This window comes from Neisseria sp. WLZKY-1 (assembly GCF_046546535.1).
GTDB lineage: Bacteria > Pseudomonadota > Gammaproteobacteria > Burkholderiales > Neisseriaceae > Neisseria.
Genome location: NZ_JBKGTW010000011.1, coordinates 1 through 50,639, shown reverse-complemented (window position 1 = coordinate 50,639; position 50,639 = coordinate 1). Strand labels below are relative to the sequence as shown.

General features: G+C 55.2%; 49 protein-coding genes. 15 read left to right on the top strand and 34 right to left on the bottom strand.

From position 1 onward, the window contains the following. Positions 1–170: 170 nt before the first annotated feature. The 9 genes from nqrF to folB all read right to left on the bottom strand — a co-directional run bounded on the left by nqrF (position 171) and on the right by folB (position 7,415). Entirely contained in the window at positions 171–1,394 is a 1,224-nt protein-coding gene (nqrF, locus tag ACLD9W_RS04980; RefSeq protein ID WP_410840982.1) for an NADH:ubiquinone reductase (Na(+)-transporting) subunit F, read from the bottom strand. Positions 1,395–1,407: 13 nt separating this feature from the next. After that, positions 1,408–2,001 (bottom strand): NADH:ubiquinone reductase (Na(+)-transporting) subunit E, encoded by a 594-nt coding sequence (gene nqrE / locus ACLD9W_RS04975; RefSeq protein ID WP_395428966.1) that lies wholly within the window; start codon positions 1,999–2,001, stop codon positions 1,408–1,410. A gap of 3 nt (positions 2,002–2,004) precedes the next feature. Continuing rightward, the gene (locus ACLD9W_RS04970; RefSeq protein ID WP_410840981.1) at positions 2,005–2,631 is read right to left on the bottom strand and encodes an NADH:ubiquinone reductase (Na(+)-transporting) subunit D; all 627 of its coding nucleotides are present in this window, start codon (positions 2,629–2,631) and stop codon (positions 2,005–2,007) included. Continuing rightward, entirely contained in the window at positions 2,631–3,407 is a 777-nt protein-coding gene (locus ACLD9W_RS04965) for a Na(+)-translocating NADH-quinone reductase subunit C (protein WP_410840980.1), read from the bottom strand. The genes ACLD9W_RS04970 and ACLD9W_RS04965 overlap by 1 nt, the downstream gene beginning before the upstream one ends. Further along, on the bottom strand, positions 3,400–4,632 hold the full coding sequence (locus ACLD9W_RS04960) for an NADH:ubiquinone reductase (Na(+)-transporting) subunit B (RefSeq protein ID WP_410840979.1): 1,233 nt from the start codon (positions 4,630–4,632) through the stop codon (positions 3,400–3,402). The genes ACLD9W_RS04965 and ACLD9W_RS04960 overlap by 8 nt, the downstream gene beginning before the upstream one ends. Before the next feature lie 2 nt (positions 4,633–4,634). Further along, positions 4,635–5,978, bottom strand: coding sequence for a Na(+)-translocating NADH-quinone reductase subunit A (locus ACLD9W_RS04955; RefSeq protein WP_410840978.1), 1,344 nt, complete (start codon positions 5,976–5,978; stop codon positions 4,635–4,637). Positions 5,979–6,242: 264 nt separating this feature from the next. After that, positions 6,243–6,449 carry a hypothetical protein gene (locus tag ACLD9W_RS04950; protein ID WP_009425726.1) on the bottom strand — a complete coding sequence of 69 codons (207 nt, stop codon included), beginning with the start codon at positions 6,447–6,449 and terminating at the stop codon, positions 6,243–6,245. 117 nt (positions 6,450–6,566) lie between these two features. Continuing rightward, the gene (locus ACLD9W_RS04945) at positions 6,567–6,770 is read right to left on the bottom strand and encodes a cold-shock protein (RefSeq protein ID WP_003770035.1); all 204 of its coding nucleotides are present in this window, start codon (positions 6,768–6,770) and stop codon (positions 6,567–6,569) included. Between the two features lie 294 nt (positions 6,771–7,064). Then, positions 7,065–7,415: a dihydroneopterin aldolase gene (gene folB, locus ACLD9W_RS04940; RefSeq protein ID WP_410840977.1), complete on the bottom strand. Its 351-nt coding sequence runs from the start codon at positions 7,413–7,415 to the stop codon at positions 7,065–7,067. Between the two features lie 59 nt (positions 7,416–7,474). Here folB and plsY point away from each other — a divergent pair, with 59 nt between their 5' ends. From plsY to zwf, 6 genes are all read left to right on the top strand, one after another. Beyond that, complete coding sequence (gene plsY / locus ACLD9W_RS04935) at positions 7,475–8,080, top strand: glycerol-3-phosphate 1-O-acyltransferase PlsY (protein WP_410840976.1); 606 nt, start codon at positions 7,475–7,477, stop codon at positions 8,078–8,080. 63 nt (positions 8,081–8,143) lie between these two features. Next, positions 8,144–9,649 (top strand): patatin-like phospholipase family protein, encoded by a 1,506-nt coding sequence (locus ACLD9W_RS04930; RefSeq protein WP_410840975.1) that lies wholly within the window; start codon positions 8,144–8,146, stop codon positions 9,647–9,649. Positions 9,650–9,724: 75 nt separating this feature from the next. After that, the gene (locus ACLD9W_RS04925; protein WP_410840974.1) at positions 9,725–10,816 is read left to right on the top strand and encodes a metallophosphoesterase; all 1,092 of its coding nucleotides are present in this window, start codon (positions 9,725–9,727) and stop codon (positions 10,814–10,816) included. A 42-nt stretch (positions 10,817–10,858) separates the two neighbouring features. After that, positions 10,859–11,536, top strand: a complete 678-nt coding sequence (locus ACLD9W_RS04920; RefSeq protein WP_410840973.1) for a TIGR02117 family protein — start codon at positions 10,859–10,861, stop codon at positions 11,534–11,536. A gap of 308 nt (positions 11,537–11,844) precedes the next feature. After that, a complete protein-coding gene (locus ACLD9W_RS04915; protein WP_410840983.1) occupies positions 11,845–13,506 on the top strand; it encodes an LTA synthase family protein in 1,662 nt (553 codons plus the stop codon). Positions 13,507–13,712: 206 nt separating this feature from the next. Next, a complete protein-coding gene (gene zwf / locus ACLD9W_RS04910) occupies positions 13,713–15,125 on the top strand; it encodes a glucose-6-phosphate dehydrogenase (protein ID WP_410840972.1) in 1,413 nt (470 codons plus the stop codon). Positions 15,126–15,586: 461 nt separating this feature from the next. Here zwf and ACLD9W_RS04905 read toward each other — a convergent pair whose 3' ends face one another. Together ACLD9W_RS04905 and ppk2 are read right to left on the bottom strand one after the other, a co-directional pair. Continuing rightward, complete coding sequence (locus tag ACLD9W_RS04905) at positions 15,587–19,039, bottom strand: PilC/PilY family type IV pilus protein (protein ID WP_410840971.1); 3,453 nt, start codon at positions 19,037–19,039, stop codon at positions 15,587–15,589. Positions 19,040–19,352: 313 nt separating this feature from the next. Beyond that, positions 19,353–20,282 (bottom strand): polyphosphate kinase 2, encoded by a 930-nt coding sequence (ppk2, locus tag ACLD9W_RS04900; protein WP_410840970.1) that lies wholly within the window; start codon positions 20,280–20,282, stop codon positions 19,353–19,355. A 131-nt stretch (positions 20,283–20,413) separates the two neighbouring features. Here ppk2 and ACLD9W_RS04895 point away from each other — a divergent pair, with 131 nt between their 5' ends. After that, positions 20,414–22,213: a bifunctional chorismate-binding protein/class IV aminotransferase gene (locus ACLD9W_RS04895; RefSeq protein WP_410840969.1), complete on the top strand. Its 1,800-nt coding sequence runs from the start codon at positions 20,414–20,416 to the stop codon at positions 22,211–22,213. A 112-nt stretch (positions 22,214–22,325) separates the two neighbouring features. On the opposite strand, the gene ACLD9W_RS04890 is transcribed toward ACLD9W_RS04895, so the two are convergent. Beyond that, complete coding sequence (locus ACLD9W_RS04890) at positions 22,326–22,736, bottom strand: hypothetical protein (RefSeq protein WP_395428035.1); 411 nt, start codon at positions 22,734–22,736, stop codon at positions 22,326–22,328. Between the two features lie 97 nt (positions 22,737–22,833). Between ACLD9W_RS04890 and ACLD9W_RS04885 the strand changes: the two genes are divergently transcribed. Further along, positions 22,834–23,700 carry an ATP-binding protein gene (locus ACLD9W_RS04885; protein WP_395428037.1) on the top strand — a complete coding sequence of 289 codons (867 nt, stop codon included), beginning with the start codon at positions 22,834–22,836 and terminating at the stop codon, positions 23,698–23,700. A 6-nt stretch (positions 23,701–23,706) separates the two neighbouring features. Further along, positions 23,707–23,985 (top strand): hypothetical protein, encoded by a 279-nt coding sequence (locus ACLD9W_RS04880; protein ID WP_410840968.1) that lies wholly within the window; start codon positions 23,707–23,709, stop codon positions 23,983–23,985. 166 nt (positions 23,986–24,151) lie between these two features. Here the strand turns inward: ACLD9W_RS04880 and ACLD9W_RS04875 are convergent, their stop codons facing one another. The 20 genes from ACLD9W_RS04875 to rpsT all read right to left on the bottom strand — a co-directional run bounded on the left by ACLD9W_RS04875 (position 24,152) and on the right by rpsT (position 42,989). After that, a complete protein-coding gene (locus ACLD9W_RS04875; RefSeq protein WP_410840967.1) occupies positions 24,152–25,084 on the bottom strand; it encodes a peptidoglycan DD-metalloendopeptidase family protein in 933 nt (310 codons plus the stop codon). Positions 25,085–25,211: 127 nt separating this feature from the next. Then, complete coding sequence (surE, locus tag ACLD9W_RS04870; RefSeq protein ID WP_410840966.1) at positions 25,212–25,964, bottom strand: 5'/3'-nucleotidase SurE; 753 nt, start codon at positions 25,962–25,964, stop codon at positions 25,212–25,214. Positions 25,965–26,138: 174 nt separating this feature from the next. Then, positions 26,139–27,434: a hydroxysqualene dehydroxylase HpnE gene (gene hpnE / locus ACLD9W_RS04865; protein ID WP_410840965.1), complete on the bottom strand. Its 1,296-nt coding sequence runs from the start codon at positions 27,432–27,434 to the stop codon at positions 26,139–26,141. Then, complete coding sequence (gene hpnD / locus ACLD9W_RS04860) at positions 27,431–28,279, bottom strand: presqualene diphosphate synthase HpnD (protein WP_410840964.1); 849 nt, start codon at positions 28,277–28,279, stop codon at positions 27,431–27,433. The genes hpnE and hpnD overlap by 4 nt, the downstream gene beginning before the upstream one ends. 128 nt (positions 28,280–28,407) lie before the next feature. Continuing rightward, on the bottom strand, positions 28,408–28,899 hold the full coding sequence (locus ACLD9W_RS04855) for a prepilin-type N-terminal cleavage/methylation domain-containing protein (protein ID WP_410840963.1): 492 nt from the start codon (positions 28,897–28,899) through the stop codon (positions 28,408–28,410). A 9-nt stretch (positions 28,900–28,908) separates the two neighbouring features. After that, positions 28,909–29,406, bottom strand: coding sequence for a PilX N-terminal domain-containing pilus assembly protein (locus ACLD9W_RS04850; protein ID WP_410840962.1), 498 nt, complete (start codon positions 29,404–29,406; stop codon positions 28,909–28,911). 17 nt (positions 29,407–29,423) lie between these two features. Then, positions 29,424–30,536 carry a PilW family protein gene (locus ACLD9W_RS04845; protein WP_410840961.1) on the bottom strand — a complete coding sequence of 371 codons (1,113 nt, stop codon included), beginning with the start codon at positions 30,534–30,536 and terminating at the stop codon, positions 29,424–29,426. After that, on the bottom strand, positions 30,533–31,144 hold the full coding sequence (gene pilV / locus ACLD9W_RS04840; protein WP_410840960.1) for a type IV pilus modification protein PilV: 612 nt from the start codon (positions 31,142–31,144) through the stop codon (positions 30,533–30,535). The genes ACLD9W_RS04845 and pilV overlap by 4 nt, the downstream gene beginning before the upstream one ends. Positions 31,145–31,157: 13 nt before the next feature. Beyond that, complete coding sequence (locus ACLD9W_RS04835) at positions 31,158–31,841, bottom strand: Tfp pilus assembly protein FimT/FimU (protein ID WP_410840959.1); 684 nt, start codon at positions 31,839–31,841, stop codon at positions 31,158–31,160. 121 nt (positions 31,842–31,962) lie between these two features. Then, positions 31,963–33,372, bottom strand: coding sequence for a replicative DNA helicase (gene dnaB / locus ACLD9W_RS04830; protein ID WP_410840958.1), 1,410 nt, complete (start codon positions 33,370–33,372; stop codon positions 31,963–31,965). A 91-nt stretch (positions 33,373–33,463) separates the two neighbouring features. After that, positions 33,464–33,637, bottom strand: a complete 174-nt coding sequence (locus ACLD9W_RS04825) for a rubredoxin (protein WP_410840957.1) — start codon at positions 33,635–33,637, stop codon at positions 33,464–33,466. 103 nt (positions 33,638–33,740) lie between these two features. Beyond that, the gene (locus ACLD9W_RS04820) at positions 33,741–34,847 is read right to left on the bottom strand and encodes an acyl-CoA dehydrogenase family protein (RefSeq protein ID WP_410840956.1); all 1,107 of its coding nucleotides are present in this window, start codon (positions 34,845–34,847) and stop codon (positions 33,741–33,743) included. A gap of 95 nt (positions 34,848–34,942) precedes the next feature. Beyond that, positions 34,943–35,485 carry a carboxymuconolactone decarboxylase family protein gene (locus tag ACLD9W_RS04815; protein WP_410840955.1) on the bottom strand — a complete coding sequence of 181 codons (543 nt, stop codon included), beginning with the start codon at positions 35,483–35,485 and terminating at the stop codon, positions 34,943–34,945. Positions 35,486–35,852: 367 nt separating this feature from the next. Continuing rightward, a complete protein-coding gene (pyrC, locus tag ACLD9W_RS04810; protein WP_410840954.1) occupies positions 35,853–36,887 on the bottom strand; it encodes a dihydroorotase in 1,035 nt (344 codons plus the stop codon). Positions 36,888–37,100: 213 nt separating this feature from the next. Beyond that, entirely contained in the window at positions 37,101–38,909 is a 1,809-nt protein-coding gene (aspS, locus tag ACLD9W_RS04805; protein ID WP_410840953.1) for an aspartate--tRNA ligase, read from the bottom strand. A 130-nt stretch (positions 38,910–39,039) separates the two neighbouring features. Continuing rightward, positions 39,040–39,984: a restriction endonuclease gene (locus tag ACLD9W_RS04800; RefSeq protein WP_410840952.1), complete on the bottom strand. Its 945-nt coding sequence runs from the start codon at positions 39,982–39,984 to the stop codon at positions 39,040–39,042. A gap of 60 nt (positions 39,985–40,044) precedes the next feature. After that, entirely contained in the window at positions 40,045–40,500 is a 456-nt protein-coding gene (locus tag ACLD9W_RS04795) for an Ivy family c-type lysozyme inhibitor (protein ID WP_410840951.1), read from the bottom strand. Positions 40,501–40,638: 138 nt separating this feature from the next. Next, positions 40,639–41,352 (bottom strand): DUF502 domain-containing protein, encoded by a 714-nt coding sequence (locus tag ACLD9W_RS04790; protein WP_410840950.1) that lies wholly within the window; start codon positions 41,350–41,352, stop codon positions 40,639–40,641. 89 nt (positions 41,353–41,441) lie between these two features. Further along, positions 41,442–42,578, bottom strand: coding sequence for a phospholipase A (locus ACLD9W_RS04785; RefSeq protein ID WP_410840949.1), 1,137 nt, complete (start codon positions 42,576–42,578; stop codon positions 41,442–41,444). 147 nt (positions 42,579–42,725) lie between these two features. After that, a complete protein-coding gene (rpsT, locus tag ACLD9W_RS04780; RefSeq protein ID WP_410840948.1) occupies positions 42,726–42,989 on the bottom strand; it encodes a 30S ribosomal protein S20 in 264 nt (87 codons plus the stop codon). A 275-nt stretch (positions 42,990–43,264) separates the two neighbouring features. Between rpsT and ACLD9W_RS04775 the strand changes: the two genes are divergently transcribed. Continuing rightward, complete coding sequence (locus ACLD9W_RS04775; protein WP_410840947.1) at positions 43,265–44,404, top strand: extracellular solute-binding protein; 1,140 nt, start codon at positions 43,265–43,267, stop codon at positions 44,402–44,404. Between the two features lie 407 nt (positions 44,405–44,811). Here ACLD9W_RS04775 and ACLD9W_RS04770 read toward each other — a convergent pair whose 3' ends face one another. Beyond that, the gene (locus tag ACLD9W_RS04770) at positions 44,812–44,904 is read right to left on the bottom strand and encodes a methionine/alanine import family NSS transporter small subunit (protein WP_410840946.1); all 93 of its coding nucleotides are present in this window, start codon (positions 44,902–44,904) and stop codon (positions 44,812–44,814) included. Beyond that, the gene (locus ACLD9W_RS04765; RefSeq protein WP_410840945.1) at positions 44,904–46,427 is read right to left on the bottom strand and encodes a sodium-dependent transporter; all 1,524 of its coding nucleotides are present in this window, start codon (positions 46,425–46,427) and stop codon (positions 44,904–44,906) included. The genes ACLD9W_RS04770 and ACLD9W_RS04765 overlap by 1 nt, the downstream gene beginning before the upstream one ends. Positions 46,428–46,820: 393 nt before the next feature. Between ACLD9W_RS04765 and ACLD9W_RS04760 the strand changes: the two genes are divergently transcribed. The 5 genes from ACLD9W_RS04760 (at position 46,821) to ACLD9W_RS04740 (ending at position 50,082) form a co-directional block, all read left to right on the top strand. Then, positions 46,821–47,060: a hypothetical protein gene (locus tag ACLD9W_RS04760; protein WP_410840944.1), complete on the top strand. Its 240-nt coding sequence runs from the start codon at positions 46,821–46,823 to the stop codon at positions 47,058–47,060. 39 nt (positions 47,061–47,099) lie between these two features. Beyond that, positions 47,100–47,417, top strand: coding sequence for an NGK_0946 family protein (locus tag ACLD9W_RS04755; RefSeq protein WP_410840943.1), 318 nt, complete (start codon positions 47,100–47,102; stop codon positions 47,415–47,417). Positions 47,418–47,656: 239 nt separating this feature from the next. Then, a complete protein-coding gene (ubiD, locus tag ACLD9W_RS04750) occupies positions 47,657–49,135 on the top strand; it encodes a 4-hydroxy-3-polyprenylbenzoate decarboxylase (protein WP_410840942.1) in 1,479 nt (492 codons plus the stop codon). A gap of 66 nt (positions 49,136–49,201) precedes the next feature. Then, on the top strand, positions 49,202–49,777 hold the full coding sequence (locus ACLD9W_RS04745) for an NAD(P)H-dependent oxidoreductase (RefSeq protein WP_410840941.1): 576 nt from the start codon (positions 49,202–49,204) through the stop codon (positions 49,775–49,777). Positions 49,778–49,860: 83 nt separating this feature from the next. Then, positions 49,861–50,082 carry a hypothetical protein gene (locus tag ACLD9W_RS04740; RefSeq protein WP_410840940.1) on the top strand — a complete coding sequence of 74 codons (222 nt, stop codon included), beginning with the start codon at positions 49,861–49,863 and terminating at the stop codon, positions 50,080–50,082. The last annotated feature ends 557 nt before the right edge of the window (positions 50,083–50,639 follow it).

The window sequence follows — 50,639 nt, the reverse complement described above, 5'->3', positions numbered from 1 at the left end:
TTTCAGACGGCCTTTTGGTTTCAGACGGCCTTTTGGTTTCAGACGGCCTTTTGGTTTCAGACGGCCTTTTGGTTTCAGACGGCCTTTTGGTTTCAGACGGCCTTTTGGTTTCAGACGGCCTGAAAAAATGCGTGGGAAGCGTTGCTTCCCACGCATTTTTTCATTGTCTGCTACCCGCCAAAGTCGTCGAGCAGGATGTTTTCGTCTTCCACGCCCAAGTTTTTGAGCATTTTGATGACGGCCTGGTTCATTACTGGCGGGCCGCACATGTAGAACTCGCAGTCTTCGGGGGCTTCGTGGTTTTTGAGATAGTTTTCGTACAGCACGTTATGAATGAAGCCGGTGTAGCCGTCCCAGTTGTCTTCGGGCAGGGGGTCGGACAGGGCGACGTGCCATTGGAAGTTGTCGTTTTCGGCTTGCAGGCCGTCGAAGTCTTCGACATAGAACATTTCGCGTTTGGAGCGCGCGCCGTACCAGAACGAGATTTTGCGTTTGGATTTGAGGCGTTTGAGCTGGTCGAAGATGTGGGAGCGCATGGGTGCCATGCCTGCGCCGCCGCCGATGAAGACCATTTCGGCATCGGTATCTTTGGCGAAAAATTCGCCGAAGGGGCCGGAGATGGTTACTTTGTCGCCGGGTTTGAGTGACCAGATGTAAGAAGACATTTGGCCGGGAGGGGCATCGGGCATACGCGGTGGCGGGGTGGCGATGCGCACGTTGAGCATGATGATGCCTTTTTCTTCGGGGTAGGAGGCCATGGAGTAGGCGCGTAGGATGGGTTCGTCAACTTTGGAGACGTAACGCCAGAGGTCGTGTTTGTCCCAGTCTTCGTGGTATTCCTCGGGGATGTCGAAGTCTTTGTAGTACACGGTGTGCGGCGGGGCTTCGATTTGGATGTAGCCGCCTGCGCGGAAGGGGACTTCTTCGCCCTCGGGAATGGCGAGTTTGAGCTCTTTGATAAAGGTGGCTTTGTTGTCGTTGGAGATGACGGTGCATTCCCATTTTTTGACGCCGAACACTTCTTCGGGTACTTCGATGTCCATGTCGTTTTTGACGTTGACCTGGCAGGAAAGGCGGCAGCCTTCTTTGGCTTCGCGTTTGCTGATGTGGGAAAGCTCAGTGGGCAGGATGTCGCCGCCGCCGCTTTTGACGATGACGCGGCATTGTCCGCACGAGCCGCCGCCGCCGCAGGCGGAGGGGACGAAGATGCCTTTGCCTGCGAGTGCGCCCAAGAGTTTGCCGCCTGCGGGTACGTGAATGGCTTTGTCTGCGTCGTCGTTGATTTTGATGGTGACGTCGCCTTCGCTGACGAGCTTGGATTTGGCAAACAGAATCATCAGTGCCAAGGCCAAGACGATGACGGTAAACATCACGATGCCTAAGATAATTTCCATGTCCGCTCCTTTCTTATAGTTGGATGCCGGAGAACGACATAAACGCCATCGCCATCAGGCCGGCGGAGATGAAGGTGATGCCCAGGCCTTTGAGGCCTTTGGGGGCGTCGGAATATTTCATTTTTTCGGTGATGCCCGCCAGCGCGACGATGGCCAGCATCCAGCCGAGACCGGCACCGAAGCCGTAAACGACGGATTCGCCGAAGTTGTATTCGCGCTGCGCCATAAACGATACCGCGCCGAAAATCGCGCAGTTTACGGTAATCAGGGGCAGGTAGATGCCCAAGGCGTTGTAGAGCGCGGGGACGAATTTGTCGAGAAACATTTCGAGAATCTGCACCAGAGCGGCAATCACGCCGATGAAGGTGATGAATTTCAAAAAGGTCAGATCCACGCCTTCGACAATTGCGCCGTCTTTAAGGAGCGAGTAAACGAGTTGGTTGGCGGGTACGGACAGGCCGAGTACGAAAGTTACTGCCACGCCGAGGCCGAATGCGGTGGAGACTTTTTTCGATACCGCCAAAAAGGTGCACATGCCCAAGAAGAAAGACAGTGCCATGTTTTCCAAGAAGACGGATTTCACAAAGAGGCTTAAGTAGTGTTCCATGGTTTATTTCTCCGCCTGTTCGGGTTTCCAGGTGCGCAAGCCCCATACGAGGAAGCCGATGATGAAAAACGCGCTGGGGGCGAGCAGAAACAGGCCGTTGGCCTGATACCAGCCGCCGTCTTGGATGGTTTGGAAAACGGTGTGGCCGAACAGTTTGCCCGAGCCGACCAGCTCGCGGATGGTGGCGATGATGATGAGCATCATGCCGTAGCCTGCGCCGTTGCCGATGCCGTCAACCAGGCTTTCGAGCGGCGGCTCTTTCATGGCGAAGGCTTCGGCGCGACCCATCACGATGCAGTTGGTGATGATGAGGCCGACGAATACGGAAAGCTGTTTGGACAGTTCATACGCGTAAGCCTGCAAAAGCTGGTCGACCAGCGTTACCAGCGAGGCGACAATCGCCATCTGCACGATGATGCGGATGCTGTTGGGGATATAGTTGCGCACCATTGAGATGAAAAAGCTGGAAAAGCCGGTAACAAGGCTGACGGAAATGCCCATCACGATGGCCGTCTGAAGTTTGGTGGTGACGGCCAGCGCCGAGCAGATACCCAATACCTGCAAGGCAATCGGGTTGTTGTCGATAAAGGGTGAAAACATCAAGTGTTTCAAGCGTTTCATATCAGCCATTATTGTGCTCCTGCTGATTTTAATTTGTTCAGATACGGAATGTAGCCGTTTTCGCCGAACCAGTAGGCAAACGAACCCTGCACGCCTTTGGTGGTGAGTGACGCGCCGGAGAGGCCGTCTACGCCGTGCTCTTTGTCCGCACCCGCGCCTTTGCCGACGTGAATCGCCAGTTTGCCCTGCTCGTCAAACAGCTTTTTGCCGACAAACTTCTGCTGCCACAGCGGATTGCCGATTTCGCCGCCCAAACCCGGGGTTTCGCCCTGGTCGTAGTAGGTGATGCCGTTGATGGTGTTGCCGTCGGGCTGGATGGACACGAAGCCGTACATCACCGACCACAGGCCGTTGCCGTGCATGGGCAATACGATTTGGCTGACTTTGCCCGCGTCGTCTTTCACCAGATAGATTTCGGTGTATTTGGCGCGGCTTTTGATGTTGGCCAAGTCGTCTTCGGGCTTGATTTGGATGCTTTGCGCGGGGTCTTTGGCGGCAATGCGCGCGCTGAAATCGGCGGGTGCGTCTTTCACATATTCGCCGGTGGCCAAATCAACCACGCGCTGCTCGATGCGTTCGGCAAACACTTTGCTGATGTCGGTGTTTTTGTCCAGCAGTCCGGCCACGCTCAAAATGTAGCCCTGCTTGTCCTGTACCTTTTTGGCCGTCTGAACCGGTTTCAGGCCAACAACCGCGCCGGCCACAATCACCGAACAAATCAGGCTCACTACCAATACGACAATCAGCGTGCCGCTGAAGCTGTCTTTATCGAATTTCTTAGCCATTGCTGCGCGCCTTTCTGCGTTTGATATTCGCCTGTGCGACGAAATAGTCGAAAATCGGAGCAAACAGGTTGGCAAACAGAATCGCCAACATCATGCCTTCGGGGTAGGCGGGGTTGACCACGCGGATTAACACGCACATCACGCCGATAAGCGCGCCGTACCACCATTTGCCGGTGTTGGTAAAGGATGCGGACACGGGGTCGGTAGCCATAAACAGCATACCGATGGCAAAGCCGCCCACTACCAAATGCCAATACCAGGGCATGGAGAACATCGGGTTGGTATCCGAGCCGATGGCGTTAAACAGCGTCGACATGGCCACCATGCCGATCATCACTCCTGCAATGATGCGCCATGAGGCGATGCGCGCAAACACGATGAACGCGCCGCCGATTAAGAGTGCCAGCGTGGACACTTCGCCGACGGAGCCGGGCATATGGCCGATAAAGGCATCCATCCAAGTGAGCGGCTGGCCGGTAACGGCGTTTTGCAAACCCGCTGCGCCGCCGGTTGACCACTGCGCCAGCGCGGTTGCGCCGGAAAAGCCGTCCACGGCCGTCCAAATCGTGTCGCCGGTCATTGCGGCCGGATAGGAGAAAAACAGAAAAGCGCGGCCTGCCAGCGCGGGGTTCATGAAGTTTTTGCCCGTACCGCCAAACACTTCTTTGGCCACAACCACGCCGAAGGAAATGCCCAACGCGGCCTGCCACAGCGGAATGGTCGGCGGCAGAATCAGCGCGAACAGAATCGAGGTAACGAAAAAGCCCTCATTGATTTCGTGTTTGCGGATTGTGGCAAACAACACTTCCCAAAAGCCGCCCACCACAAACACGGTAGCGTAAACCGGCAGGAAGTAAACCGCGCCGAAGAGCATTTTCGACAACACGCCCGCATCGGCCGACATATTGATGCCCAAAGCGTCGGCCAGCGCGTAATGCCAGTTGCCCGCGATGTTTTGCGCCAGCATTTCGGCAGAGGCCGTCTGAAAAGCCTGGTCGCCCACGTTGTACATACCGAAAAACATGGCGGGAAACAGCGCAAACCACACCAAAATCATCATGCGCTTGGAGTCGAGTGCGTCGCGCACGTGCGCCGCCTTGCGCGTTACCGCGCCCTGCGTGTAGAAAATCGTCGCCGCCGCCTCGTAGAGGGCATACCATTTTTCATGTTTGCCGCCGGGCAGAAAATGCGGTTCGATTTTTTCAAAAAATTGTTTCAAACCCATGTTTAACCTTCCTTCTCAATGGTTTCCAGCACCTTGCGCAACAGCGGGCCGTATTCGTATTTGCCCGGGCACACAAAGCTGCACAGCGCCAAATCTTCCTCGTCGAGCTCCAGGCAGCCCAAGTCCTGCGCACTGTCGCTGTCGCCGACAATCAAATCGCGCAAAAGCAGCGTAGGCAAAATGTCCAGCGGCATCACGCGCTCGTAAGTGCCGATGGGCACCATCGCGCGGTGGCCGCCGTTGAGGGCGGTGTCGAATTTGAACAATTTGTTTTTCAAAAAATGGCCGAGGGTGGTACGCGTTACCGAATACCTGCCCGGCTGAGGGGCAAGCCAGCCAAACAATTCTTTGGCGCGGCCTTCTTCGATAACCGAAATCTGGTTGTGGTAGCGGCCGAGATAATCGTGTGCACCGGCCGCAATCGCGCCGTTTAACACCGAGCCGGAAATCACGCGGTTGTCGCCCTCTTCCAGTTCGCCCGCGCACAATTCGGACACTTTCGCGCCCAAGAGCGTGCGGAGCAAACGCGGTTTCTTCACCTGCGAGCCGCCCAAAGCCACCACGCGGCTGCTGTTCAGACGGCCTGTGGCAAACAGGCGGCCGATGGCAATCACGTCCTGATAGCCGATGACCCACACGGTTTTATTCAGGCCGACCGGGTCGATAAAGTGAATGTGCGTGCCGCTCAAACCCGCCGGATGGGGACCGGAAAATTCGTGTACGGCGATATTGGCCGCGTTTTCAGACGGCACATCCGCGCCCGCCGCCTTGCACACATGCACCGTGCGCTCGGTAAGGCGGCTCAACACCAGCAGGCCGCGTTGGAAATCTTCGGCGGCCTCTTTGATGATCACAACGGGGTCGGCCGCGAGCGGATTGGTGTCCATCGCGTTGACGAAAATCGCAGCGGGAGCGGCATCGACGGCAGGGATTTTGCTGAACGGGCGGGTACGGAAAGCCGTCCACAAGCCCGATTGAACCAGATTGCGGCGCACCGCGTCGCCATCGAGCTTGGCCAGCTCTTCGGGCGCATAGCGGTCGAACTCGATTTCGCCCCCGTCCTCGAGCCGGATAACCACCGACTGCAACACGCGCTTTTCGCCACGGTTGATGGCGGACACCACGCCCGCCGCCGGCGCGGTGAACACCACACCCGGATTTTTCTTATCTTCAAACAATACTTGGCCTTTTTTGACGGCATCGCCCTCTTTGACTTTCATCGAGGGACGCATACCGGCGTATTCTTCGCCAAGCAACGCGATTTCTGTAATGGCAGCACCGTCAAAGACGGTTTGTTCCGGCCTGCCCGCAATGGGCAGATCCAAGCCTTTTTTGATTCTGATCATAGGTCTGCATTACTTTTGGTAGGTTTAAAAAATACAGCAGCCGCCGACTATTCGGGTTGGCGGCATTCTTATGGCTTTGTTTTTCCGCCTGAAAACAGGCGTAATGTAAAGATTGTTTACAATATAAGCCCGCCGATTTTACAGGAAGCGCCTTTTTTTTGCCATAGCGCTGCTGCTTTTTACGGCAGATGCCATAAAGAGGCCGTCTGAAAACGGCTGCGCGGCGGCGGCGGGTTTTCAGACGGCCTCTTGGCTCGGAAGCGTTCAGCGCCCGTCGAAAAACTTCTTGTAATACCGATCGATACGGCCGATGGTAACGGCGTCGGTCGGAGTCAGGATGCGCTGCTGCAAAGTCAGGCGTATCAGTTCTTCGTCTTCTTTTTCGGCTTCGGCGCAGTCGGCCGACTGGTTTTTGCGCAGATAATCGATCATCTCGGCAAGCTGGCGTTTCGCCTGTTCGAAATCGGACATGGTTTTCCCTTTTTTCTTTTCTTACGGATAAACAAATCTTACAGATAAACAAACGGCGGGTATGAAACCCGCCATAGCGTTTGAAACCGGACAAACCGGCCAATCGGATACTGATGCTCAGGCTGCCTGGATATTGGCGGCTTGCAGGCCTTTGGGACCGCTGGTTACATCAAAGGAAACTTTCTGACCCTCTTTCAGGGTTTTGAAGCCTTCCATATTGATGGCGGAGAAATGTGCGAACAGATCGTCGCCGCCTTCGTCGGGGGTGATGAAACCAAAACCTTTTGCATCGTTAAACCATTTAACAGTACCGGTTGCCATAAATTACTACTTTCTATATTGAAAAATTGATAAAACCAAGCTAGACGGGGCATTACCGTAAGACGCGTTTTCCGTTTTAGAGTAATTGCCCGAGTCGGGCTTAACCGTCTTTTTACCTATGTTAAGCAATGTAGTCAAGCAATAAACGGGGAAAATCGTTTTTTCCCGGCAAAAAACGCAAAAAACAACAGTTATCGCATAAAACTGCCTGAAATTCAGGCAGTTTTCGCTTAGCCGCAGACAAAAGGCCATCTGAAAACAGGCATTGCTCCGTTTCAGACGGCCTTTTGGTTTTCAGACGGCCTTTTCCCGCTCGATTTCCACGCCGACCTCGCGCACGTCGGGCAGGATGCCGGGTTTGACCAGCCGCACCCTCACCCACACGGCGGGAAAGTCGGAGAGCACCAGCTCGGCGATGTGCCCGGCCAGCGTTTCGAGCAGGAAAAACTGCTGTCCGTGCAGGCTTTTGCGTACCGCTTCGCACACTTCGCCGTAGTGCACCGTATCGGCGATGTCGTCGCTGCCGCCGCGCGGGGGCAGGCCGATGTCGAGGTCGATAACGAGCGTCTGCGGCTGCCTGCGCTCCCAGTCGTACACACCGATCAGGGTGTCGGCCTTCATACCGTGAAGGAAGATTTTGTCCATTTTGCCGCACTCCGTTTTCGGATAGAATGCTGCGGATTTTAAAACAATACGGACAAACCATGTTTGATTTCTTGGTTGTGGCGGCGGCTTATCTGATCGGTTCGCTGTCGTTTGCGGTGATTGTGTCGAAACTCTCGGGCATGGACGATCCGCGCACCTACGGCTCGGGCAATCCGGGCGCGACCAACGTTTTGCGCAGCGGCAGAAAAAAGGCCGCCGCGCTCACTTTATTGGGCGACGCGCTCAAAGGCACGGCGGCGGTGCTGCTGGCCAAGGCGCTGTGGGTGCCGCTCGCGCTGTCCACGCCGACCATCGCGCTCTCGGCTCTGGCAGCGCTTGCCGGCCATATGTGGCCGGTCTTTTTCGGCTTTAAGGGCGGCAAGGGCGTGGCGACGGCGTTGGGCGTGCTGCTGGCGCTGTCGTGGCCGACGGCTCTGGTGTGCGCGGCGGTGTGGCTGATTGTGGCCTTCGGCTTCCGCGTCTCCTCGCTGGCGGCGCTGGCGGCTACGGCAACCAGCCCCGTTGCCGCTTTTTTCTTTATGCCTTATCCGTCGTGGGTGGCAGCAACCGCCGCCATCGCCCTTTTGGTGCTGTGGCGTCACAAAAGCAATATTCAAAACCTGCTGGCGGGGCGCGAAAGCAAAATCGGCGACAAGGCGCAATAACGCGTTTTCAGACGGCCTCATTGATTCGGTGAGGCCGTCTGAAAGCCTTTTCAGGACAAAAACATGAAATTCCGTTTTTCAGACGGCCGCAAAGCCCTCGTCTTTCTCGCCGCCCTCTTCACCCTCTCGGCCTGCGCCAAATTCCAATACCAGCCCGTTGCCACCATCGCCAAAGTCAACCCCGCCGCAGGCTACCGCCTCGAAACCGCCTACCGCAACAAACCGGCGGGCGACGATCTTCTGGTGGTACTGATGTTTTCCGGCGGCGGCACGCGGGCGGCGGCCTTGGGCTACGGCGTTCTCGAAGAACTCAACAAGCAAACGGTTTACAACGGCGGCCGCAAACAGACCATGCTCGAAGCCGTCGACTTGGTTTACGGCGTTTCCGGCGGCTCGGTGCTGGCCGCCTACTTCGCCCTGCACGGCCGCGACACCATCCCTTCCTTTGAAAAACGCTTTCTGAAACAAAACTTCCAGCGGCAGGTTTCCAAACAAATTTTCTCCATCGCCAATCTGCCGCGCCTGACTTCGCCCGAATTCGGGCGCGGCGACCTGTTGCAGGAGCAGTTTGAAAGCACTCTGTTCAAAAACGCCACCTTCGGCGATCTCGCCAAACACGGCAAAGGCCCCTTCGCCGTGATTACCGCCACCGATATGTCGGCGGGCAACCGCGTCGAGTTTACGCAGGAATATTTCGACGCGCTGTGCGTCGATCTGTCGGATCTGCCCATTGCCCGCGCCGTTGCCGCATCCAGCGCCGTGCCTTTGGTGTTCGCGCCCGTCACCGTCAACAATAACGGCGGCAACTGCGGCTACCGCCTGCCCGAACAAATCGTCCGCGCCGTTGCCGACGAAAACGGCAGCGACAAACTGCAGCAGCAGACCCGCCTCGAAATGCTGATGCAGGGCATCATGAACTACCAGGACAGCCGCAGCCGCCCCTACGTCCACCTGCTCGACGGCGGCCTCACCGACAACCTCGGCCTGCGCGGCCTGCTCGACATGAGCGACCTCTACGGCAAATCCGTCTACACCCGCGTCAACAACAACCGCATCCGCAAAGTCGTCATCATCAACGTCAATGCGCAAAACAACCCCGCCAGCCACATCGACAAAACTGCCGCCGTGCCCGGCCTGCGCGCCGTTGCCGCCTCCGTCATCGACATTCCCATCGGCAAATATTCGCAGGAAACCCTGCGCCGCTTCCGCGCCTTCGCCGACCAGTGGAACGCCGACCTCGACGGCTCGCAGGGCGGCAAAAAAGTCGATATGTACTTTGTCAGCCTCAACCTTGCCGACCTGCCCGACTCGCCGCTGCGCCGCCGCGTGCTCGACATCACCACCAGCTTCTACCTGCCCGCGCAGGATGTGAACAGCCTGAAAGAAGCCGGCCGCGTCCTGCTTTCGCGCTCGCAGGAATACCGCCGCCTGATGCAGGATCTCGCCCTGCCCGCCCCTGCCGCCGAACCGATTCCCGAGCCGCAGGTTCAAAGCAAAGGCAAAACGAAAGAGGCGGCCGCAAACGCCGCCCCACCCGAACAAAACCCATCCGCCACACAGGCGCAATAAGGCCGCGCCAGACAACAGGCCGTCTGAAAACGAAGCCCAACGAAGTTACCCCCGCAGCACAAACCGAAACCGCCCATGAACCACCCCGAAATCTTCATCCTCGTCGTTATCGTTTTGCAACTCTTCACCTTCGGCTTGGGGCGTTCGCTGCAATGGCTGTTTGCCCCGTTTCTGGCGCGGCGCGGCCGTATTTGGCTGATGGTACTGGCCTTTTTTGTTTCAGACGGCCTCCTTGTCGGACTCCTGCTGCAACTGGGTCATTTCATCTTCCGCGCCATGGCATTCTGGATGGTGCTGCTGCTGTTTGTGATGTACGCCGCCCTCGCTACCTTCCTGCTCCATTTGCTGCTGCGCCGCCTGCTGCCCGAAATCCGCTTGGCGCGCGCCCTGCGCCTGTTCGCGCCGCTGGCCGTCCTTGCCCTGTTCGCCTTCGGCCTCTACAACGCCTACACCCCCGTCGTCCGCCATCAAAAAATCGTTATCAACAAAAAACTCGCCAAACCGCTGCGTATCGGCATGGCCAGCGACACCCACCTAGGCATCCTTTTCGGCGGCCGCCAACTCGACCGCCTCGCCGACATCATGAAAACGGAAAAGCCCGACCTCATCCTGCTGCCGGGAGATTTGATGGACGACAACGTACAAGCCTACCGCCGCGAAAATATGCGCCCGCACCTGGCCAAACTCGCTGCCCCGCTCGGCGTCTACGCCACCCTCGGCAACCACGACTTCCTCGGCGACGAGCGCGAAGTGTACGAAGAGCTGGAAAAAGCGGGCGTGCGCGTGCTGGCCAACCGCGCCGTCGAAACCGGCGGCCTCTTAATCGTCGGCCGCAACGACGACCTCGACAAACGCCGCCCAAGCACCCGCAAACTGTTGTCCGGCCAAAATACCGCCCTGCCCGTCATCCTCCTCGACCACCGCCCGACGCAAATCGAAGAACACAGCCGCCTGCCGGTAGACATCCAAGTGTCCGGCCACGTCCACAACGGCCAAATCGCCCCCGCCAACCTCATCGTCCGCACCCTCTACCACCTGCACTACGGCTACGAAAAAATCGGCAACGGCCACTTTTTCGTCACATCGGGTTACGGCTTCTGGGGCATCCCCCTGCGGCTGGGTTCGCAGTCGGAAGTATGGATTATCGACGTGGAAGGGCGGCAATAGAGTGTCCGAACATACTTTCAGACGGCCTCCCCGCAAACCGCTATGAACATCCGCAAAGCCCTGTCCCAAACCGCCGCCGCCTTCGCCGCCGTCCTTGCCGCCTATTTCGCCGCCGCTTGGATACTCTCCTCCCTGGTCTGCCGCGAAAACGAAAGCGGCGGCGAAGTCACCCTCTACCTGCACAGCAACGGCGCGCACGCCGACATCGTCATGCCGCTCACCGACCCCGCCTTCGACTGGCGCACCGTCGCACCGCCCGAACACACCACGGGCGGCAAAAACGGCGCCGCCTACCGCCACATTGCCATCGGCTGGGGCGAGCGCAACTTCTACCTAAACACCCCGCGCTGGCGCGACCTCACCGCCGCCACCGCCCTCCGCGCCCTCAGCGGCGCCAACCAAACCCTGATCCACACCGTCTACTACACCGCGCCGCCTGCCGAAGGAGAACACACCGTCCGCTTCACCGTCTCCCGCCACCAATACCGCCGCCTCGCCGAAAACCTCGCCGCACACTTCAAACGGCAAAACGGCCGAACCCTGCCCGTCGTCGCCGCACACTACACCGCCGACGACGCCTTCTACGAAGCCGAAGGCCGCTATCACCTCTTCAACACCTGCAACAGCTGGCTCAACCGCCGCCTTGCCGAAAGCGGCCTGCGCTCCGTCGTCTGGACACCCTTCGCCGCCCCGCTGCTCGATGCCTACCGCCAGCCCTAAGGCCGTCTGAAAAACCACCCACCTCGTCATTCCCGCGTTTATGCCCCGCAGGGGTACAGGCAGGAATCTTTACCCCGCTGCGGCAGCCCGTATTTGCGGCGGACGGTTCGGCTGACGCAAGCCCCGTCGGCACAAGCTTTCAGACGGCCTCCAAGCCCAAACACCGCGTGGGCAAAAGGCCGTCTGAAAAAAACAGCAGGAAAGGCCGTCTGAAACCTCCGTCATTCCCGCGTTTATGCCCCGAAGGGGTACAGGCGGGAACGGCCTCTTTGGGCTACAATGCCGCCTTTTTACGCCCCCCGCCCGCCATGCACTACATCCTGCTCGCCCTGTTTGCCGCCGCCGCGCTGATACTCGGCGCCAAAGCCCATTACCGCTGGACGCGCTTTTTCGCCGCCTGCCAGTTTGTGTTCCTGTTTGGCGCGATGTTTGCCGCCAGCGGCCAATGGCAGCGCGGTTTGAACTTTGCCTCGGTATTGTTTGTCGTATTTGTCCTGTTTCACCGCCTGAAAATCCACTATTACAAACAGCCGTTGCTGGTTTCCGACCTTTTTCTCGCTTTCGACTGGCGCAACTGGGAAACGCTGGCGCACTACAAAGGCGCGATTGTCGCTGTGGCCGCTCTGCTGGGCATTTTGGGCTACGCGCTTTTCGGCTGGTCGGGCGCGGCGGTTTCAGACGGCCTCTGGCGCGGCTTGGCCGCCGCTGCCAGCATCGTCAGCCTGCTTTTGATGGTGCGTTACACCAAAGACAAACGCGCGGTGCAGGTGTGGCTCGATTCCCTGCCCGACGACGGCCGCGACGTGTTTCTCAACCTGCCGATGTCCTGTCGCGGCGTGTTTTTCAAAACGCCCGAGTTCGGCGGCGACGGCGCGCGTTTCAAGCAGCTTTTGGAAGCGCAAAGGCCGTCTGAACAACCCGAAAAGCAGCCTGAAAACGCCAAGCCCGACATCGTGATTTGTTTGCAGGAATCCACGCTCAACCCGCACCAATTTGATTTCCAAAGCGAAAACCTGCCGCCGCTGCCCATGTTTGCGCCGCAGGCCGACACCCGCTTTGCCGCGCCGCTGCGCGTGCACACTTTCGGCGGTGGCACATGGAAATCTGAGTTTGCCCTGCTTGCCGGCCTGCCCTCCACCGATTTCGGCGCACTCGCCAGCGGCGTGTTTTACTCCGTCGTGCCCCACATCCAAAGCGGCCTGATCCGCAACCTCAAAGCCGCAGGCTATTACTGCGTTGCCCTGTCGCCCTTTACCAAAGGCAATTACAACGCCAAAGCCGCCTACGACCATTTCGGTTTCGACCTGATGCTCCAGCCGCAGGAACTCGGCTACCCCGCGCCTTTGAGCAAAAACCTGTGGCACATCGGCAGCGACGAAATGCTGCAATACGCGCAAATGATTCTGGAAAAACGCCATCCCGCGCTGCAAAACATCACGCAGCCGATGCTGGTGTATGTGCTGACCATGAAAGAGCACGGCCCCTACCGCGCCGACACGCCCAACCATTACCGCTTGGTTTCAGACGGCCTGCCCGACAAATCCGTCGCCTGCCTCAACGACTACGCCGAGCGCATCGCCGCGCTCAACGACGCCACCGAAGCCTTCAACTCATGGCTGCAAACGCGCGGCCGCGATTATGTGTTTGCCTACTTTGGCGATCATCAGGCCAACTTTGAAACCGCCACCCCACTCAAGAAAGGCCGTTTCGCCAACCCCGATTACGTCACCCAAGCCGCTATCCGCAGCAGCCTTGACTGCACGCCGCAAGAGCAGCCTGAAATCCTCGATCTCGCCTTTTTCGGCGGTCTCATCCTCGAGGCAGCAGGCATTGCCCCGCAAGACGACTTCATGCGCGCCAACACCGCCATGCGCCGCTTATCCGGCGGCGGGCTGGAAGACTGCGCCGATAAAGATTTGCTCAACGACTACCGCGATTATCTTTACCGGCATATCAAAATCAGCGGTTAGGCCGTTTGCAAGAAGTAACGGCAAAGGCCGTCTGAAAACCCGTTTCAGGTTTTCAGACGGCCTCTTTGTGTTTGGTAAGGCTGTTTGAATGGTCAGGCCGTCTGAATGGGTGAGGCCGCCCGCTTCATGCAAGTGCCATAGACAAGCCTCTGCCGCCTGTGTACCATCGCCCGCTCTTTTTTCAGACGGCCTAAAACAGGACACCCATGCACCCCTCCACCGATTTCGACCTGGTTTTATTCGGCGCCACCGGCGATCTGGCGATGCGCAAACTGCTGCCCGCCCTCTTCAACGCCCACATCACCGGAGCGCTGCACCCGCAGGGACGCATCATCGGCGTCAGCCGCAGCCGTCTCAGCCGCGACACCTATCTGGACAGAATCCGCGAAGAAAGCAAAATCCCCTTCGGCCAAATCACGCCCGAACAATGGGCGTCGTTTGCCGCACGCATCAGCTACCTGCCGCTGGACATCGCCGAGGCGCAGGACTTCGCCGCGCTCGCCGCGCAAACCGCGCAGAAACCGCACGCGGCCGTCGTCATTTATCTGGCGACCGCGCCCAAATTCTTCGCCCAAGCCTGCCGCCATCTCGCACAGGCGGGGCTGAACGGAGAAAACGTCCGCATCGTGCTGGAAAAACCGCTGGGCACCGACCTTGCCTCCTGCCGCCGCATCAACGACGACATCGCGCAATACTTCTCCGAACAGCAGATCTACCGCATCGACCACTACCTGGGTAAAGAAAGCCTGCAAAATCTCACCGCCCTGCGCTTTGGCAACGCTCTGCTCGAGCCGCTGTGGAACGGCGAGCATATCGCATCCGTAGAAATCACCGCTGCCGAGCGTCTCGGCGTCGAAGAGCGCGGCGAATCCTACGACACCGTCGGCGCCCTGCGCGACATGGTGCAGAACCACATCATGCAGATGCTCTGTCTCACCGCCATGGAGCGCCCGAAATCCCTGTCTGCCGACGACGTGCGCGACGCCAAGCTGCAACTCATCCGCAGCCTCAAACCGCTCGACCCCGAACGCGACGCCGTGCGCGGCCAATACACCGCCGCCGACGGCTGCAAAGGCTACACCGAAGAACACAAAGTCGCGCCAGACAGCCGCACCGAAACCTACGCCGCCCTGCGCTGCGAAATTGACACCCCCCGCTGGGCGGGCGTCCCCTTCTACCTGCGCACCGGCAAACGCCTCGACACCCACACCGCCAAAATCGCCCTCACCTTCAAACCGCTTTCAGACGGCCTCTTCCCCCCGTTTGCCAACCGCATCGTTATCCGTCTGCACCCCGACGAAACCGTCCACCTGCACTTCGCCGTCAAAACCCCCGGCCGCAGCGACAGCCTCTCCCCCGCCGAAGCCATCCTCCCGCCCGCCGCAAGTGCCGCTCCCCGCCCCGGCGCCTACGAAACCCTGCTGCTGGAAGCCATTGCCGGACGGCAAAACTTCTTCAACCGCCGCGACGAACTCGAAGCCGCCTGGGCATGGCTCGACCCCGTTCTCAAACACTGGGCGCAAGACCCCGCCCCGCCGCACCCCTACCCCGCCGGCAGCCGCGGCCCTGCAGCCGCCGACAGACTCATTGCCGACGACGGCGGGCGGACGGAAGACTGACGCGTTTTCAGACGGCCGCAGCAAATCCGTCCCCACCTACATCGTGCGGGGATGACGTTTCTGAAAACGCAGAAAGCCGATACGGCAGGCTAGCAATCTTCTTTTGCGCCGCACCGGTTCGCCACAAAAGGCCGTCTGAAAAGCCTGCAAACTTTTCAGACGGCCTGAAAGTTGATATGGACAGAAACATGAACCTGAAAACGCTGCCCTATATATAGTGAGTCAAAATAAAAAAGATACAAGACAGCGAGCCGCAGACAGTACAAGTAGTACGGCAAGGCGAGATAACGCCGTATATTTTTTATTTGGGCTCACTATATTTTCCGATAGCAAAAAGCTGCCGATGATTTTTATATATTAAAGAAAAACAGCCACAAGACAGGCATCCGACTCCTGTATAGAAAACCGCCTGAAAAGTTTACAAACTTTTCAGGCGGTTTCACTTACTCACATATCACCTATTAAAAGATTTCACGCCAGCTAACTCGGCGGATAGGCGGCCGCGGCAAGTTTACTTTGAGTACATAAGTTTTACCGTCTGGCGTTTTATAAACCATTACATTATGTACAACACCACTAGAATCCGTTACTTTCAAAAGGCTGACAGTACCATTAGCACCCAACAGCGCTGCGATCGGTCCTGTTCCTTGTTTATAGTAGTCAACAATACCCGAACCTGTACTACTCAATAACGGATAAGTAACGCCCGAAGAGCTAACAGTATCGCAAGAAAGAAGAGGAGAGCTTCCATCGATGTAGCTATTCACAATCAGATATTTACCATTGCTCAAATATGGGCTGTAAATAATCTGTTCATATTGAGTAACTAGTTGTCCACCTTCCCTGTACGTCTTAGTACCCAAATCCATATACCAGCCATGCTGTTTAGTCCAATCCACCTTATTGGTGCTCAGTGTTTTGGAATCGTGAGTCTCACCATTGGCATCGGTAAATGCTTTTGTTGTAGTGCTAACTGTTTGTTGCTGAAGCTGGTTATGACCAATGATATTAACCGGAGCAAACTTCACAGCAGTCCTGTCGCGCAAACCATATAAACTTTGCGTTCCTTTTGCATAAGAAGCTTTTTTCTCCAAATAACCTTCTTGGCGATGACCTGTACCGAAATTTAAAACTGGATCACCACCTGTACCATTATCAGTACTTACAACAATTTTCGTAGTAATCGGTTGTCCGGCGCGCGTTGTGAAGATTCTCTCCGCTTTACCGGTATTATCGGTTAAGTCGAATCGCCATACATTGCCTTTTAAGTCGCCGGCGTAAGCATAATCATAAATCAAGTCGCCATCGACATCTGTCGGTGTCACATAAGCAATACCATTAGGCGCATCAACAGTTCCACCAACATTAGTACTGATGAAACGGAAGCTTGGCACACCCGTTTGCTTGTTAATCGACATTACATAGATACCGGCAGGTCCTGCAGAAGGGGTACAGTTACCATTTGTTGCATCCTCTTTCGAACACCAGCCATTACCGAACACCGCTCCCCAAGTACCATCATGGAAGCGTCCGAATACCGGTGTGCCATAAGTATTACCCAAGTTCGACCAAATCCCACCACTGGTATTTGACCATTCTCCGATAACATTTGTGGCAGAGAATTTATCGGGCTCAGTAATATCCAATGCATATACGGAACTGCCACCGGCACCCAAACCGCTTAACAACCATGTATGCCATTTGCCGTTGTAATACACATCTCCCGTTGCAGGAGAGGCATCATTGTAGAAATTATGGCCATAATGAGAATTTGAAAAATCAAGTGAATCATTCCCTTTATTATGCATTCTCTGCAAAACAGAGGACGGCATAAAGGCAAATAATTCCTGACCATCATTATTTTTGGTATCAAATTGTCTGCTCGAATTATAATTACCGCTGCGGAAAGCATGTAAGAAGCCGTCATTCGATCCAGCATACACGGCATTTACTCTACCATAATTCTGATCAGCAAAATCACGATAATCTTTTTCATCCCCAACAGCATTACCTCGGAGATCATTCCAGATCCGGTGATAATTCATATTGGAAGGATAACCTACCCATACCGGACTGGAATTAATGATATCGCCTAAGACGCTGTTTCTAACGCGGAATTTACCAACGCCTACCCGAACCTGTTCTTGGCTGCGGTCACCTTTTATATAGTCCAAACGTTGTTGGCCAGTTGTTTCGGTTTCGCCAGTAGAATACAAACTTGCTTTTTGAGCTTGAGTAAGATTTCCCCACTCCAATGATGTTCCTGCCACACCATTCCAAGTAAAGAATTTCCTAGATGTCTGTTTAGGTGTATTGGCTGCACCGGTTTCCTTACAAGCGCCGCCATTCAGATTACACGCAGCATCCCAGTTGGCTTTTTCATTCACGCCGAATTTAGCATTGTCCCCCGTTCCACTATGAACAAAGGTTCTCGCCAACAACTGACCTGACCAATCATACGGGTTGTAAAGCGAAAGATAAACCTGCGTGTCACTTACCACTCTCGCATTTGGCAAGTTCACACTGGCGCTACCTTCCGATTGCGTACTGGGCGCAGCCTTAAAGCAGGTAACTTCATGGTTGTTATGAGATCCACCTGTCGAGCCTACGAAAGCAAAACGGAATGCCCGAGGCAACGCACCATTGGTAGAGGCCAAGTCCCTATCTTTAATAACTGTCTGGTATTCACCGCCATTCCAGCTATATTGGACAGTACCCTTGTTATCAGGAGTAATTTTAATTCTATATTGAATAGGCACAGCAGTAGACCGACTTTTCGTATCAGTCCACATATAGACGGGCAAACGTTTGCTATCAATATATTCGTAATTGTATAACTTACGTTTAGGATCTTTAGAGTCTGCGGAAAGGGTAATATTGCTCTTTATATGATCTGGCAGAAACGTAGGAGTAATCGTCAACGTACCTGTACGACACATACTTTTCAGCCAGTTTTTATTATTTGCATTATCCGGCAAATTATAGCAACCAGAAGCATTACACCAACCACGTTGATTAGCACTCAATGCTGTCTCCGTCAGATTCGGAGTTGGATTACGAGTCCAAAAATATTTAAACTTGTTCCCTTCCCAAGCACGCTTCCAGTCATTCAGTTTACTTGTCGGCACAGTACCCCAACCGTTCACCCTATAAAGATCCCGTAAAAAATCGCCGGACAGCATATAGTTGATATTGGTTTTACCTGCGCCACGAATACCGATAGCATTAAATGATCCATTGGGATATTTGAATTCCGGATATCTTCCTTCATCCCTAGCATCTACCCAACTTCCATCTTTCCGCTTACCCACGCCTGTACTGGTACTATCTTGAGGGCCATTGACGAAGTTACCGAATTCATCCATACCGATGGCCAAATATCCGCCATCCACACCACTATAGATCGGGTTATCGTTGGCACAGGTATAGCCCAACGATCCGCCATTCGCACCAATGCTGACAGGACGGTCTGCATCTAACAAATAAAAAGACATACCGTCAGCACCGTTACCACCCCATACATAAGTGGTAAAGGTAATCTCAACACCTTCATTAGTCGGAAACGGAACTTCGGAAACAATACCGCCCACACGGTGGTTGGTCGCAGGCGTCAGGCGCAAAGCACCGCTACCCACATCATCTTTCTTACCGGTTGCGCACGCACCCGGAGTGCCTGAAACGGTCGCTGATGCGGTTTGGCTGCCTGTTCCGGCAGTCAAACAAGCCTCGTTTACGGCAGTTGAGTCAGTCCTACTGGTAATGCCGCTACCCGGCTGCGGCATATACCATCTGTTTTTGGTTACACCCTTTGTGAAATCCTCTTCGATAACCAGTGCACCAACCCCGCTTGTCGAAAACAGCGTGATAGCGGCCAGCACCGCCGAACAGCATGGTTTTAATCTTAATTTATTCATTTTGTTTTCCTTGTGTTTACTGCGAAATGACAACATTCCAAATCAACCGTCTTGCCGCCGGATGTTTTCCCCGCATAAATTTAAAACATAGTTCTACCAGCTCCCGTATTATATCGTAATATTTTCAATTCAAACAAACATTTTTACTTTTATCAGACAAGCGACTATGCAACAAAATTTGCCAGCCGTTGCACAACGAGCCGCTAATTTCCTGCATCCTAAAAACAGCAGCGAAAAGGCCGTCTGAAAAGCCTACAAACTTTTCAGACGGCCTTTCCCCGCCGCTTGCGGCGGGGCATCGCGTTTGGCGGCGTCAGTCGCCGATGATGTCCATGTTTTTGTCTTTAAACTGCGTGTTCGGCACTTTGACAATCAGCGGGTCGATTCTGCCGATGGCTTTTTCGTCTTTTCCCGGATAGTCGAGTTGGTGCAGGAAGTAGCGGATGCAGTTGAGGCGGGCGCGTTTTTTGTCGTCGGATCGGATAATCGTCCAGGGCGCGTCGCCGGTGTGGGTGTGGAAGAACATGGCGTTTTTCGCTTCTGTGTAGTCGTCCCAGCGGTCGAGCGACTGGATGTCGACGGGCGAGAGTTTCCAGTGTTTCAGCGGGTCGTCGCGGCGGGAGATGAAGCGGCGCAGCTGTTCTTCGCGCGATACGGAAAACCAGAATTTAAAAAGATGCAGGCCGCTGTTGACCAGCATGCGCTCGACTTCGGGCGCCTGGCGCATAAAGAGCAGGTATTCCTGCGGCGTGCAGAAGCCCATCACGCGCTCGACGCCGGCGCGGTTATACCAGGAGCGGTCGAAAAACACCATTTCGCCCGCAGTGGGCAGGTTTTGGATGTAGCGCTGGAAATACCATTGGCCGCGCTCGGTTTCGGTAGGTTTTTCCAGCGCAACCACGCGGGCGCCGCGCGGATTGAGGTGTTCCATAAAGCGTTTGATGGTGCCGCCTTTGCCCGCGGCATCGCGGCCTTCAAACAGGCTGACGATGCGCTGGCCACTTTCCTTCACCCAGCTTTGCACCTTTAAAAGCTCGATTTGCAGCTTGGCTTTTTCCTTTTCGTAGACGCGGCGGCTCATGCGCAGGCGGTAGGGATAGCTTTCGGGCAGCGGCGCGGTGCTGGAATCCTCGCCCGTTACCTTGCCGCGGTGCTGCAACACTTCTTCTTCAAACACTTGCAGGCGGTCTTTGCTTGCGTCCACGTTCACTTCTTCAAAGGGTTTCAGTTGGTGGTCTGTCATGTTTTAAAGCTCCTTTCGTTAAAACTGCCGTCGTTTGACAACAGCGCAATTTTACGCTCATTGACACAAACAAACAAATTGCCGGCCGCGCCGGTGCGGCTATAATCCGCCCTTTTTTCCGCCCCAGAACCATGTCCGGATTCGTCCTTCTCGACGACGCCGTTTCCCGCCGCGCCGTCCTCTACCGCAAACTGCAATACAGCGATTTCCTGCTTTCAGACGGCCTCTCCCGCCTCGGCGGTCTGCTGCAGCAAGGTTGGCGGCGCGGCCTGCACGCCTTTATTGCCGCCGACTATTCTTTCGGCCTGCCGCTGCAAAAACTGCCGTCTGAAAAGCCGGGCACGCTCGCGCTGCACTGGTTTGAATCGTGCGCCGACACCGATACCGAATCCGCATTAGCTGCGCTTTCAGACGGCCTTTCCGATTCCCCCTGCGGCATCTCTGTGCCGAGCCCGTCTGTTTCCGAAACCGAATACCTCACCCACATCCGTGCCATACAGCAAGCGATTGCACGCGGCGACTGCTACCAAATCAACTACACATTCCGCCTTGCACTCACGGCCTACGGCAGCCCCGTCGCGCTTTACCGCCGCCTGCGCCAGCCCGTGCCCTACGCCGCACTGGCCTGCCTGCCCGACGCAAGCGGCCGCGAAACGTGGACGCTCTGTTTTTCGCCCGAACTATTTTTAAATATCCGTTCAGACGGCCTCATCAGCACCGAGCCGATGAAAGGCACCGCGCCGTTTGTGGGCGACGGCCTCGACGACACCCGCGCCCGCGCCTTGCAGGCCGATCCGAAAAACCGCGCCGAAAACGTGATGATTGTCGATTTGCTGCGCAACGACTTGGGCAAAACCGCCGAAACCGGCAGCGTGCGCGTACCCGAGCCGTTTAAAGTATCGCGCTTCGGCAGCGTGTGGCAGATGACCAGCCGCATCGAAGCGCAGGCGCGGCGCGGCACAAGTGCGGCAGACATTTTCCGCGCCGCCTTCCCCTGCGGCAGCATCACCGGCGCGCCCAAACGCAAAAGCATGGAAATCATCGGCAGCCTCGAAACCGCACCGCGCAGCCTTTACACCGGCAGCATCGGCTTTCTCAACCCGTGCAGCGGCGGAATCGGTTTTGAAGGCACGCTCAACGTGGTTATCCGCACGCTGACCCTCTCGCCGCGTTCAGACGGCCTTTGGCAGGGCGAATACGGTGTCGGCTCCGGCATCGTTGCCGACAGCGACCCGAAGGCCGAATGGCGCGAATGTGGCTGGAAAGCGCGTTTCCTTACCGAGCTGCGCCCCGACTTCGCCGTGTTTGAAACCCTGCGCGTGGAAAACGGGCAATGCGCTTTGTTAAACAGGCATTTAGGCCGTCTGAAAACCGCCGCCGCCGAGCTCAACCTGCCGCTGCCGCCCGATTACGAAACGCAAATCCGCAACCGTATCGCCGCGCTGCCCGACACGCCCGCACGCCTGAAAATTATGCTTTCTTCAGACGGCCTCGCGTTTGCAAGTGCCGCGATTGCCGACTTGGACACGCCGCAGCGCGTAACCGTATCGCCCGAAACCCTGCCGCGCCGCGACTATCTGCGCCGCTTCAAAACCACGCGCCGCGCAATCTTCGACGCGGGTTGGCAGGCTGCGGAGAAGCAAGGCGCGTTTGACAGCCTGTTTTTCAATTCAGACGACCTCCTGCTCGAAGGCGGCCGCAGTAATGTGTTTGTCAAACATCACGGCCGCTGGCTTACGCCCGCTGCGGATTTGGATATTTTGTGCGGCGTGATGCGGCAGGAAGTGCTGGACAATCCGCAGCTTTACCTCGGCGCAGACAGCGTGTCCGAAACGCACATCACGCGCGAAATGCTGCTCGAAGCCGAAGCCATCCGCCTCACCAACGCCCTGCGCGGCGTGCTGGCGGCAAAGCTGTTTGAGGCCGTCTGAAACGCCTGTCCGGTTTTCAGACGGCCTCCGAACACAAGCAATATTTGCCAAACGGCAAAAGGCCGTCTGAAAACCCTTTTTGGTTTTCAGACGGCCTTTTTTACGCAGCGCATCAGTCGATCAGCGCGTCTTTCCTATGGCGGTAGTGTTTGATTTTCAAGGCATAGCCCGCCACGGTCGGAATCAGCGCAAGTATGGTTTTGAACGTCCACGAGGCATACCACGGCTTGTTGATCACGATGGTATCCGCCGATGTGGCCGGGATAACGATGCTCTGCGCCGCATACCAGTCGAGAAACGGCCACCAGCAGGCAACCAGCAGGCCGAGAAACAGCGGCCAAAGCAGGCGTGCACGGTCGCGCTGCCACAGCAGAAACAGCAGCACAGCCCACACCAGCGTCAGCACGGCAATCAGCAGCGCCGTCTGCCCCGGCGCGCCGAAATAGGCAGCGGCGAAATAGGTCAGCACCACCCACAGGCCGGCCAGCACCGCCATAATCAATTCTTCCGGACGTTTGAACATCATCTGCTCCTGAGCGAAAAACCGCGCGAATATACCGCAAAACCGCCGCTTTGGATATGGTGTAGAATGCCGCCTTTTCCCCGACGGGAGGGCAACCGTGAAACTGAAATCATTTCTGCGCCAAGCCTCTTCGGTGTTAAACCGCCTCGACACTTGGCTGCCGCCGGAAAACCGCGAACCCGACTGGCGCGCCACGGCCTACCGCTGGCAGAAGGCGGGCAGCGGCGGCGTGCTCGAAAGCCTGCCCGCGCCGCACACTTTCCCGCTGTCGCGGCTGGCGGCGGTGGACGCGCAAACAGCGCGGCTGGTGCGCAACACCGAGCAGTTCGTCTGCGGCCGCCCCGCCAACAACGTGCTGCTCACCGGTTCGCGCGGCACGGGCAAATCGTCGCTGGTTAAGGCGCTGCTGCACGAATACGCCGCGCGCGGCCTGCGGCTCATCGAAGTGGACAAAAGCGATTTGGCCACCCTGCCCGCTCTGCTGGACGTGCTGGCGGCGCGGCCGGAGAAATTTATCGTGTTCTGCGACGATTTGTCGTTTGAAGAGGGCGAGAGCGGCTACAAGGCGCTGAAAACCGCGCTCGACGGCGGCCTGTCGCAGCGCTGCGCCAATGTGCTGGTTTACGCCACGTCCAACCGCCGCCACCTGATGCCCGAATACATGGCCGACAATGTCGGGCGCACCGGAGTGCGCGGCGAAGTGCACCAGAACGAGGCGGTGGAAGAAAAAGTTTCGCTGTCCGACCGCTTCGGCCTATGGCTGAGTTTTTATCCTTTCGATCAGGAAGACTATCTGCGTGCCGCCGCCAACTGGCTGGATCACTACGGCCTGCCTTTCGACGACACCGCGCGTCAGGCGGCGCTCAACTGGGCGCAGATGCGCGGCAGCCGCTCCGGCCGCACAGCCTGGCAGTTTGCCTGCGACTGGGCGGGCAGGCTGCCGCAGGAGCGGGTGGCGGATTAGGGTCTGTTGACATACAGCATCGCGGCGGTGTTTTTGATAAAGGCAGACCGAATACCCGCACAGCGAAACCAATATATTGAAGGCCGTCTGAAACTTTCAGACGGCCTTTTTGTTTGCACGGACGTATTAAGGGCTGTTGACAATCAGCCTTGCGGCGGTGTTTTTGGTAAAAATCCGCGCCTGCCGCGTCAAAAATGCTCGCAAGATGTCCATCTTGCTGTGCTTTTTTCCTTGCAGACACGGATTTTTCCTCAAAAAACCGCTTCGCAAGCTGAATATCAATAGCCCCTAGGGTGTGTTGACATTCAACATTTTGGCAGCTTTTGCGTCCTAAAACGGCATCTGCTGCGTTAAAAACACTCGCCAATGGACGGCATTGGCTCGCGTTTTCGCCTTGCATCTGCCATTTTATGCCGCAAAATCCGCTTCAAAAGTTGAATGTCAACACACCCTAGAACGCGACGTAGTTGACGGGATTGACGGGTTTGCCGTCCTGCCGCACTTCGAAATGCAGTTTCACGCGGTCGGCATCGGTGTTGCCCATGCGGGCGATGGTTTGGCCGCGTTTGACGAAATCGCCTTCTTTCACTAGCAGCGCCTGGTTGTGGCCGTAGGCGCTCAGATAGGTGGAGTTGTGTTGGACGATAACGAGGTTGCCGTAGCCACGCAGGCCGTTGCCCGCGTAAACCACTTTGCCGTCGGCAGCGGCAACAACCACTTGTCCGGCTGTGCCCGCAATGTCCACACCTTTGTTGCTGCCGCTGAAATTGGCGACGACGTTGCCCGCAGTCGGGCGCTGCCAAGTGATGCCGGCAACGGTGCGGCTGCCGCCCGAAGGTGCGGGTGTGTGCGTAACGGCGGGGGCGGGCGTTGCCGCAGGCTGGCTGACGCTTGTCTGAGCGGCGGGAGGCGTGTAAGTCGGCGCGGGGGTGTGCGCGGCGGCGGGAGCGGAATAGCCCGACGGTTTGACGCGCAGGGTCTGGCCGACGCTGATGTTATTGTCGATCAGGTTGTTCCAGGCGCGCAGGTTGTCTTGGCTGATGTTGTAGCGTTTGGAAATGTTGTACACGGTGTCGCCACGGACGACTTTGTGGGTGGCAGCGTTGATGTCTACGGGGGCGTAAGAGGGAACGTAGGTGCCGGAAGCGGCGGGAGGCGGCGTGTAGGCAGGCGGAGGAGTGTAAACGGCGGCACCGGTTTCGTTTTGCGGATGGTAGGGCTCGGCGCCGTAGGGGTTGCCCTCGGCAGCCGTGCCGCTTTGAACACCGGTGGCAGTGCTGCCGCCTTCGACGACGGGCGCGGCGGGCTGTTGCAGCCACGAGCAGGCGCCCAGCATCAGGACGGCGGCCAGCGAGCCGGTTTTCAATACTGTCTTGTTCAACATATTCTTCTTGCCTTCTTGGATTGGTGGGAGATTCGAGCGGGCGCTATCATAATCAAAGCGTGCGCCCTTCTCAACCCCGAAGGGCGCGGCGCGGCGGCTTATCGGGCGGTCGGACTGTAAAATCGCGTTATAGCGCCGCTTTCTGCCAATACCTCGCGGTTTCGCTTTGCCGGTTGTAGGCGGTGAGGTCGATTTGCAGCGGGGTGATGGTGACGAAGCCCGCGGCGCATTCGGCAAAATCGGTGCCCTCCTCGCTGTCGGCCGCCTCGCCCGCCGCGCCTATCCAGTAAACCTGCTCGCCGCGCGGGTTGCGGGCGGGCACGATGCTCTGCTCGTGGTGGCGGCGGCCGAGTCGGGTGATTTTGCAGCCGCGCAAATCTTCTGCGGCAACGGCAGGGATGTTGATGTTCCACAAAACGGGTTCGGCGGGCGGCTCGGCGGTGAGGCGATCCAAAAGCTGCCATGCGGCTTTTTCGGCGGTCGGCCAGTAGCGGTCGCTGTGGTCGTCGAGCGAGAAGGCGACGGCGGGGATGCCGAGCAGATAGGCTTCGGTAGCGGCGGCAACGGTGCCCGAATAGAGGGTATCGTCTCCCATGTTGGCGCCGTGGTTAATGCCCGAGAGCACCAAATCGGGGTTGAAGTCCGGCAGGGCGTGCAGGGCGAGGTGGATGCAGTCGGTGGGCGTGCCGCTGACATAGTAAAAGCCGTTTTCGGCTTGGCGCAGATGCAGTGGGCGGTCGAGGGTGAGCGAGTTGCTGACGCCGCTGCGGTTGCGCTCGGGGGCGACGACGCGCACGTTGGCAAATTCGGCGGCGACGCGGGCAAGCACGGCGATGCCCTGCGCCAGATAGCCGTCGTCGTTGCAGATGAGGATGTTCATTCGGGATGTCCTTTCGGTTACGGCCCGGTTTGCCGCTTCTATGCGGATGCCCGCCGCTTGGCAAACGGGCTTTGAGGCCGTCTGAAAAGGCCGCGCTTGGTTTTCAGACGGCCTCAAAGCCGTTTTTGCATCATGCGGCAGGCGTTTGAAGACGAAGGGCAAACAGGCCGGAGTTTACACGCGGTTTAAAATCAGCTCTGCGGCCGTCTGCCCGCTTTGCACGGCAGCTTCGAGAGTGGCGGGATAGCGCGGGTGGAGATAGTCGCCCGCGGGATAGATGCGGTTTTGTTGCAGCCAGCGGCAATCGGGAATCTGCCGCCCGGCTACACAGGCGGCGGTGGCGCGTTTTTCGGTCAGGACTTTGGCTGCCAGAGGCGCCCCGAGATTGGGGCAGATGCGGCGCAAATCGGCATCGGCACGACTGATCCATTCTTCGGCATCGTTGATGCCGGTTTGGTCGGAAGTGCTAATAACCGCCGCCACTTCGCGCCCGCTGCCACCGAGACTGCCGCGTCGGAAAAACCAGTGTACCGTCGCATCGGTAAGACCGCACATCGGCGCGGGCAGCCCGACGTCTTCTTGGTAACGCAGATAAACGGTGGTAATTGCGTGACAGCGGATGCTGTTAAAGGCCGTCTGAATTTCGGGCGGCGTTTCAGACGGCATCAGTACGGCGGCATGATAAGGCGCAACGGCCAAAACCACGGCATCAAAATCCCCTCCGTCCACCCGCACGCGTCCGTCGGGCAGAATCTCCAAACGCCCTACCCTGCGGCCGAAGCGTACTTCGGCACCGCGGCGGCGCAAAAACGCTACGGCGGGATCGGCAAGCAGGCTGCTTAACCCGATTTTCGGTAACAGGTAATCAGCTGCGTCCTTTTCCGCCCACACACCATCATGCAAAACCGCCTGCAAAGCATTCAGGCTGGCCGTTTCCAAAGGCGTGTTCAACGCCCCCAGTACCAACGGCCGCCAAAATTGCGCCGCCAAACGCGGCGGACATTGCTGTTCCGCCAGCCAGCGGCCGATGGGCATGTCGACGCCCGTTCTGTTTTTCAGCCGCCTCATCTGGCCGAGCAAAGCTGTTTTTTCCGCCAACTCGATATTCTTCGCCCGCAGCACGCCCCAAACAATATGCAGCGGCGCAGGAAGCGATGAGGCCGTCTGAAACTGCAAGCCGTCGGCCAGATGCCATTGCAGCGGCAGACGTTCGCAGCTTTGCCGCTGGTCCGCACCAATTTTGTCGAGCAAATGGCGTACGCTGCGGTAGGCGTGAAGCATGATGTGCTGGCCGTTGTCCAAAAAAGTAAAGCCGTCATGCCCCGCCGCCAAAGATTTCGCCCTGCCGCCCGCCGTTTTTCCGGCTTCAAATACGGTGACCTCGGCAGCGTCGGACAGTCTGACGGCGGCAGACAGACCGCTCCATCCTGCACCGATGACGGCAATTTTCTGTTTCACTTTGTTTTTCATGGGTTAAATCCAAACAGCCAGGTTTTCAGGGCAATCCGCTTTTTGCGCGGCGAGGGAATGGCGGTTTTGTAACGCAGCACGTTGGCCGCACCGTCGCGGCGGATTTCCTGTAACAGCGCGCAGTACACCGCTGCCATCACCAATCCCGCCTTTTGTTTTTTATAGTCTTCAGACGGCAGCAGGGCGCGCGCCTCGCGATATGTCTGCTGCGCCCGCTTGATTTGGAAATCCATCAGCGCGGCAAATTCGGGGGTTGGCCGAGCCTGCAAAATCATATCCTCCGTTACACCGAAGCGGACGCACTCGTCCTGCGGCAGATAAATCCGCCCTATACGCGCATCCTCGCCGACATCGCGGATGATATTGGTCAGCTGCAAAGCCAAACCCTGTTTTTCCGCATACAGCAGGGTTTGGCCATTGGAAAACCCCAGAATCCGCGCAATCAGACGCCCCACTACGCCGGCAACGCGGTGGCAGTACAGCGACAGCGCGGCAAAATCGGCATAGCGCACCTGTTGCAAATCCATCTGCATGCCCTCAATGATTTCTGACAATTCTTCGTGAGGTAGTGAAAAATCCGCCGCCACCTGCTGCAAAGCACGGTTTACCGGATGTTCGGGGAGGCCGTCTGAAAAAACTTTAACCAAATCACCGCGCCACCATTGCAAAGAAATATTGGCAACCGCAGCATCCGAACAATCGTCGGCCACATCGTCCAACTCGCGGCAAAACGCATACAGCACAATCAAAGCGTCACGTTTTTCCTGATCGAGAAAACGAAATCCCGCTAAAAAATTGGAGCGGCTGGACAATACTTTTTCACGGCAATATTCCAATGGCTGCATTTGTATGATGCGTTACGTATTTTGAAAAGGAAGCGATTGTAATGTGATTCGACGGGACAAACAAACAGCCCGCGAACTGAAAACAGATTCGCGGACTGTTTGTTTGAGGAAGCTATTGGACATTCAAATTATTTCACAACACAGGGGGAAGTCGTCTGAAACGCTTTTGCTGCCGCTATATTCGCTGCCCTATTGTTTCCGATACAGGCATAATTGGCACCCCTGCTGTCTGCCCAAGCTGCATAACGATAATCTGAATTTTTAGGCACGGCATAGACTTGGAAGCCAACCTTGTAAGCATCAGCCGGAGATCTTGTAATGAATGAAACATTAAAGTCGTATTTTTTCCTTATTTCGGAGTCAATTATTTTGTCAGCCTCAGTTTTGAGCTTTCCTTCTGTTTTGATGTCATTCTCAAAATAACTGGGTTTTTTAACCATTTCCGATTTGAAAAAAGTGGCTGCCTCAGACATTTCCGATTGGGCATAAGCCAGATTGGTTTTTTCCACATGTTCCCGATAAGAAGGAACCGCGATTGCGGCAAGAATACCGATAATGGCAACAGTAACCATCATTTCGACTAAGGTAAAGCCAATGTAATCCCATTTTTTGTTTTTCATTCGGATTCCCTAATCAAGAGTAGCAGCAACATATGACTGAAGCATCACTACAGTATTTTTATTTTCTCCCCAAGCTCTCACTGTAACACGTAAAATATCTTCATCATTTTCCTTCCCGATTCGTTCAATTAAATATTTAGGATTTCGAGAAACCGGGATTTTAGGTTTTACAACATAATCAACAGCTCTGGATTCCCAACAACTGTCTTGAGTACTGTCACACGACCCCTCCCAAACAGGATTTTTATCACCAGGCATACATAATCCCTCTCTACTGCAACCTGGAACTGTCGGAAATTGGCTTAATTTAAGACTGCTGATCTTAGCCTCCCCCCCTCGTAATGCAGATTCAGCCACCTGCATTGCCATTTTTCTATCTGCATCATTGCTGCTAATCCTGCTCTCTGTATTAAATGACTGTGCCGCCGCCAATACCATAACTGCCAATACAAGCATCATTACCATAACCACAGGCAATGAAAACCCTCTTTGCTTTATTATTTTCATAATAATGTTTTCCTGTCTTAAAATTTCACTTCTTGCTGGAAACCACGATCAGCACAAAAAGCACCTGCACGTACCGTAGCATCAATATAATAAGTTTGAATATCAGATGCCGAACCATTAGAATTTTTTCCTGCGATTAAATCCCCCCCTACTCCTTTACCTTGGAGTTTAAGACGCAATAACGTTGGAGGAGGAGCTTTTGCTCCTGTCAATATTGCTTTTTGAAATTTAATTTTTGCATCATTATTTTTTTCAGTGCACGCAGGAGAAGAGGCATAATAACCAAACTGTATATCCCAACTATCTACTCCTGCCAATAAAAGTTGCGGCTCTCCAAATGTACCATCAGCATTCATCTGAAACAGGTACAAACCTCTATCTCCCCCATTAGGTTGACCAACTGCATATACGTTAATGGATTGCCTAAAAATGGTTGCATTGTTTACATCCACAAGGGGAACTGGTATTCCAGCAACCTGTAACTGTTGACTAGCATAAACTTTTTTTGCTCCAGAAAACCTCTCCAAAGTGGAACAACTGCTAACTACAATAGGAGCATCAGCATGACCACTTAATTCTGCCAACTCATCTGTTTGAGGAACATTAACATTAAAAAAATTACCACTTACTTTAGCATTACCAGAACCAACACCATATGTAAATAATAAAACGTTATTTCCTAAAAAAGAGAAATTAGAATTTAACCATTTACGAGCATCCGTAACAGGTATTAATTTTACACCCTGATTTTGTTCATTCTTATAAAGCAAATCATCCAATCTATTATGACTGACATGATTATTATTCTTATGCACCCCATAGTCATTAAGAACGATTTTACTATCAACACTTTGCTTAGATAAATTGAAACATCCGAAGAAACCAGCCATTCGTGCATCACGCACAATCATATTGGTTGCGTTTCTCAAATCTTGCTGTACTTGAAGGCGGGCATTAGCTACAGTACTCAATTTTTGAGTTACCATAAAACCAGAAGCTGCCGCAACTAGAACAATCATACTCAATACAGCAGCCACTAAGAGTTCAATCAAAGTAAAGCCAGATATATGTATCCGTCGCCCATAAATACTAGACAACATATTAATTTTTATATTCTTATTACTCATCATTGCCCATCTTTCAAATATGTTTGATAACTTACTGACTGGTTTTCCGCCTGCACTCCAGAAGAATTTGGATCTACTAAAGAAGAATTTGGATCTACTAACCACGCTATCTTGATAGCAATATTACCACTACCGCTACATTTAGCATCAAAAGTACCATCAGCCATAATCTCTGGTTTATCACTTAAATCATTATCTTCACAAATTCGCCATTTAACCCCCATATCCCCCAGCTTGCCTGATTCCAATTCCTTAGAAAAATTAAATAGTTGCCACGCAGCCAATTGGTTTAATGTGTATTCATTATATTTTGGCTCATTTTTAGGCATTTTTGTATCATCTGATTTATAATGCCCATATTTTTTTTTAGTCCAAGTTCCAGCATTATCCAACTCCAATTCAGGGTTAGAAAGCATTCCCTCAATCAGATTTTGAGCCGCTTGAGCTGCAATGGTTTGTGTTTCTGCTTCTCTAACACTACTCACAGAGCGCAACTGTGTCGCCAACAACGCCAAAATTCCCAAAGCCAAAACAACAACAGATACCAATACCTCTACAAGCGCAAAACCTTGAACTCGTAATTTATCTTGAGAAATATTTACAGACTTCATGCTACATATCCCTTTATTTATATTTGCATGCTTTCAAATCACCTGCTCTATCGCAGAATTTTACTTGATTTCCTGACACTAATAACACAACAGATCGTGAAGACTTGGTCTTTTCATCTTCAGCCTTGGCATCAGTTAGAACAAATTTGACATAACCACTAATTGGATCATTTGTATGAAAAGTTGCATCAGTCTTTCCTGTCGTAATACGTCGAACAGATCCATCCGGTAAAAATGCCAATACAGAGGTATTTGGATTCTTAGCTGCGTTACTTCCATCATACTTCACACTGCGCACACTATACTCAATCCGATCACCACTATTATTTTTTCCCTGACTTCTTTGATTAATAATCGCAACACGTAGTGAATCATCAACCCCTCGAACATATTTTTTATCTAAATTCCTATCTGCCCATAACATTAGTCCAGAGCCTGAATATTGTTCTTGACATTGCCCATTAGGGTTTCCATCTTTTCTAATTTGAACAGGGCAAAGATAAACAGGTAAATTTAACCGAGCAGCCTCAGATCTACCCAAACGGATCATATTAGCCACCTTTTCCGCTGCCGCCGCAACACGTCGTTTTGCCAACCATTCAGAGAAGTTTGGTACAGCTATAGCAGCCATAATAGCCATAATGGCTATCGTCACCATCAACTCAACTAAAGTAAAACCCTTTTCCAATATTTTCATGAAGCTTTCCCTATTCGCGTCTTTTCACAGAGCGTATGTCCCGTATCAAATAATTATTCCGTCATTCTAAACGATAAAGGCATACATATTCCAGCACAATTTGATTTAAAACCCCTGTATTTCACTCTTCAACCGTAGCCGTATCCGGCACATAAGCAGCATTATCAAACTTGGTAAACTGCCCCATCCAGGTAAGGAAGATTTTACCGACCGGCCCGTTACGGTGTTTGCCGATAATACATTCGGCCAACCCCTTCATCGGCGACTCAGGGTTGTAGTATTCGTCGCGGTACATAAACATAATCAAATCCGCATCCTGCTCAATAGCGCCCGATTCGCGCAAATCGGACATAATCGGACGTTTGTCGGTGCGCTGCTCGACGGAGCGGCTCAACTGGGACAGGGCGATAATCGGCACTTGCAGCTCTTTTGCCAACGATTTGAGCGATCTGGATATTTCACCCAGTGCGGCAGCGCGGTTGTCGGTGCGGCCGGAGCTTTCCATCAATTGCAGGTAATCGATAACAATCAAACCGAGTTTACCACCAAACTGCCTGGCAAGGCGGCGGGCACGGGCGCGCAGTTCCAGTGCGGTGAGGCCGGCGGTTTCATCAATAAACATGGGCGCATCGGCCAAACGGTTGACCGCCTCGTTCAAACGCCCCCAGTGTTCATCCTGCAACTTACCGGTTTTCAAAACATGTTGGTCGAGCCGCCCTACCGAACCGAGCATACGCATCACTAGCTGGGAGCCGCCCATTTCCATCGAAAACACGGCCACCGGCAACTTGGCTTCCAGCGCCACGTGTTCGGCGATATTAATGGAAAACGCGGTCTTACCCATCGAGGGACGCCCGGCCACGATAATCAAATCGCCCGGTTGCAAGCCGGATGTTTTTTTGTCCAAATCGATAAATCCGGTGGAAACGCCGGTTACTTCGTCGGGATTGTCGCGGGCATAGAGCATGTCGATACGTTCGACCACTTCGCGCAGCAGATCGGGCAGCTGCAAAAAGCCCTGTTTGGATTTGGCCGTACTTTCGGCGATTTGGAAAACTTTGTTTTCGGCTTCGTCGAGCAGTTGGGCGGCATCGCGGCCTTGCGGATTATAGGCATTCCTAGCAATTTCCGTGCCGACTTCGGCAAGCTGGCGCATCACCGATTTCTCCCGCACGATTTCGGCATAACGGCGGATATTGGCAGCAGAAGGCGTATTTTGTGCCAACGAAATCAGATAGTTGAAACCGCCAACTGTTTCCAGCTCATCATTGCGCTCCAACAGTTCCTGCACGGTAATCACGTCGGCAGGCTTGCTTTCGTTGATTAGTGACGCGATTGTGCGGAAGATTACGCGGTGCTCGTGGCGGTAGAAATCCTCGCCCGCCACCACGTCGGCGATTCTGTCCCAGGCGCTGTTTTCCAACAGCAGGCCGCCGATTACCGACTGTTCGGCCTCAACCGAGTTGGGCGGCAGCGACAGGGCAGCGGTTTCTTCGGAAGAATGTTCGTCGTAATCGGCGTAGTCGTTCATCTTTTTACCACAGTATTTTTTCAGACGGCATTATAGCCGAAACGAAAGGGAGCCAGCCCTGCGGCCGCTCCCTTTTTTCTGTCTGCGCGCTTTATTCCGCGCCGAATTCCAGCAGTTGGAATTCCTCTTTGCCTGCGAAGCATTCGGGGCATTCCCAATCGTCGGGCAGGTCTGCAAATTTCGTACCCGGGTCGATGCCGCGTTTGGGATCGCCCTCTTCTTCGTCGTAAATCCATTCGCACAATACGCATACATACTGAGCCATATTCCGTTTTCCTTTTTATTTGCCGATTTCACACAAAACAAAACAGGCCGTCTGAAAACGGCCTGTCCGTCCCACGCATATTGTAGCGGCTCTTGCTGCGGCGTTAAATCGAAAACTCGCCTTCGCCCATAAATTCCAGCTCGCTGATTTCCTTGCGCAGGTGTTTGATGGCGGGGGTGACGATGGCGACAAACATCGCTTCGCGCACGCGCCGCTGCACGGGGCTTTGCATCAAATAGCCCGCCGCACCGGTGTGCAGGGCGGCCGATTGCGCGGCGTCGAGGCAGAGCACGGCGGCGGCTTCGCGCAGGCGCAGGGTTTCCAAGAGTTCGGGCTCGTTGCGGTAGGCGGCGTCGGCCAGCTCGGCGGTTTTATTTAAGGCCGTCTGAAAACGCCCGTTCAGTTCTTCATAGCCGTTGTCCAGGAAATCATTGGTTTCGCTGCCCGCGTTAGACGCGGCGATTTCGGCAAGACAGCCGTCGACTATGCCCGCGCCGATGCCGATTTGCAGCAGGATGAAGCCCGCTTTGATGCTCTGGATATAGTCAGCAAACTGCTCCGGCTCGGCAATCACGTCTTCATGCGACACAAACACCTTGTCGAATTTGATAGCGAAGGTACGCGTGCCTTCCAGGCCGCAGAACTCGGGACAGGGAATCAGCGACACGCCCGTGCGCTGTCCGCCGGTGACAAACATCACATAGCCGCCGCCGATTTGCGCCGTGTTCGCCCAGATGTGGTTTTCGCCAAGGTTGGACACCCACGGTAGGATGCCGTTGACGATATAGCCGCCGTCGGTTTTTTCCGCCTGCAACTGATGCTTCTCGATGCCTGCCAAGTGTTTGACGGTATTGGACATACCCGTTCCCGCCAGCACTTTGCCGTTTAACACGTCGTCCAGATAGCGGCGTTTCACTTCGGCGTTGGGCGTTTGGTGCAGATACCAGGCGCAGGCGGCCTGACACCAGGCGGAAAAAGCCGTTGCGCCGCACACTTTGCCCACCTCGCGCAACACTTCTATCTGCGCCGTCAAACCCAGCCCGCTGCCGCCCTCCTCCGCCGTACCGACGGCGGCAAAGCCGCCGATTGCGCCGAGGCCGCGTAAAAATTCTTCGGGATACAGCCCTTTGCGGTCGATGTCTTCGACTAAGGGCTTCAATTCGGTTTGCACCAGCTCGGCGGTTTGCCGCAACAGGGTTTCGCGTGACATTTTTCGATTCTCCTGATTGGAGTGTTATGAATACGGCAAAGGCCGTCTGAAAAGCGAATTTCGGTGTTTCAGACGGCCTTTGCAGCAATGAATCTTTAAGCGTAAGCCTGCAATTCGGGATTGATTTCGGTACGCGCCAGATTATTGGTGTAGTTACACAATGTCGCCAGCGCCACGCCGAACACCACTTCCACCGCCTGCTGCTGGTTGTAGCCTGCGGCAAAAAACGCCTGCAATTCGTCGTCGGACACATTGCCTTTTTTCGCAATCACCTGCTGCGTGAAATCCGACAGCGCGTTCAGTTTGGCATCGGCAATCGGGGCGACGGCGCGTACGGCTTGGATTTCGTCGTCGTTCAACAGTTTTTTAAGCGTGGCGAGTTTGGTGTGGCCGGCCACGCAGAAGCCGCATTCGTTGATTTTGGCGGCGAGAATCTGCACCACCTCGCGCTCGCCCGGCGTGAGCGAAGTTTCGCCGTTGAGCTTGCCCACTTCCTGATAAAAGGCCAGCGCCTCGGGCGAATTGGCGAGCACGCCGATAAGGTTGGGCAGAAAGCCGTTGGCTTTGAGCGCGGCTTCGACGCGGGGTTTGGCTTTTTCGGGAGCGGTTTCGACGGAATGGATGGTTAAGCGTGCCATGTTGTTTCCTTGTTTTCGGTGTGTATTTGGAAAGCGGCGATGATAGCGGAAGCGGCCGGACGGGGGAAAGAACGCTTTTTCCGCTGTGGCAAACTAAAAGTTATAAGGCCGTCTGAACGTTGGAGGCCGTCTGAACGTTGGAGGCCGTCTGAATGTTAGAGGCCGTCTGAATGTTAGAGGCCGTCTGAATGTTAGAGGCCGTCTGAATGTTAGAGGCCGTCTGAATGTTAGAGGCCGTCTGAATGTTAGAGGCCGTCTGAATGTTAGAGGCCGTCTGAATGTTAGAGGCCGTCTGAATGTTAGAGGCCGTCTGAAAAACCGGCTGCGCGGTTTTTCAGACGGCCTCTTGCCGGTGGTGCGTTCGGGTTCAGTCAATCATGCGCCAGGCCGTTTGGCCGCCGGCGCGCATGGGGACGAGGGTTTCGCTGCCGTAAGGGACGGACGCGGGGATGTTTTGCGGCTCTTTCACCAGCGTAACGGTGTCGCTGTTTTCGGGCAGGCCGTAGAAGCGTGCGCCGTTTTGCGAAGCGAAGGCTTGGAGTTTATCCAACGCGCCTGCGGCCTCGAACACTTCGGCGTACAGCTCGATGGCGGTCATGGCGCTGAACATGCCGGCGCAGCCGCAGGCGTTTTCTTTGGCCGATTGGGCGTGCGGCGCGGAGTCGGTGCCCAAGAAAAATTTATGCGATTTTTCGCCGGTGACGGCGGCGACGAGGGCTTGGCGGTGGCTTTCGCGTTTGAGTACCGGCAGGCAGAAGTGGTGCGGGCGCACGCCGCCGACGAGGAGGTCGTTGCGGTTGAGCAGCAGGTGTTGCGGGGTAACGCTGGCGGCCACGTTGTCGCCCGCTGCTAATACCAGCCGCGCCGCTTCGGCGGTGGTGATGTGCTCGAACACCACTTTCAAATCGGGCACTTGCGCGAGTACGGGTTTCATCACGCGTTCGATAAAGGCGGCTTCGCGGTCGAAGATGTCGATGTCGGGGTCGGTAACTTCGCCGTGGACGAGAAATAACACGCCCTGCTGCGCCATTTCTTCCAACACGGGAATGAGTTTGAACAGGTCGGTTACGCCGGAATCGGAATTGGTGGTCGCGCCTGCGGGGTAGAGTTTGAAGGCGGCGATGCCGGCGGCTTTGGCTTCGCGCACGAGTTCGGGCGTGGCTTTGTCGGTGAGATAGAGCGTCATCAGCGGCTGGAAACGGCTGCCCTCTGGCAGGGCGGCGAGAATGCGCTGTTTGTAGGCGAGCGCGTCGGCCACAGTGGCGACGGGCGGTTTGAGGTTGGGCATAATCACGGCGCGCCCCATCTGGCGGGCGGTGTAGGGCGCAACGGCTTGGAGCGCGTCGCCGTCGCGCAGGTGCAGGTGCATATCGTCGGGGCGGATGATGGTGAGGGTTTGCATAGTTGTTCCTTGGGATTTTTTGCGAACCGGTTTGCAAGATATTTGTCGGGTTGCGCTGCTTTATCGCGGATTGGCGGCAATATAGTGAAGCCGCGTGCGTGGCTGCGCCACACACCCTACGGGATTTTGCAAAACGGTTTGTTTTGTTTCACTGTTTTGTAATTGAGGCCGTCTGAAAAGGTTTTCAGACGGCCTTTGTTTTGCCATAACTGCTCAGGCTTCTTTATTCTCCGCCGCTTTTTGCCGCAGGCGCAGGCCGAGTTCGCGCAGTTGTTTGTCGTCCACCGCGCCGGGGGCATTGGTGAGCAGGCATTGGGCGCGTTGGGTTTTGGGGAAGGCGATCACGTCGCGGATGGATTCGGCGCCGGTCATCAGCGTGACCAGTCTGTCCAAACCGAAGGCCAAGCCGCCGTGCGGGGGTGCGCCGAATTTGAGGTTGTCCAAGAGGAAGCCGAATTTTTCCTGCTGCTCTTCGGGCGTGATTTTCAGCGCGGCGAACACTTTTTCCTGCACTTCGGCGCGGTGGATACGGATGGAGCCGCCGCCGATTTCCCAGCCGTTGAGCACCATGTCGTAGGCGCGGGCGAGGCAGTGTTCGGGGTCGCTGTCCATCAGGTCTTCATGGCCGGGTTTGGGCGAGGTGAAGGGGTGGTGCATGGCCGCCCAGCGCTCGTTCTCTTCGTCGTACTCGAACATGGGGAAATCGACCACCCACAGCGGTTTCCATTCATCGACAAAATAGCCGTCGGCCGCGCCGTGTTCGAGGCCGAGTTTGATGCGCAGGGCGCCGATGGCTTCGTTGACGACTTTGGCTTTGTCTGCGCCGAAGAAAATCAAGTCGCCGTTTTGTGCGCCGGTGCGCTCGATGATGGTTTTCAGGCTGCCTTCGGAGAGGAATTTGACGATGGGCGACTGCAAACCGCTGTCTTCGCCGTTGGACAAATTGCTTACGTCGTTCACTTTGATATAGGCCAGGCCCTTCGCGCCGTAAATGCCGACGAATTTGGTGTATTCGTCGATTTCTTTGCGCGAGAATTTGGCGCCGTTGGGCACGCGCAGGGCGACGACGCGGCCGCCTTTCATGTCGGCGGCGGCACGAAAGACTTTGAATTCTTCCGTTTTCATCAGGTCGGTGAGCTCGGTGAATTTCAGGCTGATGCGCATATCGGGTTTGTCCGAGCCGTAGTTGAACATGGCTTCGGAATAGGGCATGCGCGGGAAGTCGCCCAAGTCCACGCCCAGCGCGTCTTTGAATACTTTTTTCGCCATGCCTTCGGTGATGTCCATGATTTCGTCTTCGTTCAGGAACGAAGTTTCCAAGTCGATCTGGGTGAATTCGGGCTGGCGGTCGGCGCGCAGGTCTTCGTCGCGGAAGCATTTGGTGATTTGGTAGTAGCGGTCGAAACCGGCCACCATCAAAAGCTGCTTGAAGAGCTGCGGCGACTGCGGCAGGGCGAAAAATTCGCCCGGGTGCACGCGGCTGGGCACGAGATAATCGCGTGCGCCTTCGGGAGTGGAGCGGGTGAGCATCGGGGTTTCGATATCGATAAAGCCCTGTTCGTCGAGATAGCGGCGCACGCCCATCGCCACTTGGTAGCGCAGGCGCAGGTTGCGCTGCATTACGGGGCGGCGCAAGTCGATGACGCGGTTGCTCAGGCGCACGTTTTCGCTGATGTTTTCATCGTCGATTTGGAAAGGCGGCGTGGCGGCGGCGTTTAAGACTTCGATTTCTTTGGCGAGGATTTCGATTTTGCCGGAAACCATTTTGTCGTTGGTGGTACCTTCGGGGCGGTTGCGCACGCGGCCGGTGATGCTCAATACGTATTCGTTGCGGGCGGAGTCGGCCGTCTGAAAGGCTTCGGGCGTGTCGGGGTCGATCACGACTTGGACGATGCCTTCGCGGTCGCGCAGGTCGATGAAAATCACCCCGCCGTGGTCGCGGCGGCGGTGCACCCAGCCTTTCACGGTTACGGTTTGGTCGAGATATTGCTCGCTGATTAAGCCGCAGTAGTTGGTACGCATGTTTTGGTCTTTCTGTTAGTCGTAAATGTAAACGGGTTGGGGTTTTCAGACAGCCTTTGATGCAGCCTGAAAACAAAAGGGGCGGAGTTTACGCTTGTCCGGCTTTCAGGCTGCCTGCCGAGCGTAGTGGTTAGGATGCGGGCTTTGCCGTGTCGTCCGGCATTTCGTCCCAAAAATCACCGTCCAATTTTTTGACGGTGAATACCTGTTCGGTCTGCATGCCGACATCGTAGCGGTATATGTATTCGGCCAGTTGTCGGCCGTCGATCAACACCACACGGGTGGCGGAAAGGTTTTGCACGTAGCGGACGGCATCGGGCGAATAACGGGCAGTGGTAATGAAAATGCCTTTGTCGGCATTCTGTCCCTGCAATGCGCCGACAAACCCCTGAATGTCGGGACGACCGATAACCGCGTCTCTTTGGTAACGTTTGGCCTGAATGAAGATTCTGCCGAGACCGAGCACGTCTTCACGGATTTCGCCGTCGATGCCGCCGTCGCGGCTTTGGCGGGTTACTTGGGCGGATTTTTCCAGCCTGCCGCCGTAGCCCATTTTTTGCAGCAGATCCACCACCAGTTTTTCAAACGCCTGCGGCGTTTTGCCCAAAATAGTGCTCAGAATTTCGTCGTATATTTCCTGGCGTATGGCTTCAAACGAGGCTTCAAGCTGTTCGGTGGGCGTGATGCCCTCAATTTCCGCAGCGGCAGCAACCGTTTCTTTTTCATTACCTTCGGTTTTATGCGTACGTCCGCGTTTGGCCATTTTCTGTTTGACGTAGGCAAGGACTTCGGCAACGTCCTTTTGCGCATACTCCCTGCCCAAATCTGTGATGGCATAGTACCCGCGTTTCGGGCGTGACAGCAGTCCGCTTAATGCCAAAAAACTCAATGTCCAAGAAATGCGGTCGGCAAATATTGCACCGTTGCCCGATTCGTACTCTTGTGCAACATCATCGGCATCCAAGCCAAAATGAACGGCCAGCGGTTCAATCAGTTGTGCTTTGCGCAGCGTTTCGCCCGATGCGAGTAATTTGAGAATGGGTAGGTACAATCCGTCAACGCTGGGGATGGACATGATTCCGGCTTTTCTATTAGGTGTGAATGGGTTGGTGGTTTTCAGGCAGCCTGAAAAGGTTTATTCGCCGTCCTGCGCCATTTTCTGCAAGGCGTCTTTCTCGGCTTCGGTGGGTTTGCCGTAGTAGCGGGTGCTGACCACGGTTTCTTTGACGCTGTCCTTTTCAATATGCAGCACAACGGCGCGCTGTTTGCTGATCAGGAAATAGATTTGGTTGTCGGCGCAGTTGTGCGGCTGGCACATCCTTTCGCCGTAATAGCGTTTGCTGCCGACGGTAAGGCTTTTTACGGGGCTGGTCGGGCCGGCGGTATTACGTATCCAGTTGTTTGTTGCCGCTTTGGGGACTTGGTACACAATTTGTGTACGCCACACTTTGCGGTAGGCTGGCTGTTTCATCAGGTCGAACAGATAGGGAGATTCGACCGCTTGTTTTTTGGCAGCAGGCTTGGCGGCGGCAGGGGCGGCAACGGACAGCGCGAGGGTGAGGGCGGCAAGGGTTTTTAGGGTGCGGAACATATCGGCTTCTTTCGCTGTCGGTTTGTAAAGGAGGAGGCCGTCTGAAACAGCCCGGCCTTAACAGAGCTTAAAACAAAACAGGCGGATTTTAATGCTTTACGGTCATTTCAGGTAGGGTTGCGTCGGTTTTAATACCAATCAAACATTGCTTTCAGGTGTGTTTTCAGACGGCCTTTGCGCGTTGTCCTGCGTTTTGGCAACGGCTTCGTCGGGCAGCACCATGCCCAGCGAGATAACGTATTTCAGGGCTTCGTCCACGCTCATATCCAGCTCGCGGATGTCGCTCTGCCTGACCATGATGTAGTAGCCGCCAGTGGGATTGGGCGTGGTGGGAACGTAGACGGGAATATGGTTTTCTTCGGGCGGCAGGGCAGTGGCGAGGCTGTCGGGCAGGCTGCCGGAAACAAAACCTATCGTCCAAATGTCCGGCTGGGGAAAGGGCACGAGAACGGGCGTTTTGAAGGAGCGGCTGTTGTCGGACAAGAGCGACTCGGACACTTTCTTGACGCTGGAATAGATGGATTTGACGACGGGAATGCGGCCGAGCAGGCTGTCCCAGCCTTCAAGGATTTTGCGGCCGAGCATATTGGCAGCGAACACGCCGGTGAAAAAGAGGACGGTGACGGCGACAATGAAGCCAGTGCCGGGCACGTTGAAACCGAGATAGCGTTCGGGCTGCCATTTGGCGGGTATCAGGGCGGCGAGTTGGTCGGTGGCGCTGATGATGTAGCCGATAACCCACACTGTGACGGCGATGGGCATCCATACCAATACGCCGGTCAGCATGTATTTTTTCAATGCTTTGCCGATGGTGGTTTTGTCTTTTTCTTTTTCTGGGTGGTGTTCTGTCATGCCGTTGTTCCGGTGGTTTGCCGCGTCGGGCTGTGCCTTCAGACGGCCTTGAAGGCCGTCTGAAAAGGCGGGAGGCCGTCTGAAAAGGTTCAGAAACCGTCCCAGCCGTTGAACATCAGGCCGAAGCCTATGCCGTTTTGTTTGTGGTTGTAGTCGATCAGGCTTTCGCCGTAGCCGTGGAAGCCGCGCACGACACCCTGCAGTTTGCCTTTGATGGGGAAGGTGTAGGCGGCTTCGACCGCGCCGCGTCCCCGGCGAGGGCTGTAACGCAGGGTGGCGGACAGGTTTTGCCGGTCGTTGAGGCGGTATTGCAGTTTCAAATCGCCGTGGCCGAGGTAATCGGTGATGTCGGGGTTGTCGTTATCTTCGTTTTTCTTTTCAAACACGCGCGTCCAGACGCGCGGAATGACGGTGAGCCTGCCCCACTCCATGCCTGCCATGGCGTAAACCCTGTTCCACGAACGCGATTCGGGGCGGCTTTGGCCGTTGGACTGGTGGGAAAATCCGAGGCCAAGCATACGCAGCCTGCCGCCGAAGGGCAGCTTGGATTTGACGGGCTGGGTGATGAATATTTCCGGCTCGTAGTCGGTGTTGCGGAAAGGGGCGGAGCGGTTGCCCTGGTTGTAAATCTGCCAGTCGGATTTCTGGGTGTAGCCGAACCACAAATCGGCGCGGCTTTTGAACAGGTCTTCGGCGATTTTGCTTTTGAAGGAAACCTGCATTTTGGTTTCCATCCGTTTTTGGTCGGTGAAACGCTCGGCGGTGGTGACGCCGCGCGTCGGCGACGAAGGCGTGCGGTTGGGGCTGCTGTTGTACCACGCGGGCATCAGATACATCGGATTGTGTTCGCGCACGGTAAGCAGACCGCCGGAGGAGTTGGCATCCAAATCGTACATGCGGCTCAGCGGCGTGTAGGCTTCGGCGGCTTCGGCCAACTCGGCCGAGGGTTCGAACTGGCCTTCGTTTTCAAATACCAGCGCGGGTTCTTTGCGCTCAACGCTGTCCTGTATGCTGCGCACCACATCCGGCTGCGGCTTGGCTGCGGCCGCAGGCGCTTCGATTGCATTCACCGGCGGCAGTTGGGCGGCAAAAATTTTGTCGTAACAGGCCAGACGCAGGGCATTGTCCTGCAACAGAGTGCATTGCAGGGCGGCATCTTCGGCGGCATAAGCGGCGAAAGGCAGCGCAACGGCCAAAGCCGCCGGCAAATAACGGTTTGTTTTCATAAGACATCCTTCAAACAATTCATCTGTATCCGCTTTCCCCGCAATCCGCCGCCCGCAGCCGGGCGGCCGTTTTGCAATAACCGCAAAAAACCCCCGCCAACCGCATGGCGGCCGTCTCGGGGGCATGGTGCAGCAGCTTCAAACCAATCAGGCCATTGCCTTCACTTTGGCAGACAGACGGCTTTTGTGGCGGGCGGCTTTGTTTTTGTGGAACACGCCTTTGTCGGCAATGCGGTCGATCACTTTGACGGACTCGGCGTAAACAACCTGCGCGGCGGCTTTGTCGCCTGCGGCAACGGCTTTCAGAACTTTTTTCACAGCGGTGCGGAATGCGGTGCGCAGACCGGCGTTGTGTGCACGGTTTTTCACCGCCTGACGGGCGCGCTTGCGGGCTTGTGCGCTATTGGCCATATCGGATATCTCCTGAATAAATCAAATTTCGTAAACGCGACATTCTAATAGCCAAACCCGTGCGATGCAAGATTTTTGTTGGACGACTCCTTTTCAGACGGCCTTTTGCGGGCGCTTCGTATGCAAAAGCGACAAAACGCCCGTACCCGCCCGCGCGGCAGAAATGTTTAATATTTTGATTTTCTGCAAAAAAGCCATTACAATCCACCGCCTGCCGGCAGCGGCACTGCCGGCGGTTTTCCCTTATTTATCAACAGCAAGGAATGATAGCCATCATGAAAAAAACATTATTGACCGCAATGATTGCACTGGCACTGGCCGCCTGCGGCGGAAGCAAAGAACAAGCCGGTTCGGAAACCAACGGCCAAGCGCCTGCAACTGCTGCCAATAGCGGCGCCACCGACGCGCTGAACATCTACAACTGGTCGAACTATGTAGACGAGGAAACTGTCGACGAATTCAAAAAAGCCAACAAGATCAAACTGGTTTACGACCTTTACGAAAACAACGAAACGCTGGAAGCCAAAGTACTGACCGGCAAATCGGGCTACGATCTCGTCGTGCCTGGCATCGCCTTCCTGCCGCGCCAGATTCAGGCCGGCGCCTATCAGAAAATCAACAAAGACCTGATTCCCAACTACAAAAACATCAACCCCAAACTCCTCGAAATGCTGGCCACGGCTGACCCGGGCAACGAGTATGCCGTACCCTACTTTTCGGGCGTGAACACCGTCGCCATCACCGCAAAAGGCAAGGCCGCGCTCGGCGGCCAACTGCCGGAAAACGGCTGGGATCTGCTGTTCAAACCCGAATACACGTCCAAACTCAAAAGCTGCGGCATCGCCATGTGGGACAGCCCCAGCGAAGTCTTCCCCATCCTGCTCAAATACCTGGGCAAAGACCCGGCCGGCACCAACCCCGCCGACATTGCCGAAGCGGCGGAAGTGCTGAAAAAAGTGCGCCCCGACATCAAACGCTTCAGCCCCTCGCTGATTGACGAGCTGGCGCGCGGCGACGTCTGCCTTGCGGTCGGCAACGGCGGCGATCTGAACATGGCGAAAAAACGCTCGGAAGAAATCGGCCGCAAGGAAGGCATCGAAGTGCTGACGCCGAAAGGCATGGGCTTCTGGATCGAATCCTGGCTGATTCCCGCCGATGCGAAAAACGTCGTCAACGCGCACAAATACATCGACTACACGCTGAACCCCGAAATCGCCGCGCGCAACGGCAACTTCGTCACCTTCGCCCCGGCCAGCCTGCCCGCGAAGAAATTGATGGATCCGAAGCTGGTAGACGTGCGCTCGATTTTCCCCAACGATCAGGACATGGCCGACGGCTTCGTCATGCCGCAGATGGGCAACGAAGCGAAGAAACAGACCGTGGATCTGTGGCAGAAAATCAAAGCGGGCAACTGATTACGCGCTCCGCGCTATATTGACAACCCATGAAAAGAGGCCGTTTGAAACCCGTTTTCAGACGGCCTTTCTGTTGTCGAAAGGCAGGGAATGGGGCTGCAATGTTTCTTTGTTGCCGTCCTCGTCCGCCCGTCGGAAACAGAGGCAGCCTGAAAAACCTGCTTTGTGTTTTAACTTAGTTGAAGCTTCGTTTTCAGTTCAGACGACCTCTTCTTTGCCCGCACGCTTTCCCGAACCCCAAACCGCGTGCGTTGCTGCGCAATACACCCTACCGCAGCCCCGAAGGCCGTCTGAACCCGCCAATCCCGCCATGCGGCACACTCTGAACACAGCAAAAAAGGCCGTCTGAAAAACCTATATTGCGGTTTTTCAGACGGCCTCCTGCGGCGGGATGCGCGCCGCTGCGCTTATTCCTTAGGCAGGCGGATGATGGCGACGATGAAACCGCCCCAAATAATCACCAGCGCCGCCAGCATCATAATCATTGCGGAAGTGCCCATTATTCGTCTCCTTTCTCTTCTTCGGCATCGGCGTCAAACGGCTCTTCCTTGTGCCAGGGCAGGAAGGAGAGCAGCACGGCCGCAGCTACCAGCGCCAGCGACATGCCCCAGCCGAATATGTTCAAAAACCAGTCGGGATAGCCGCTGTAATTCTCGGCCAAGAGTTTTTGGCTGTCGCTGAACAGCATATAGCCCAGCACGCAGAACGTGCCCAGCACGCAGACATACCAAACCGTGCCGACTTTGAACGAGGAAATGGCGTTGATGTGCTTGGCCAGCTTGGGCAGGTTGCCGGAGAGGGCAATCAGCAGGACGTAGACGAAGCCGGCGGCGACGATGCCGTAGATATTGACGAATTTGTCGAGCACGTCGAGCACGGGCAGGCCGGTGGTTGTACCGAACAGCAGCGAGGAGATAACCATCATCGGCAGGCTCACGGTCAGCGTGGCGGCCACGCGGTTGATGCGCCATTTGTCCTGAACCGCCGCCACAATCACTTCGACAATGGAAATCAGCGAGGTGATGCCCGCAAACACCAGCGAACCGAAAAACAGCAGGCCGAGAAGCTGGCCGAAGGGCGCTTGGTTGATGATGGTCGGGAAGGCGACAAAGGCCAGGCCGATGCCCGAAGCGGCCACTTCGCCCACTTCCTTGCCCGCAGCCTGCGCCATAAAGCCCAGTGCGGCGAACACGCCGATACCGGCCAGCAGCTCGAAGCTGCTGTTGGCAAAGCCGACTACCAAACCCGTGCCCGCCAAATCCGATTTTTTCTTCAGATAGGAAGAGTAAGTAATCATGATGCCGAAGCAGATGGAGAGGGAGAAGAAAATCTGCCCGTAGGCCGCCACCCACACGCTGGGGTTTTTCAGCTTGGACCAGTCGGGTGTAAACAGCGCGTCCAAGCCTTTGGCCGCGCCCGGCAGGGTCAGCGAGATGGCCACCATCACAACAAACATCACTACCAAAAGCGGCATGAAAAACGACGAGGCGCGCGCCACGCCCTTCTGCACGCCGAAGGCCATAATGGCAACGGTAAACAGCCACACGGCCACCAGCGGGCCGAACACGCCGCCGACGAAATCGAAGCTTACGCCTGCGTCTTTCGCCATTTTCAGATAATCGTTGAAAAAGAAAGCCTGCGGGTCGGCGCCCCATGCGCCGGTGAACGAAAACCAAGTGTAGCTGGCCGCCCAGCCGAGAATCACGGCGTAATAAACGCAGATAACCACGTTGGCCATCACGTTCCACCAGCCCATCGGTTCAAACAGGCGGCTGATGCGGCGGAAAGCCAGAGGCGGCGAGCCGCGATAGCGGTGGCCGACGGCATAATCCAGCAGCAGCAGCGGGATGCCCGCCGTCAGCAGCGCCACGAGATACGGCAGAACAAACGCGCCGCCACCGTTGTCGTAAGCCACATAGGGGAAACGCCAAATATTGCCCAGCCCCACGGCCGAGCCGATGGCGGCAAAAATAAACGCCTTGCGGCTGGAAAAAGTTTCGCGTTTTGATTGTTTTTCGGACACGGAAACACTCCTTGCTCTATCGGCAGCCGTCCTTGCAGGGCAGATGCCGAGCGGTTGGAAAACAAAGGCTGCTTTTTCGGCAGCCCCTCTTGATGTAAAGCCGCCATCATACTGGCTTGTGTAAAGTTTTGCGAGTAAAAAAGAAAACCGGCAGCGGCATGAAGAGGCCGTTTGAAAAAAAGGCCGTCTGAAAACAGGTTGGGAAAACAACCTGGAAACACAAAAAACACATCAAACATCTCGCCTTTCAGACGGCCTCTTTACACACAGTCAAACCCACACACCAACCCCGCACCTGCCTAATATCAAAAAACAACCGAATATTCTTGACCAAAACACACGTTTTTGTTAGATTACGTAAGGATTTTCCAAAACACCAAAAGGATACCTCTTATGTTGAAACAAACAGCCCTGATTCTCGCCGCCGCCCTGTCGCTGGGCGCTTGCGTCGGCAGCCAGCCCTACGTCAGCAGACTCTCCCCCGAAGAACTACGCCACAACGCCGAATCGGTAGACCGTGCCGAACGCGCCGAACGCGCCGAGCGCCGCCGCGAAAACCGCGAAGAAATGATGGATGCCGCCGAGGCCATCGACCGCGCTACACGCAACCGCAAGGTTTACATCATCCGCTAATCCGACCGACAAACAAATCTTCCACATAGGGGTTTTATTATGAAAGCACTCGTTCTGCCTTTAATCATTGCCATGACACTGGGCGCCTGCGCCGCGCCCGGCCAATCCGTCGGCGACTACGCCATCGGCGACGACAATGCCGCCATCAATGCCGGCCGCAACCGCAAAGAAGCGCAGCTTACCCGCGCCCAGCTCGAACAGCACCGCCGCCAGCGTGCCAACGTATCCGAAGAGCTGGCTCTGGAGCGCGAAAAACGTGCCAACAAACACGACAGCATCCGCCAAGGCATGGGTACTGCCGCAGGTGCCGTCGGCCTGATCGGCGGCGTAGCCGGTATCGTACGCGCCTTCCGCTAAGTTGTTCCCATACAGCAAACCGCCGTCAGCAAAGTTTCTGGCGGCGGTTTTTTATTGCCTGCACTGACGAAAGAGGCCGTCTGAAAGCCTGTTTCCGCATTTTCAGACGGCCTCTTGCCAATCCTACGGGAGCTCGTCACAATCGAAACCCCTAAAAAGACAAGCGATTGTCAAAAAAAACCGTGCAGGCGGATAAAACCGTCTGCAAAACAAAATCCAACCTTCTTGGAAAACTACCCATGAAATACAAAGACCTGCGCGAATTTATCGCCCAATTGGAACAAACAGGCCGTCTGAAACGCATCGTCGCACCCGTGTCGCCACATTTGGAAATGACCGAAATCGCCGACCGCGTGCTGCGTGCCGAAGGGCCGGCGTTGCTGTTTGAAAACCCGATTAAGCCCGACGGTACGCGCTACGATTATTCCGTGCTGGCGAACCTATTCGGCACGCCCGAACGTGTGGCGATGGGCATGGGCGCGGACAGCGTGTCCAAACTGCGCGAAATCGGGCAGACGCTGGCATATTTGAAAGAACCCGAACCGCCCAAAGGCATCAAAGACGCGTTTTCCAAACTGCCGCTGTTGAAAGACATTTGGAGCATGGCACCGAACGTGGTGAAAAACGCGCCGTGTCAGGAAATCGTGTGGGAAGGTGAAGACGTTGATTTGTATAAACTTCCGATTCAGCATTGCTGGCCGGAAGACGTTGCGCCGCTGGTAACGTGGGGCTTGACCGTAACGCGCGGTCCGCACAAAAAACGCCAAAACTTAGGCATTTACCGCCAGCAATTAATCGGCAGAAACAAGCTGATTATGCGTTGGCTGTCGCATCGCGGCGGCGCGCTGGATTATCAGGAATTCCGCAAACTCAATCCCGATACGCCGTATCCCGTCGCCGTCGTGCTCGGCTGCGACCCCTCCACCATTTTGGGCGCGGTAACGCCCGTTCCCGATACCTTGAGCGAATACCAGTTTGCCGGACTGCTGCGCGGTTCGCGGACGGAGCTGGTGAAATGTATCGGCAACGATTTGCAAGTGCCTGCTCGCGCCGAAATCGTGCTGGAAGGCGTCATTCATCCGAACGAAACCGCGTTGGAAGGCCCATACGGTGACCACACGGGCTATTACAACGAGCAGGACCATTTCCCCGTGTTCACGGTCGAGCGCATCACCATGCGCGAAAACCCGATTTACCACTCTACCTACACGGGCAAACCGCCCGATGAACCCGCCGTTTTGGGCGTGGCGTTGAACGAAGTGTTCGTACCGCTCTTGCAAAAGCAGTTCCCCGAAATCACAGATTTCTACCTGCCGCCCGAAGGCTGCTCCTACCGCATGGCGGTGGTCAGCATGAAAAAACAGTACGCCGGACACGCCAAGCGCGTGATGATGGGTTGTTGGTCGTTTCTGCGCCAGTTTATGTACACCAAATTCATCATCGTGGTCGATGACGATGTGAACGTACGCGACTGGAAAGAAGTCATATGGGCAGTAACCACGCGCATGGACCCCGTGCGCGACACCGTTTTAGTGGAAAACACGCCCATCGACTACCTCGACTTCGCCAGCCCCGTCAGCGGACTCGGCGGCAAAATGGGCTTGGACGCGACCAACAAATGGCCGGGCGAAACCGACCGCGAATGGGGGCGGGTGATCAAAAAAGACCCTGCGGTTACGGCTAAAATTGATGAGATTTGGGGGGAGCTGGGGTTGTAAAGCAGGCATTTCAGGCGGCAGCCTGCAACGGGTAATCCATTATTTTGATTGTATCAGGAGAGAAAAATGTCATTCACTACAATTATCTACGCGCACCCATACGAGCAAAGCTTCAATTACGGTATTTTGCAACGGGTACAGCAACTGTTGGACGGAAAAGGTGAAAAATACCAACTGATCGACTTATATGAAGACGGCTTCAACCCCGCATACACCAAAGAAGAACTTGCCCTGTTCAATCAAGGCAAAGCCCTTGATCCGCTGGTTCTGCGTTATCAAGAACTTTTGAAAGCCTCCAGCCGCCTAATTTTCATCTTCCCGATCTGGTGGGCGGATATGCCGGCTATCGTCAAAGGATTTGAAGACAAGGTTTTCCTGAAAACGTTTGCCTATGTCCCCACCGCCACTGGACTGAAAGGTAACCTACCCAATATCAAAGAAGCCTTGGTCATCAGCACGTCCACCGCCCCTACATGGTATCTGAAATGGTTTTGCGGCAACGGCATCGGCAAAGCGATGGTAGGACACACGCTCAAAGGCATCGGTATCGCCAAACGCCGATGGCTCAACTTCGGCAACATGGATAAATCCACCGCCGAACAGCGGCAGGCGTTTTTGGCAGATTTAAGTCGAAATATTTGATTTTAAATCATTAAATTATTGTAAATACCATTTCAATATCACAAAAAGCAGCCTGCACCTGCCCCCGATTTGAAAGGAACGCCGTGAAATTATCCACCCATATCGTCGTTGCTACGCTGCTGTGTGCCGCTTCCCCGTTTGCCGCCGCGTTGTCGCAACCAATGGGGCAGACGGTGGAAATCGTCAATCAATGCCCGCACGACATCACCATCCGCGCCAAAGGGCTGTTCAATCCGTGGCGCAAAGTCTTCAATCGCCGTACGCTGGAAGCAGGCGGGCGCATACAGGGAACGCAATTTTATTGATGAGAATTGGGAGGAATTGGGGTTGTAAAAACAGGCATTTCAGGCAGCCTGCACCTTTTGGAAGGCCGTCTGAAAGCAGCGTTTCAACAAAATTTCCAAACAATATTAGGTATTTTTTGAGTATAGAAACACGAAAAACAGCAGTCGTAAATCAGATTCTCGAATCCGACATGTTCGGCATCATGGCTTGTCGGATATAAGCATCCGACCTACGGCTGCTGTTTTAAATATAGTCAATTAAAAACAAAATAGTACAATACTCAACTTTGAGGCGTAAGTAACAAATTTACTGCTGCAAATTCATTTTCTAGCAAAATAATCCTTAATAAACCTTATCTTATTACCCCTACTCATACCATGATGGCATTCCAGTCTGCGCTTCATATCCGAGAACGCACCATCCAATAAATTAGTAGTATTCGGGATATTGAGATCAGGATATTGCTCAAACAGACGTAAGTAACAAAATGGAGGCTAAAAATCCCCGCAAGCCTTATCCTATAAGGCTTTAAAAGAGGTCAAAGGCTTTGAATACAAAAAATGCCCTTTTTGCGACT

Excerpts from the sequence above, each read along its gene's own strand:
- nqrF (WP_410840982.1), bottom strand. The coding sequence starts at position 1,394 with ATGGAAATTATCTTAGGCATCGTGATGTTTACCGTCATCGTCTTGGCC.
- nqrE (WP_395428966.1), bottom strand. The coding sequence starts at position 2,001 with ATGGAACACTACTTAAGCCTCTTTGTGAAATCCGTCTTCTTGGAAAAC.
- ACLD9W_RS04970 (WP_410840981.1), bottom strand. The coding sequence starts at position 2,631 with ATGGCTGATATGAAACGCTTGAAACACTTGATGTTTTCACCCTTTATC.
- ACLD9W_RS04965 (WP_410840980.1), bottom strand. The coding sequence starts at position 3,407 with ATGGCTAAGAAATTCGATAAAGACAGCTTCAGCGGCACGCTGATTGTC.
- ACLD9W_RS04960 (WP_410840979.1), bottom strand. The coding sequence starts at position 4,632 with ATGGGTTTGAAACAATTTTTTGAAAAAATCGAACCGCATTTTCTGCCC.
- ACLD9W_RS04955 (WP_410840978.1), bottom strand. The coding sequence starts at position 5,978 with ATGATCAGAATCAAAAAAGGCTTGGATCTGCCCATTGCGGGCAGGCCG.
- ACLD9W_RS04950 (WP_009425726.1), bottom strand. The coding sequence starts at position 6,449 with ATGTCCGATTTCGAACAGGCGAAACGCCAGCTTGCCGAGATGATCGAT.
- ACLD9W_RS04945 (WP_003770035.1), bottom strand. The coding sequence starts at position 6,770 with ATGGCAACCGGTACTGTTAAATGGTTTAACGATGCAAAAGGTTTTGGT.
- folB (WP_410840977.1), bottom strand. The coding sequence starts at position 7,415 with ATGGACAAAATCTTCCTTCACGGTATGAAGGCCGACACCCTGATCGGT.
- plsY (WP_410840976.1), top strand. The coding sequence starts at position 7,475 with ATGTTTGATTTCTTGGTTGTGGCGGCGGCTTATCTGATCGGTTCGCTG.
- ACLD9W_RS04930 (WP_410840975.1), top strand. The coding sequence starts at position 8,144 with ATGAAATTCCGTTTTTCAGACGGCCGCAAAGCCCTCGTCTTTCTCGCC.
- ACLD9W_RS04925 (WP_410840974.1), top strand. The coding sequence starts at position 9,725 with ATGAACCACCCCGAAATCTTCATCCTCGTCGTTATCGTTTTGCAACTC.
- ACLD9W_RS04920 (WP_410840973.1), top strand. The coding sequence starts at position 10,859 with ATGAACATCCGCAAAGCCCTGTCCCAAACCGCCGCCGCCTTCGCCGCC.
- ACLD9W_RS04915 (WP_410840983.1), top strand. The coding sequence starts at position 11,845 with ATGCACTACATCCTGCTCGCCCTGTTTGCCGCCGCCGCGCTGATACTC.
- zwf (WP_410840972.1), top strand. The coding sequence starts at position 13,713 with ATGCACCCCTCCACCGATTTCGACCTGGTTTTATTCGGCGCCACCGGC.
- ACLD9W_RS04905 (WP_410840971.1), bottom strand. The coding sequence starts at position 19,039 with ATGAATAAATTAAGATTAAAACCATGCTGTTCGGCGGTGCTGGCCGCT.
- ppk2 (WP_410840970.1), bottom strand. The coding sequence starts at position 20,282 with ATGACAGACCACCAACTGAAACCCTTTGAAGAAGTGAACGTGGACGCA.
- ACLD9W_RS04895 (WP_410840969.1), top strand. The coding sequence starts at position 20,414 with ATGTCCGGATTCGTCCTTCTCGACGACGCCGTTTCCCGCCGCGCCGTC.
- ACLD9W_RS04890 (WP_395428035.1), bottom strand. The coding sequence starts at position 22,736 with ATGTTCAAACGTCCGGAAGAATTGATTATGGCGGTGCTGGCCGGCCTG.
- ACLD9W_RS04875 (WP_410840967.1), bottom strand. The coding sequence starts at position 25,084 with ATGTTGAACAAGACAGTATTGAAAACCGGCTCGCTGGCCGCCGTCCTG.
- surE (WP_410840966.1), bottom strand. The coding sequence starts at position 25,964 with ATGAACATCCTCATCTGCAACGACGACGGCTATCTGGCGCAGGGCATC.
- hpnE (WP_410840965.1), bottom strand. The coding sequence starts at position 27,434 with ATGAAAAACAAAGTGAAACAGAAAATTGCCGTCATCGGTGCAGGATGG.
- hpnD (WP_410840964.1), bottom strand. The coding sequence starts at position 28,279 with ATGCAGCCATTGGAATATTGCCGTGAAAAAGTATTGTCCAGCCGCTCC.
- ACLD9W_RS04855 (WP_410840963.1), bottom strand. The coding sequence starts at position 28,899 with ATGAAAAACAAAAAATGGGATTACATTGGCTTTACCTTAGTCGAAATG.
- ACLD9W_RS04850 (WP_410840962.1), bottom strand. The coding sequence starts at position 29,406 with ATGAAAATAATAAAGCAAAGAGGGTTTTCATTGCCTGTGGTTATGGTA.
- ACLD9W_RS04845 (WP_410840961.1), bottom strand. The coding sequence starts at position 30,536 with ATGATGAGTAATAAGAATATAAAAATTAATATGTTGTCTAGTATTTAT.
- pilV (WP_410840960.1), bottom strand. The coding sequence starts at position 31,144 with ATGAAGTCTGTAAATATTTCTCAAGATAAATTACGAGTTCAAGGTTTT.
- ACLD9W_RS04835 (WP_410840959.1), bottom strand. The coding sequence starts at position 31,841 with ATGAAAATATTGGAAAAGGGTTTTACTTTAGTTGAGTTGATGGTGACG.
- dnaB (WP_410840958.1), bottom strand. The coding sequence starts at position 33,372 with ATGAACGACTACGCCGATTACGACGAACATTCTTCCGAAGAAACCGCT.
- ACLD9W_RS04825 (WP_410840957.1), bottom strand. The coding sequence starts at position 33,637 with ATGGCTCAGTATGTATGCGTATTGTGCGAATGGATTTACGACGAAGAA.
- ACLD9W_RS04820 (WP_410840956.1), bottom strand. The coding sequence starts at position 34,847 with ATGTCACGCGAAACCCTGTTGCGGCAAACCGCCGAGCTGGTGCAAACC.
- ACLD9W_RS04815 (WP_410840955.1), bottom strand. The coding sequence starts at position 35,485 with ATGGCACGCTTAACCATCCATTCCGTCGAAACCGCTCCCGAAAAAGCC.
- pyrC (WP_410840954.1), bottom strand. The coding sequence starts at position 36,887 with ATGCAAACCCTCACCATCATCCGCCCCGACGATATGCACCTGCACCTG.
- aspS (WP_410840953.1), bottom strand. The coding sequence starts at position 38,909 with ATGCGTACCAACTACTGCGGCTTAATCAGCGAGCAATATCTCGACCAA.
- ACLD9W_RS04800 (WP_410840952.1), bottom strand. The coding sequence starts at position 39,984 with ATGTCCATCCCCAGCGTTGACGGATTGTACCTACCCATTCTCAAATTA.
- ACLD9W_RS04795 (WP_410840951.1), bottom strand. The coding sequence starts at position 40,500 with ATGTTCCGCACCCTAAAAACCCTTGCCGCCCTCACCCTCGCGCTGTCC.
- ACLD9W_RS04790 (WP_410840950.1), bottom strand. The coding sequence starts at position 41,352 with ATGACAGAACACCACCCAGAAAAAGAAAAAGACAAAACCACCATCGGC.
- ACLD9W_RS04785 (WP_410840949.1), bottom strand. The coding sequence starts at position 42,578 with ATGAAAACAAACCGTTATTTGCCGGCGGCTTTGGCCGTTGCGCTGCCT.
- rpsT (WP_410840948.1), bottom strand. The coding sequence starts at position 42,989 with ATGGCCAATAGCGCACAAGCCCGCAAGCGCGCCCGTCAGGCGGTGAAA.
- ACLD9W_RS04775 (WP_410840947.1), top strand. The coding sequence starts at position 43,265 with ATGAAAAAAACATTATTGACCGCAATGATTGCACTGGCACTGGCCGCC.
- ACLD9W_RS04770 (WP_410840946.1), bottom strand. The coding sequence starts at position 44,904 with ATGGGCACTTCCGCAATGATTATGATGCTGGCGGCGCTGGTGATTATT.
- ACLD9W_RS04760 (WP_410840944.1), top strand. The coding sequence starts at position 46,821 with ATGTTGAAACAAACAGCCCTGATTCTCGCCGCCGCCCTGTCGCTGGGC.
- ACLD9W_RS04755 (WP_410840943.1), top strand. The coding sequence starts at position 47,100 with ATGAAAGCACTCGTTCTGCCTTTAATCATTGCCATGACACTGGGCGCC.
- ubiD (WP_410840942.1), top strand. The coding sequence starts at position 47,657 with ATGAAATACAAAGACCTGCGCGAATTTATCGCCCAATTGGAACAAACA.
- ACLD9W_RS04745 (WP_410840941.1), top strand. The coding sequence starts at position 49,202 with ATGTCATTCACTACAATTATCTACGCGCACCCATACGAGCAAAGCTTC.